The 55,641-nt window shown below is 70.8% G+C and carries 52 protein-coding genes and 4 tRNA genes (1 of these 56 only partly in view); 34 read left to right on the top strand and 22 right to left on the bottom strand.

Going from position 1 to position 55,641, the window contains the following annotated elements:
* Both purQ and purL read left to right on the top strand, forming a co-directional pair.
* A protein-coding gene (gene purQ, locus ACIHAD_RS43610) for a phosphoribosylformylglycinamidine synthase subunit PurQ (protein ID WP_397360723.1) crosses the window boundary here: on the top strand, positions 1-459 show its 3' portion. The gene continues 225 nt to the left of window position 1, outside the view; only the last 459 of its 684 coding nucleotides appear in the window; its start codon lies beyond the left edge, outside the window; its stop codon occupies positions 457-459.
* Complete coding sequence (purL, locus tag ACIHAD_RS43605) at positions 456-2,708, top strand: phosphoribosylformylglycinamidine synthase subunit PurL (RefSeq protein WP_397360722.1); 2,253 nt, start codon at positions 456-458, stop codon at positions 2,706-2,708. The genes purQ and purL overlap by 4 nt, the downstream gene beginning before the upstream one ends.
* A 74-nt stretch (positions 2,709-2,782) precedes the next feature.
* Here purL and ACIHAD_RS43600 read toward each other — a convergent pair whose 3' ends face one another.
* Positions 2,783-3,658: a hypothetical protein gene (locus ACIHAD_RS43600; protein WP_397360721.1), complete on the bottom strand. Its 876-nt coding sequence runs from the start codon at positions 3,656-3,658 to the stop codon at positions 2,783-2,785.
* Between the two features lie 196 nt (positions 3,659-3,854).
* On the opposite strand from ACIHAD_RS43600, the gene ACIHAD_RS43595 reads away from it, so the two are divergent.
* Genes ACIHAD_RS43595 through ACIHAD_RS43585 form a run of 3 tightly spaced genes read left to right on the top strand, consistent with a single transcriptional unit; the run spans position 3,855 to position 8,077 of the window.
* Positions 3,855-5,867: an adenylate/guanylate cyclase domain-containing protein gene (locus ACIHAD_RS43595; protein ID WP_397360720.1), complete on the top strand. Its 2,013-nt coding sequence runs from the start codon at positions 3,855-3,857 to the stop codon at positions 5,865-5,867.
* Positions 5,868-5,899: 32 nt separating this feature from the next.
* Positions 5,900-6,562 (top strand): Crp/Fnr family transcriptional regulator, encoded by a 663-nt coding sequence (locus tag ACIHAD_RS43590; protein WP_397360719.1) that lies wholly within the window; start codon positions 5,900-5,902, stop codon positions 6,560-6,562.
* 45 nt (positions 6,563-6,607) lie between these two features.
* Positions 6,608-8,077 (top strand): MFS transporter, encoded by a 1,470-nt coding sequence (locus tag ACIHAD_RS43585; RefSeq protein ID WP_397360718.1) that lies wholly within the window; start codon positions 6,608-6,610, stop codon positions 8,075-8,077.
* Here ACIHAD_RS43585 and ACIHAD_RS43580 read toward each other — a convergent pair.
* Positions 8,038-8,784, bottom strand: coding sequence for a methylenetetrahydrofolate reductase (locus tag ACIHAD_RS43580; RefSeq protein WP_397360717.1), 747 nt, complete (start codon positions 8,782-8,784; stop codon positions 8,038-8,040). The genes ACIHAD_RS43585 and ACIHAD_RS43580 overlap by 40 nt on opposite strands.
* A 10-nt stretch (positions 8,785-8,794) precedes the next feature.
* Complete coding sequence (locus ACIHAD_RS43575; RefSeq protein WP_397360749.1) at positions 8,795-9,448, bottom strand: TetR/AcrR family transcriptional regulator; 654 nt, start codon at positions 9,446-9,448, stop codon at positions 8,795-8,797.
* Positions 9,449-9,520: 72 nt separating this feature from the next.
* Between ACIHAD_RS43575 and ACIHAD_RS43570 the strand changes: the two genes are divergently transcribed.
* A complete protein-coding gene (locus tag ACIHAD_RS43570) occupies positions 9,521-10,942 on the top strand; it encodes an MFS transporter (RefSeq protein ID WP_397360716.1) in 1,422 nt (473 codons plus the stop codon).
* On the opposite strand, the gene ACIHAD_RS43565 is transcribed toward ACIHAD_RS43570, so the two are convergent.
* On the bottom strand, positions 10,903-12,783 hold the full coding sequence (locus tag ACIHAD_RS43565) for an ABC transporter ATP-binding protein (protein WP_397360715.1): 1,881 nt from the start codon (positions 12,781-12,783) through the stop codon (positions 10,903-10,905). The two genes, ACIHAD_RS43570 and ACIHAD_RS43565, sit on opposite strands and share 40 nt — an antisense overlap.
* Positions 12,784-12,817: 34 nt before the next feature.
* On the bottom strand, positions 12,818-14,896 hold the full coding sequence (locus ACIHAD_RS43560) for a PhoX family protein (protein WP_397360714.1): 2,079 nt from the start codon (positions 14,894-14,896) through the stop codon (positions 12,818-12,820).
* 129 nt (positions 14,897-15,025) lie between these two features.
* Here ACIHAD_RS43560 and ACIHAD_RS43555 point away from each other — a divergent pair, with 129 nt between their 5' ends.
* The gene (locus ACIHAD_RS43555) at positions 15,026-15,448 is read left to right on the top strand and encodes a sterol carrier family protein (RefSeq protein WP_397360748.1); all 423 of its coding nucleotides are present in this window, start codon (positions 15,026-15,028) and stop codon (positions 15,446-15,448) included.
* A 16-nt stretch (positions 15,449-15,464) separates the two neighbouring features.
* On the opposite strand, the gene ACIHAD_RS43550 is transcribed toward ACIHAD_RS43555, so the two are convergent.
* Positions 15,465-17,138, bottom strand: coding sequence for a hypothetical protein (locus tag ACIHAD_RS43550; RefSeq protein ID WP_397360713.1), 1,674 nt, complete (start codon positions 17,136-17,138; stop codon positions 15,465-15,467).
* A gap of 142 nt (positions 17,139-17,280) precedes the next feature.
* Between ACIHAD_RS43550 and ACIHAD_RS43545 the strand changes: the two genes are divergently transcribed.
* The 4 genes from ACIHAD_RS43545 to purM all read left to right on the top strand — a co-directional run bounded on the left by ACIHAD_RS43545 (position 17,281) and on the right by purM (position 20,808).
* A complete protein-coding gene (locus ACIHAD_RS43545) occupies positions 17,281-17,688 on the top strand; it encodes a MarR family winged helix-turn-helix transcriptional regulator (RefSeq protein WP_397360712.1) in 408 nt (135 codons plus the stop codon).
* Positions 17,689-17,749: 61 nt separating this feature from the next.
* On the top strand, positions 17,750-18,298 hold the full coding sequence (locus ACIHAD_RS43540) for an SDR family NAD(P)-dependent oxidoreductase (protein WP_397360747.1): 549 nt from the start codon (positions 17,750-17,752) through the stop codon (positions 18,296-18,298).
* A 51-nt stretch (positions 18,299-18,349) separates the two neighbouring features.
* Positions 18,350-19,786, top strand: coding sequence for an amidophosphoribosyltransferase (gene purF / locus ACIHAD_RS43535; protein WP_397360711.1), 1,437 nt, complete (start codon positions 18,350-18,352; stop codon positions 19,784-19,786).
* Complete coding sequence (gene purM / locus ACIHAD_RS43530) at positions 19,783-20,808, top strand: phosphoribosylformylglycinamidine cyclo-ligase (protein ID WP_397360710.1); 1,026 nt, start codon at positions 19,783-19,785, stop codon at positions 20,806-20,808. The genes purF and purM overlap by 4 nt, the downstream gene beginning before the upstream one ends.
* A gap of 34 nt (positions 20,809-20,842) precedes the next feature.
* Here purM and ACIHAD_RS43525 read toward each other — a convergent pair whose 3' ends face one another.
* Positions 20,843-21,388, bottom strand: coding sequence for a CGNR zinc finger domain-containing protein (locus ACIHAD_RS43525; RefSeq protein WP_397360709.1), 546 nt, complete (start codon positions 21,386-21,388; stop codon positions 20,843-20,845).
* Between the two features lie 86 nt (positions 21,389-21,474).
* Here ACIHAD_RS43525 and ACIHAD_RS43520 point away from each other — a divergent pair, with 86 nt between their 5' ends.
* A complete protein-coding gene (locus ACIHAD_RS43520) occupies positions 21,475-22,317 on the top strand; it encodes an alpha/beta fold hydrolase (RefSeq protein WP_397360708.1) in 843 nt (280 codons plus the stop codon).
* Between the two features lie 92 nt (positions 22,318-22,409).
* Here ACIHAD_RS43520 and ACIHAD_RS43515 read toward each other — a convergent pair whose 3' ends face one another.
* A complete protein-coding gene (locus tag ACIHAD_RS43515) occupies positions 22,410-22,637 on the bottom strand; it encodes a DUF3073 domain-containing protein (RefSeq protein WP_352320460.1) in 228 nt (75 codons plus the stop codon).
* A gap of 151 nt (positions 22,638-22,788) precedes the next feature.
* Entirely contained in the window at positions 22,789-23,868 is a 1,080-nt protein-coding gene (locus tag ACIHAD_RS43510; protein WP_397360707.1) for a Glu/Leu/Phe/Val dehydrogenase, read from the bottom strand.
* 106 nt (positions 23,869-23,974) lie between these two features.
* On the opposite strand from ACIHAD_RS43510, the gene ACIHAD_RS43505 reads away from it, so the two are divergent.
* Both ACIHAD_RS43505 and bldC read left to right on the top strand, forming a co-directional pair.
* Positions 23,975-24,838: a hypothetical protein gene (locus tag ACIHAD_RS43505; protein WP_397360706.1), complete on the top strand. Its 864-nt coding sequence runs from the start codon at positions 23,975-23,977 to the stop codon at positions 24,836-24,838.
* A gap of 322 nt (positions 24,839-25,160) precedes the next feature.
* A complete protein-coding gene (gene bldC / locus ACIHAD_RS43500) occupies positions 25,161-25,364 on the top strand; it encodes a developmental transcriptional regulator BldC (RefSeq protein WP_013133571.1) in 204 nt (67 codons plus the stop codon).
* Between the two features lie 132 nt (positions 25,365-25,496).
* On the opposite strand, the gene ACIHAD_RS43495 is transcribed toward bldC, so the two are convergent.
* Positions 25,497-26,084: a TetR/AcrR family transcriptional regulator gene (locus tag ACIHAD_RS43495; RefSeq protein ID WP_397360705.1), complete on the bottom strand. Its 588-nt coding sequence runs from the start codon at positions 26,082-26,084 to the stop codon at positions 25,497-25,499.
* Positions 26,085-26,365: 281 nt separating this feature from the next.
* Here ACIHAD_RS43495 and ACIHAD_RS43490 point away from each other — a divergent pair, with 281 nt between their 5' ends.
* From ACIHAD_RS43490 to ACIHAD_RS43475, 4 genes are all read left to right on the top strand, one after another.
* A complete protein-coding gene (locus ACIHAD_RS43490; protein WP_397179236.1) occupies positions 26,366-27,358 on the top strand; it encodes a LacI family DNA-binding transcriptional regulator in 993 nt (330 codons plus the stop codon).
* 208 nt (positions 27,359-27,566) lie between these two features.
* Entirely contained in the window at positions 27,567-27,815 is a 249-nt protein-coding gene (locus ACIHAD_RS43485; protein ID WP_125645653.1) for a hypothetical protein, read from the top strand.
* Between the two features lie 131 nt (positions 27,816-27,946).
* Positions 27,947-28,792, top strand: coding sequence for an N-acetylmuramoyl-L-alanine amidase (locus ACIHAD_RS43480; protein WP_397360704.1), 846 nt, complete (start codon positions 27,947-27,949; stop codon positions 28,790-28,792).
* Complete coding sequence (locus ACIHAD_RS43475; RefSeq protein ID WP_397360703.1) at positions 28,789-30,381, top strand: beta-N-acetylhexosaminidase; 1,593 nt, start codon at positions 28,789-28,791, stop codon at positions 30,379-30,381. Before ACIHAD_RS43480 ends, ACIHAD_RS43475 begins: the two co-directional genes overlap by 4 nt.
* A 7-nt stretch (positions 30,382-30,388) precedes the next feature.
* Here the strand turns inward: ACIHAD_RS43475 and ACIHAD_RS43470 are convergent, their stop codons facing one another.
* The 3 genes from ACIHAD_RS43470 to ACIHAD_RS43460 are packed head-to-tail and all read right to left on the bottom strand — an operon-like array spanning position 30,389 to position 32,679.
* Positions 30,389-30,949 carry a GNAT family N-acetyltransferase gene (locus ACIHAD_RS43470; RefSeq protein ID WP_397360702.1) on the bottom strand — a complete coding sequence of 187 codons (561 nt, stop codon included), beginning with the start codon at positions 30,947-30,949 and terminating at the stop codon, positions 30,389-30,391.
* 20 nt (positions 30,950-30,969) lie between these two features.
* Positions 30,970-32,022, bottom strand: a complete 1,053-nt coding sequence (locus ACIHAD_RS43465; RefSeq protein WP_397360701.1) for a quinone-dependent dihydroorotate dehydrogenase — start codon at positions 32,020-32,022, stop codon at positions 30,970-30,972.
* A gap of 6 nt (positions 32,023-32,028) precedes the next feature.
* Entirely contained in the window at positions 32,029-32,679 is a 651-nt protein-coding gene (locus ACIHAD_RS43460; protein WP_397360700.1) for a response regulator, read from the bottom strand.
* A gap of 18 nt (positions 32,680-32,697) precedes the next feature.
* On the opposite strand from ACIHAD_RS43460, the gene ACIHAD_RS43455 reads away from it, so the two are divergent.
* Positions 32,698-33,072: a tautomerase family protein gene (locus ACIHAD_RS43455; protein WP_397360699.1), complete on the top strand. Its 375-nt coding sequence runs from the start codon at positions 32,698-32,700 to the stop codon at positions 33,070-33,072.
* Positions 33,073-33,111: 39 nt separating this feature from the next.
* On the top strand, positions 33,112-34,491 hold the full coding sequence (gene lpdA, locus ACIHAD_RS43450; protein ID WP_397360698.1) for a dihydrolipoyl dehydrogenase: 1,380 nt from the start codon (positions 33,112-33,114) through the stop codon (positions 34,489-34,491).
* Positions 34,492-34,547: 56 nt separating this feature from the next.
* Here the strand turns inward: lpdA and ACIHAD_RS43445 are convergent, their stop codons facing one another.
* Positions 34,548-35,012, bottom strand: coding sequence for a DUF1772 domain-containing protein (locus tag ACIHAD_RS43445; protein ID WP_397360697.1), 465 nt, complete (start codon positions 35,010-35,012; stop codon positions 34,548-34,550).
* A gap of 126 nt (positions 35,013-35,138) precedes the next feature.
* Between ACIHAD_RS43445 and ACIHAD_RS43440 the strand changes: the two genes are divergently transcribed.
* Positions 35,139-35,627 (top strand): hypothetical protein, encoded by a 489-nt coding sequence (locus tag ACIHAD_RS43440; protein WP_397360696.1) that lies wholly within the window; start codon positions 35,139-35,141, stop codon positions 35,625-35,627.
* Here ACIHAD_RS43440 and ACIHAD_RS43435 read toward each other — a convergent pair whose 3' ends face one another.
* Positions 35,628-36,458 carry a nucleotidyltransferase family protein gene (locus ACIHAD_RS43435; RefSeq protein WP_397360695.1) on the bottom strand — a complete coding sequence of 277 codons (831 nt, stop codon included), beginning with the start codon at positions 36,456-36,458 and terminating at the stop codon, positions 35,628-35,630.
* A 137-nt stretch (positions 36,459-36,595) separates the two neighbouring features.
* Between ACIHAD_RS43435 and ACIHAD_RS43430 the strand changes: the two genes are divergently transcribed.
* From ACIHAD_RS43430 to ACIHAD_RS43400, 7 genes are all read left to right on the top strand, one after another.
* Entirely contained in the window at positions 36,596-37,342 is a 747-nt protein-coding gene (locus ACIHAD_RS43430; RefSeq protein WP_397360694.1) for a hypothetical protein, read from the top strand.
* Positions 37,343-37,421: 79 nt separating this feature from the next.
* Positions 37,422-37,889: a hypothetical protein gene (locus ACIHAD_RS43425; RefSeq protein WP_397360693.1), complete on the top strand. Its 468-nt coding sequence runs from the start codon at positions 37,422-37,424 to the stop codon at positions 37,887-37,889.
* A gap of 76 nt (positions 37,890-37,965) precedes the next feature.
* Positions 37,966-38,682: an ABC transporter ATP-binding protein gene (locus tag ACIHAD_RS43420; protein WP_397360692.1), complete on the top strand. Its 717-nt coding sequence runs from the start codon at positions 37,966-37,968 to the stop codon at positions 38,680-38,682.
* Entirely contained in the window at positions 38,679-39,404 is a 726-nt protein-coding gene (locus ACIHAD_RS43415; RefSeq protein WP_397360691.1) for an ABC transporter permease, read from the top strand. The genes ACIHAD_RS43420 and ACIHAD_RS43415 overlap by 4 nt, the downstream gene beginning before the upstream one ends.
* On the top strand, positions 39,401-40,585 hold the full coding sequence (locus tag ACIHAD_RS43410; protein ID WP_397360690.1) for a sensor histidine kinase: 1,185 nt from the start codon (positions 39,401-39,403) through the stop codon (positions 40,583-40,585). The genes ACIHAD_RS43415 and ACIHAD_RS43410 overlap by 4 nt, the downstream gene beginning before the upstream one ends.
* A gap of 3 nt (positions 40,586-40,588) precedes the next feature.
* Positions 40,589-41,215: a response regulator gene (locus ACIHAD_RS43405; RefSeq protein WP_397360689.1), complete on the top strand. Its 627-nt coding sequence runs from the start codon at positions 40,589-40,591 to the stop codon at positions 41,213-41,215.
* Between the two features lie 158 nt (positions 41,216-41,373).
* Positions 41,374-43,416 carry a cellulose binding domain-containing protein gene (locus ACIHAD_RS43400; RefSeq protein WP_397360687.1) on the top strand — a complete coding sequence of 681 codons (2,043 nt, stop codon included), beginning with the start codon at positions 41,374-41,376 and terminating at the stop codon, positions 43,414-43,416.
* Between the two features lie 325 nt (positions 43,417-43,741).
* Here ACIHAD_RS43400 and ACIHAD_RS43395 read toward each other — a convergent pair whose 3' ends face one another.
* Both ACIHAD_RS43395 and ACIHAD_RS43390 read right to left on the bottom strand, forming a co-directional pair.
* A complete protein-coding gene (locus ACIHAD_RS43395; protein WP_397360686.1) occupies positions 43,742-45,811 on the bottom strand; it encodes a protein kinase in 2,070 nt (689 codons plus the stop codon).
* 351 nt (positions 45,812-46,162) lie between these two features.
* Entirely contained in the window at positions 46,163-47,146 is a 984-nt protein-coding gene (locus tag ACIHAD_RS43390) for a DUF5937 family protein (RefSeq protein ID WP_397360685.1), read from the bottom strand.
* A gap of 141 nt (positions 47,147-47,287) precedes the next feature.
* Here ACIHAD_RS43390 and ACIHAD_RS43385 point away from each other — a divergent pair, with 141 nt between their 5' ends.
* Complete coding sequence (locus tag ACIHAD_RS43385; protein WP_397360683.1) at positions 47,288-48,136, top strand: isocitrate lyase/phosphoenolpyruvate mutase family protein; 849 nt, start codon at positions 47,288-47,290, stop codon at positions 48,134-48,136.
* 758 nt (positions 48,137-48,894) lie between these two features.
* Positions 48,895-49,947 (top strand): hypothetical protein, encoded by a 1,053-nt coding sequence (locus ACIHAD_RS43380; protein WP_397360682.1) that lies wholly within the window; start codon positions 48,895-48,897, stop codon positions 49,945-49,947.
* A gap of 224 nt (positions 49,948-50,171) precedes the next feature.
* Here ACIHAD_RS43380 and ACIHAD_RS43375 read toward each other — a convergent pair.
* The 4 genes from ACIHAD_RS43375 to ACIHAD_RS43360 all read right to left on the bottom strand — a co-directional run bounded on the left by ACIHAD_RS43375 (position 50,172) and on the right by ACIHAD_RS43360 (position 51,998).
* Positions 50,172-50,248, bottom strand: a tRNA-Phe gene (locus tag ACIHAD_RS43375).
* A gap of 5 nt (positions 50,249-50,253) precedes the next feature.
* Positions 50,254-50,328 (bottom strand) — tRNA-Asp (locus tag ACIHAD_RS43370).
* 91 nt (positions 50,329-50,419) lie between these two features.
* Positions 50,420-50,492: transfer RNA gene (locus ACIHAD_RS43365), tRNA-Glu, on the bottom strand.
* Positions 50,493-51,998 (bottom strand): metallophosphoesterase, encoded by a 1,506-nt coding sequence (locus tag ACIHAD_RS43360; RefSeq protein ID WP_397360680.1) that lies wholly within the window; start codon positions 51,996-51,998, stop codon positions 50,493-50,495. It lies immediately after the preceding tRNA gene.
* Positions 51,999-52,085: 87 nt separating this feature from the next.
* Between ACIHAD_RS43360 and ACIHAD_RS43355 the strand changes: the two genes are divergently transcribed.
* Both ACIHAD_RS43355 and ACIHAD_RS43350 read left to right on the top strand, forming a co-directional pair.
* Positions 52,086-52,436 carry a metallopeptidase family protein gene (locus ACIHAD_RS43355; RefSeq protein WP_397360679.1) on the top strand — a complete coding sequence of 117 codons (351 nt, stop codon included), beginning with the start codon at positions 52,086-52,088 and terminating at the stop codon, positions 52,434-52,436.
* A 109-nt stretch (positions 52,437-52,545) separates the two neighbouring features.
* Positions 52,546-53,832 (top strand): MFS transporter, encoded by a 1,287-nt coding sequence (locus ACIHAD_RS43350; protein WP_397360678.1) that lies wholly within the window; start codon positions 52,546-52,548, stop codon positions 53,830-53,832.
* Here ACIHAD_RS43350 and ACIHAD_RS43345 read toward each other — a convergent pair whose 3' ends face one another.
* On the bottom strand, positions 53,833-54,126 hold the full coding sequence (locus ACIHAD_RS43345) for a PspC domain-containing protein (protein WP_397360677.1): 294 nt from the start codon (positions 54,124-54,126) through the stop codon (positions 53,833-53,835). It abuts the gene before it with no gap.
* Between the two features lie 91 nt (positions 54,127-54,217).
* Between ACIHAD_RS43345 and ACIHAD_RS43340 the strand changes: the two genes are divergently transcribed.
* A complete protein-coding gene (locus ACIHAD_RS43340) occupies positions 54,218-55,372 on the top strand; it encodes an acyl-CoA dehydrogenase family protein (protein ID WP_397360675.1) in 1,155 nt (384 codons plus the stop codon).
* A gap of 49 nt (positions 55,373-55,421) precedes the next feature.
* Positions 55,422-55,497: transfer RNA gene (locus ACIHAD_RS43335), tRNA-Lys, on the top strand.
* The last annotated feature ends 144 nt before the right edge of the window (positions 55,498-55,641 follow it).

The raw sequence follows: 55,641 nt of genomic DNA, 5'->3' as shown, positions 1-55,641 counted from the left end.
CCGGCCGCCAGGGCCGGCCTGCCGGTGATCGGCACCTGCAACGGCTTCCAGATCCTCTGCGAGGCCCACCTGCTGCCCGGCGCGCTCACCCGCAACGCCTCGCTCCACTACGTCTGCCGCGACCAGCGGCTCACGGTCGAGCAGACCGCCACCGCCTGGACCGGCTCCTTCGAGCGGGGCCAGGAGATCGTGCTGCCGGTCAAGCACGGCGAGGGCCGTTACGTCGCCTCCGACGAGACGCTGGCCGCGCTGGAGTCCGGCGGCCACGTCGTCGTCCGCTACGCCGGCGGCAACCCCAACGGCTCGCTCAACGACATCGCGGGCATCCGGAACGAGGCGGGCAACGTGGTCGGCCTCATGCCGCACCCCGAGCACGCCGTGGAGGAGCTGGTCGGCGCGCCGAGCACCGACGGGCTCGGCTTCTTCACGTCCATCCTGAAGAATCTGGTGAACGCATGAGCACCGACAACGTCAAGCGGGCCGCCGAGACCCCCGACGAGCCGATGCCCTTCGCCGAGCTGGGGATGAAGCAGGACGAGTACGACCGGGTCACAGAGATCCTGGGCCGCCGTCCCACCGGCTCCGAGCTGGCCATCTACAGCGTCATGTGGTCCGAGCACTGCTCGTACAAGTCGTCCAAGGTGCATCTGAGGCAGTTCGCCACCAAGGCGCCCAAGTCCGAGGCGCTGCTCGTGGGCATGGGCGAGAACGCGGGCGTCGTCGACATCGGCGACGGCTGGGCGGCCACGTTCAAGATCGAGTCGCACAACCACCCGTCCTACGTCGAGCCGCACCAGGGCGCGGCCACCGGCGTCGGCGGGATCGTGCGCGACATCATGTCGATGGGCGCCCGCCCGATCGCCGTCATGGACGCGCTGCGCTTCGGCGGCGCCGACGCGGTCGACACCCGGCGGGTGCTGCCCGGTGTGGTCGAGGGCATCAGCCACTACGGCAACTGCCTGGGTCTGCCCAACATCGGCGGCGAGGTCGTCTTCGACCCCTGCTACATCGGCAACCCGCTGGTCAACGCGCTCTGCGTCGGCCTGCTCCGCAAGGACCAGATCAAGCTGGCCACCGCGCCCGGCCCGGGCAACCAGGTCGTGCTGTTCGGCGCGTCCACGGGCCCCGACGGCATCGGCGGCGCGTCCGTGCTGGCCTCGGCGACGTTCGAGGACGAGTCGCAGGCCAAGCGGCCCGCCGTGCAGGTGGGCGACCCGTTCATGGAGAAGCTGCTCATCGAGTGCTGCCTGGAGCTCTACGCGGCCGACGTCGTCGTCGGCATCCAGGACCTCGGCGCGGCCGGCGTCTCCTGCGCCACGACCGAGCTGGCCGCCAAGGGCACCGGCGGCATGAAGGTCGACCTCAACCTGGTCCCGCTCCGCGACTCCTCGCTCAGGCCCGAGGAGATCCTGATGAGCGAGTCCCAGGAGCGGATGATGGCCGTGGTCCGGCCCGACGACATCCCCGCGTTCATGGCGATCTGCGCCAAGTGGGACGTCCCGGCCACCGTCATCGGCGAGGTCACCGACACCGGCCGCCTGGTCATGACCTGGGACGGCGAGGTCATCGTGGACATCCCGCCGGGCACCGCCGCCGACGACGGCCCGGTCTACGAGCGCCCCTACCACGAGCCGTCCGGGCAGGGCGCGCTCAACTCCGACACCCCCGACCGGCTGGCGCGCCCCGACGACCTGCGGGCCACCCTGCTGCAACTCCTCGGCTCGCCCAACCTGGCCTCCAAGGAGTGGGTGACCTCCCAGTACGACCGGTACGTCCGCTCCAACACCGTGCTGGCCCAGCCCGCCGACGCCGGGATGCTGCGCATCTCCGAGGTCATGGCCGGGGCCGAGCCGACCACCCGGGGCATCGCGCTGTCCACCGACGGCAACGGGCGGTACGCCAAGCTCGACCCCTACGCGGGGGCGCAGCTCGCGCTGGCCGAGGCGTACCGGAACGTGGCCGTGACCGGCGCCAAGCCGCTGGCCGTCACCAACTGCCTCAACTTCGGCTCGCCCGAGGACCCCGAGGTGATGTGGCAGTTCGCCGAGGCCGTACGCGGGCTCGCCGACGCCTGCCGCACCCTCGGCGTGCCCGTGACCGGCGGGAACGTCTCCTTCTACAACCAGACGGGCTCGACGGCCATCAACCCCACGCCGGTCGTGGGCGTGCTCGGCGTCATCGACGACGTGGCCAAGCGGGTGCCGTCCGGGTTCACCGCCGCAGGGCTGCGGGTCGTGCTGCTCGGCGACACCGCCGAGGAGTTCGGCGGCTCGGAGTGGGCGCACGTCGCCCACCGCCACCTGGGCGGCCTGCCGCCGCACGCGGACCTGGAGGCCGAGCAGGCGCTGGCGACCGTGCTGGTCGAGGCGGCGGCGCGCGGGCTGCTGGAGGGGTCGCACGACCTGTCCGACGGCGGGCTGTCCGTGGCGCTGGCCGAGTCGTGCATGGCGCGCGGCATCGGGGCCACGGTGGCGCTGAGCGGCGAGCCGTTCACCGACCTGTTCAGCGAGTCGGCCGCGCGGGCCCTGGTCGTGGTGCGGCCGGAGGCGTTCGAGGAGTTCGCGGCGCTGTGCGGGCGGCACGAGGTGCCCTGCTACGGGCTCGGGGTCACCGGCGGGGAGTCGCTGGTGGTCGAGGGCGTGTTCGAGGTGGGGATCGAGGAGATCCGCGAGACCCACTCGGCCACGCTGCCCGCGCTGTTCGGCTGAGGTTCGACGGTTCGACGGTTCGACGGGAAAGGGCCGGTGCGGGGTTCGCCCCGCACCGGCCCTTTTCAGCGTTGTCAGACCTTCTTGATGCAGATGACGTAGACCTTGCCGGAGACGCTGGTGCCGTTGTTGCCGCCACCGTGGCTCTGGGTCTGGGCCTGGGTGTCGGCGGTGAGGTTGTTGCCGCCGCCGTTGTCGTCCTTGGCGACGGTCACCGTCCAGCCGCCGGCGCCGGGGTAGCTGCCCATGACGACGGCGTTCTTCAGGGTGCCGAAGGAGAAGCCGCCGCCGGTGGGCGAGCCGCCCTTGTCGCAGGTGGCGGTCGCCGAGCCGAGCCCGCTGATGGACGCGTCGTTGGTGTAGGTGGTGTAGGCGGCGCCGGCGCCGTCCTTGCCGGGCTCACCCTTGGGGCCCTGGGGACCCTGCGGGCCCGCGGGGCCGCGCTCGCCGTCCTTGCCGGGGAGGCCGTTCTTGCCGTCCTGGCCATTCTTGCCGGGGAGGCCGTCCTGGCCGTCCTTGCCCGGGAGGCCCTGCTTGCCGTCCTGGCCGTCCTTGCCGGGGAGGCCGTCCTTGCCGTCCTTGCCCGGGAGGCCCTGCTTGCCCTGGGGGCCCACCGGGCCCGTCTCGCCCTTCGGCCCCTGCGGGCCCTGCGCGCCGGTGTCGCCCTTGAGTCCCTGCTTGCCCTGGGGACCCTGGTCGCCCTTGGGGCCGGACGTGCCGCCGTTCAGCTGCGTCGTGCTGCCGCCGATCACGATGCGCTCTTCGGTCTTCCGGCAGGGCGTGGTCGGGTTGACGATGCGGACGTACCGCGTCTTCTTGTGCACGCAGGCGTACACCTCGCTCGCAGCCGACGAGGCGGTGGCCACGCCACCGACAGCGAGGAGCGAGGCGGCGAGCGCTCCGACAGTGGCGAGGGTGAGCGTGCGCCCACCGCGAACCTTGATAGCCACGGCTTTCCTTCCAGGGAACAAGTGATGCTCATGTTGTGCATGAGATTCACGTTTCAACCGTTCCAATGGTTGGCAAGAACTACATAACGTGTATGTCACGAAACGGAGGGTTACTGACCGAATTGACCGACTGTCGCGGAGCCAGTGGGTAAAACGACGCATTGGCGGCGGCGATCCCGCGTGCATAATCGGGTCTGTGCCCAGCCCCTACCTGCCGCCGGCCACGCAGCCCGTCCGAGGCGTGGTCTGGGTCATCCACCTCGCCCTTCCCCTGCTGGGGCTCTGGTTGCTGCTCACCCGGCAGCACCTCAACGTCGTCTGGCAGCACAACGCCGGCCACTTCTGGATGATCCTCGCGGTGGCCGGCGTCAACGTGGCGCTCGGCGGGCTGATCACCGAGGCCGCGCGCCGCCGTCAGGACGCCCGGCTGTTCCTGGTGTCCATGGTGTTCCTCAGCAGCGCGGGCTTCTTCCTGCTGCACGGCCTGGCCACGCCGGGCATCATCCTGCCGACCGGCTCGCTGGGGTTCGACCTGGGGCAGCAGGTGGGGCTCACGATCGCGTCGATGTTCGCGTTCGCCTCGGCCCTGCCGCTGGGCGAGCGGGCCGCCAGGGGCGTCCTGGGCGCGCAGCACTTCGTCCGGGCGATGCTGCTCGGCTTCCTGCTGCTGTGGGGGCTGGTCTCGCTGGTGCCCGAGCTGACCGCGCTCAGCGAGCCGCCGCCGGTCGCGCCGGTGAGCTGGCTCGGGCCGGCCTCGATCCCCGGCGTCCTGCTGTACGGCGCGGCCGGTGTGATGATGTTCCTGCTCCACCGCCGCCGCCCCTCGGCCATGCTGGTCAGCCTGATCACCGCGTACGCGCTGCTGGCCGAGGCGATGGTCGCCGGGATGTCGCAGCTCAACTGGCACCTGTCGTGGTGGGAGTGGCACGCGCTGCTCACCCTCGCCTTCGTGTTCGTGGCCTACAGCGCCTACCTGCAGTTCAGGCGCGAGGGGTCGAGCGCCGGCCTGTTCGACTCGGTGACGCTGGCGGCGACCGTCGCGCGCCTCCAGCAGGACTACGACCGGGCCCTGGAGGAGCTGGTCGAGCACGTGCGCCGGGGCGAGCCGCTGGCCGCGACCCGGCTGTCGGGCAAGTTCCGGCTGAACGAGAGCCAGGCCGCCGTGCTCGACCGGGCCGGGCAGGCGCTGGCCCACGAGCGGGAGTTGTCGGAGCGGCTGGCCGCGCTGGTGGCGGTGAGCGCGCAGACCCGCGTGGGCCTGCCGGAGGGCGAACTGCTGACCACCGCGCTCGACCGGGTCAGGCAGGCGTACGGGGACGTCAAGATCGCGCTGATCTCGGAGGGCAGGACCCAGATCGGCTCCCGCGCGTACGAGTTCGACGGCGACGGACCGATCCGCCGCGACCACCGGCTGGCCTACCCGCTCACGGTCAGGGGCCACCTCGCCGGCGTGCTGGAGGTGCCGGTGGGCCGCACCGGCCAGGACGAGGCGCTGGCCGCCACCCTGGCCGGCCAGTTGTCCATCTCGCTGGAGAACGCCCGCCTCTACCAGGAGCTGGACACGCTCTTCCGCCAGTACATGTCGCCCGACGTGGCAAACGCCCTGCTCGCCGACCCCGCGCGGGCGGCGCTCGGCGGCGAGCTGAAGGAGCTGACCGCGCTCTTCGCCGACCTCAAGGGCTTCACCTCGTTCTCCGAGCAGGTCACGCCCGGCGAGATCGTCGAGATGCTCAACCGCTACCACACGGCCGCCGTGCCCTGCGTCCTGAACAACGGCGGCACGATCGTGCAGTTCGTCGGCGACGCGATGCTGGCCCTGTTCAACGCGCCGGCCACGCAGGAGGGCCATGCCAGGGCGGCCTGCCGGGCCGCGCTGGAGATGCAGCGGGCCGCGGCCGAGGTGGCCGAGGAGATGGCCTGGAAGCGCGTGGACGAGGTGGAGTGGCCGACCTTCCGGGTGGGCGTCAACACCGGCCCCGCGCTGGTCGGCAACATCGGCAGCCCCGAGTTACGCGGCTTCAACGCGATGGGCGACTGCGTCAACGTGGCCGCCAGGCTGCAGGCCCTGGCCGAGCCGGGGACGGTGGTGATCGGCGAGACCACGCTCAGGCAGCTCGGCCGCGACGTCTCGGTGAACGCCCTGGGACGGCTCAGCCTGAAGGGCAAGGAAGAACCCGTGGCCGCGTACGTTCTGACTGGATTGCCATAGAACGGCAATAGCCGTACGTCCATAATCGGCGCATGGATCCTGAGCCCGGCGAGTTCCTTTCCATGCTCACCGCCGAGGAGATCGAAACCCTGCGAGCCGCCGGGCGCCCGCGGCGGTGGGACCGCGGCACGACGGTGATCAACGAGGGCGACACGGCCGACTGGGTGCTCGTGCTGACACAGGGCCGGGTCAAGGTGTCCTCGCACACGAGCAGCGGCACCGAGGTGGTCCTGGCGGTCCGCGGCCCCGGGGCGCTGCTGGGCGACATGTCGGCCGTGGACGGCTCGCCGCGCTCGGCCACCGTGACCGCGCTGGAGCCCGTCCAGGGCATCGTGATCCGCGACTTCAGCGGCTTCCTGGCCGCGCACGGCCGCATCGCCGTCCTGCTCCTGCAGCTCGTCGTCGACCGGCTGCGCGACTCGGACCGCAAGCGCGTCGAGTACGGCGCGTTCGACACCACCGGCCGGGTGGCGACCCGGCTGCTCGAACTGGCCGACCGGTACGGCGAGCCGACCGCCGCCGGCGTGCGCGTGGCCCTTCCGCTCAGCCAGGACGAGCTGGCCGGCTGGACCGGCTCCTCGCGCGAGGCGGTCAGCAAGGCGCTGCGCTCCCTGCGCGACCGCGGGCTCATCGAGACGGGCAGGCTGCGGGTGGTCATCCACGACGTCGAGGGGTTACGCAGGCGAGCCAGGTGACCCCTGGTACAAAACGGACGTACGACGTACGTCATAGTGGGGGACATGGTCGCGGTCACCCCCGAAACCGGCACCTCCATGCGTTACGCCTGGCGCGTGTGCTCGGTCACCAGCCTGGGCCTCGTCCTCATCGGCATCGCGGGCAGCACGCTCAACGTCGCCCTGCCGACCGTGGTGCGGCACTTCCACGCCGACGCGACGCAGTCGGGCTGGATCCTGCTGGCGTTCCTGCTGGTCAACACCGCGAGCCTGGTGTTCTTCGGCCGGGTCGCCGACCTGCTCGGCAGGCGCGAGGTGTATCTGGCGGGCTTCGCCCTGTTCACCGTGGCCTCGCTGCTGGCCGGGCTGTCACCGGACGTCTGGTTCCTGGTCGGCATGCGCGTGGTGCAGGCGATCGGCTCGGCGATGATCCTGGCCAACGGCACGGTGATCATCACCGACGCGTTCCCGCCCGAACGGCTCAGCCAGGGCATGGGCGTCTACATCGGCACGCTGTCGGTGGCCCAGCTCGCCGGTCCGACGCTGGGGGGCCTGATCGCCGAGACCGCCGGCTGGCAGTGGATCTTCTGGGTGAACGTGCCCGCCGGGCTGGTCGCGCTCGGCTGGGGCGCGGTGATCCTGCGCAAGATGCCCAAGAGGCCGAAGCAGCCGGTGGACGCGCTCGGCAACGTGCTGGTGTTCGCGGCGCTGTCGGCGGCGCTGCTGGCGGTCAACGAGGCCGGGTCCGGCGGCCTGACCAGCCCGGTCGCCCTGACCGGGGCGGCGCTGTTCGTGCTGCTGCTGCCGCTGATCGTGCTGGCCGAGCGGCGCTCGCCGAACCCGGTGCTGGACCTGCGGCTGTTCGGCGGCCGGTTGCTGGCGTACGCGAACCTGGCCTCCTTCTGCAACGCGCTCGCGCGGTCCGCGCTGATCCTGGTGGTCGCGCTCTACTTCCAGGCGGCGCGCGGGCTCGACGCGTTCTCGGCCGGGCTGAGCGTGCTGCCCGTGCCGGTGGGCATCGGGCTGGCCTCGCCGATCGCCGGCCTGCTCGGGGCCCGGGTCTCGCCGTACGGGTTGTCGATCGGCGGCGCGGCGATGAGCGCGCTCGGGCTCGGCACGCTGATGCTCACGGCCGACCCGGCGACGCCGTACTGGGTGACCGGGATCGCCCTGTTCGTGGCCGGGTGCGGCAGCGGGACGTTCCTGACCGGCAACACCACCCAGGTCATGGCCGCCCTGCCCACCGGCAGCCTGGGCGTGGTCAACGGCTTCCGCGTCATGATCATGAACGTCGGCATCGTGATCAGCGTCGGCCTGTCGCTCAGCGTCGTGACCAGCTCCGTGGGCCCGGCGCTGCGCGCCCAGGTGTACGCGGGCACGCTGTCCCAGCTCTCGCCGGTGGCCGTCGGCCGGCTCATGGACGGCTTCCAGCGCGCGTACGCGGTGCTGTTCGCCGTGGCGCTGGCGGGCGCGCTGCTGGCCGCGCTCGCCAGGTCTCAGAGGGCTCCGGCGAGTCTCGACTCCACGTCGCGGTAGCGGGAGACCGGGATGAGGTGCACGCCGTCGAACGCGCCCGAGTCGCGCAGCGCGAGCACCTGCTCACAGGCCGCCTCGACGCCCGCCATGCGGTCGGCGGCCACCCGTTCGACCAGCTCGGCGGGCAGGGCGATGTCGGGGATGGCGGCGGCCAGCGTACGGGCGTGGCGCTCGCTGGCCAGCACCATGACGCCCGCGTAGACCGGCACGTCGAGCTGGTTGGCCTCGCGCCAGCGCACCTGCGCCTCGACCGAGAAGCCGACCTGGGCGAACAGGAAGTCGGCCGCGCGCTTCCAGGCGGGCAGCGGACGCAGCCCGGCCGCCGCGCCCACGCGGATGGCCGGCGAGAAGCCCCTCGCCTCCTCGATCATCGAGCGGACGGTCAGGTCGCTGGTCCTGCTGCCACTGGCGGGCTTGTCGCCGTGGACGAACAGGAACTGGTCGACGCCGTACGCCGCGGCCGTCAGCAGGTCGCGGTGGAAGCCGAGCAGGTTGCGGTCGCGGGAGTTCAGGCAGGCGATGCTGCGCCCGCCCATCGCCTCGACCTCGTGCGCCACGGCCACGCTCGACACGGTGGCCCGGCCGATGTGGTTGTCGGGGATGAGGAAGGAATCGGCGACCTGGCTGAGCGTGCCGATCTGGTGGCGTACGCGCTTCAGGTCGGGCTTGGTGGGAGGTTCGATCTCGCAGACCAGCTCGAAAGGCATGATCCCGACCCTAACGTCCGGCGGCCAGCGCCTCGATGCCGCTCAGGACGAGCTCGACGCCGAAGGAGTCGTAGAAGGCCGGGTCGGCCCCCGCGACCAGCGGTGAGGCCATCTCGACCAGGTACGGGTACTTCTCGGGGGGCAACGACTGGAGGCCGACCCGCTTGACCCTGGCGACCTCCGCGATCTCCTCGCCGGTCCGGCCGGCCTTGAGGTGGACGGGCGCGTCGGCGATCGACAGGGCGCTCTGCAGCAGGTATTTGGTGATCAGGCAGCTCTCCTCGACGCCGAACCCCGCCGTACGGGCCAGGCCCAGGGCCTTGTCCCAGACGACCAGGAAGTTCGGGACGGAGATCGGGTCGATCTGCTCGATGACGTTCTTGGCGCAGGGATGGGCGCGCAGGGTCCTGATGAGCCCCTGGATCAGGTCGCGAAGCTGCTGCCGCCAGGGCCGCTCGTCGGCCGGTTCGAGCACGAAACCGCCGATCAGGTGGTCGGCCATGCCGAACAGGAGCTGGTCCTTGTTCTTGTAGTGCCAGTACAGGGCCATCGGCGTCACGCCCAGGTCGGTCGCCAGCCGCCGGATCGTCACGGCGTCGAGCCCCTCGGTGTCGCCGATCTCCAGCGCCCGCTCGGCGATGGCCCGCGCGGTCAGTTTTCCCATCACGGTTGACAACTATACGTCGTACAAGTTCAACTATACGACGTACAAGTACGGCGTATAGGAGGTTGTGCCATGCGATGGTGGGCGCTGGGTGCCGTGACACTGGGCACCTTCATGACCTATCTCGACAACAACGTGGGCAATGTCGCGTTGCCGACGATCCAGCGGGAGCTCGGGCTGACGATCTCCGGGCTGGAGTGGATCGTGAGCTCGTACATCCTGGTCTTCGCCGGGCTCATGCTGGTCGGCGGCCGGCTCGCGGACCTGTTCGGGGCGCGCAGGGTGTTCCTGGCCGGGCTCGCCGTCTTCACCGTGGCCTCGCTGGGGGCCGGGATCGCCACCTCGGGCGGCATACTGATCATGGCACGGGCCGTCCAGGGCGTGGGGGCGGCGCTGCTCACACCCACGTCGCTCACCTTGATCAGCCAGATCTTCCCCGACCCCGGCGAGCGCGGCAGGGCCGTGGGCATCTGGAGCGCGTCCGGGGCGCTGTCCATGGCGCTCGGCCCGGCGGCCGGCGGTTTCATCAGCGAGAACCTGCACTGGGGCTGGATCTACCTGATCAACGTGCCGATCGGGATCGTCACCTTCGGCCTGGGCCTGTGGGCGGTCCGGCCCGCCTTCACCCGCCGGCGGCACCGGCTCGACCTGCCCGGCCTGGCCACCTCGGCGCTCGCGCTGGTCTCCCTCACCTACGGGCTCATCGAGGGCGACCGCGCCGGATGGACGTCGGCCGAGATCCTGGCCGCGTTCGGCCTCGCGGCGGCGGCCGCAGTGGCGTTCGCGCTGGTCGAGGCGCGGGCCGAGCGCCCGATGATCGACCTGTCGCTCTTCCGCGCCCGCGTGTTCAGCGGCGGCATGCTGACCATGGGCATCTGGTCGTTCGGCGTGTTCGGCATCTACTTCTTCAGCGCCCTGTGGCTGCAGAACGTGCTCGGCTTCTCCCCCACCCAGGCCGGCCTGGCCTTCGTGCCGATGGCCCTGGTCATGGCGGTCGTCGCCATCCTGTCGCAGCGGCTGTCGGAGCGGCTCGGCACCGGCCGCACGGTGGCGCTCGGCATGGCGCTCATGGGCGCGGCGATCTTCATGATCTCCGGCGTGGGCGCCGACGGCGACTACGCCGACGTCGCGCCCTGGTTCCTGCTCTACGGCCTCGGCGGCGGCATGCTGGTGCCGCTGACCTCGGCGATCCTCGGCGGCCTGCCCAAGGACAGGACCGGCGTGGCCTCAGGCGTGCTGAACGTCTCGCGCGAGGTGTTCGGCCTGCTCGGCATCATCGTGCTGGGGGCGATCCTCAGCTCCAGCCAGAGCGGCAGCGACCTGCCGCCGCTGACCGCCTTCCTCGACGCCTACCAGTTCACACTGGTCATCGCGGCGGTGATCGTGCTGGCCGCCGTCCCGCTCAGCCTGTACGCCCTGCGCCCGGCCCGCCGCCTGCCCGAGGCGGACGATCCTCAGGCCACCGCCCCCGCCACCGTCGGCTCGTCGAACTGAGTGCGGTACAGCTCCTCGTAGCGGCCGCCCATGGCCAGCAGCTCGGCGTGCGTGCCGCGTTCGGCCACGCGGCCGTCCTCGATCACCAGGATCTGGTCGGCCGCCCGCACGGTGGACAGCCGGTGCGCGATCACCACGGCGGTCCGGCCCGCCAGCGCCTCCCCCAGGGCCGCCTGCACGGCCGCCTCGGAGGTGGAGTCGAGGGCCGCGGTGGCCTCGTCCAGGATCACCACGCGCGGCCTGGCCAGCAGGAGCCGGGCGATGGTGAGCCGCTGGCGCTCGCCGCCGGACAGCCGGTAGCCGCGCTCGCCGACCACCGTGTCCAGGCCGTCGGGCAGCGACTCGATCAGTGTCCGCAGCCGGGCCCTGGTCAGGGCGTCCCAGATCTCCTCCTCGCTCGCCGCGGGCCTGGCCAGCAGCAGGTTCTCCCTGATCGTCTCGTGGAAGAGGTGGCCGTCCTGGGTGACCATGCCCAGGGTGTCGCGGATGGCGTCGAAGGTCAGGTCCCGTACGTCCACGCCGCCGAGGCGGACCGCGCCGGAGTCGACGTCGTACAGCCTGGGGAGGAGCTGGGCGATCGTGGACTTGCCCGCCCCGGACGAGCCCACCAGCGCCACCATCTGGCCCGGCAGGGCCGTGAACGAGATCCCGTGCAGCACCTCCTCGCCGCCCCGCGAGTCCAGCGTGGCGACCTGCTCCAGCGAGGCCAGCGACACCTTGTCGGCCGCGGGGTAGGCGAAGCGCACGTCGTCGAACTCGACCGAGACCGGGCCCTCGGGGACCTCCCGGGCCTCCGGACGCTCCTGGATGAGCGGCTCCAGATCGAGCACCTCGAAGACCCGCTCGAAGCTGACCAGGGCGCTCATCACGTCCACGCGGGCGCTGGCCAGGGCGGTCAGGGGCGCGTACAGGCGGGTCAGCAGGAGGGCCAGCGACACGACCGCGCCGGGTTCGAGCTGCTCGCGCAGCGCGTAGAAGCCGCCGAGGCCGTAGACGAGGGCCAGCGCGAGCGCCGAGACCAGGGTCAGGGCCGTGACGAACACCGACTGGTTCATGGCCGAGCGCACGCCGATGTCGCGCACCCGCCGCGCCCGCGCGGCGAACTCGGCCGACTCGCGCGCCGGCCGGCCGAACAGCTTCACCAGCGTCGCGCCCGGCGCGGAGAACCGCTCGGTCATCTGGGTGCCCATGGCCGCGTTGTGGTCGGCGGCCTCGCGCCGCAACCGCGCGATCCTGACGCCCATCCGGCGCGCGGGCAGCACGAACACCGGCAGGAGCAACAGCGCGAGCAGCGTGATCTGCCACGAGATGCCGATCATCACGGTGAGCGTCAGCAGGAGCTGCACCACATTGCCCGCCACGCTGGACAAGGTGTCGGTGAAGGCCCGCTGCGCCCCGATCACGTCGTTGTTCAACCGGCTCACCAGCGCCCCGGTACGGGTCCGCATGAAGAACGCGACCGGCATCCGCTGCACGTGGTCGAAGACGGCCGTGCGCAGGTCGAGGATCAGCCCCTCGCCGATGGTGGCCGACTGCCAGCGGTTCAGCAGGCCGAGCCCGGCCTCGGCGAGCGCCAGGCCCGCGATCAGCAGCGCGACCGCGACGACCACGCCGAGCGGCTCACCGTTGAAGATCGCGTCGACCACCCGCCCCGCGAGCAGCGGCGACACCACGGCCAGACCCGCCAGCACCACGCTGAGCACCAGGAACAGCACGATCCTGCGGCGGTGGGGGCGGGCGAGCCCGCCGATACGCCGGAGCGTCGCCCTGTTCAGAGGGCGACGCTCCGGCCGGTTGTTCATCGAGTAAAGCTGATGCCAGGCGGTCACTTCCATGCTCATGGCATGGAGACTATTTCCTCAAGTTAACTTGAGGTCAACTGCCGATCCTCCTGCCCCCGGCGTGCCAGACCACCGCGACCGACGGGCGCGGCTGGTCGCCGTCGGGCCAGCGGCTGGCCGGGTTGTCCGGGGTCGCGCCGTCCAGCTCGCCCGGGTGCTGCACGGCCACGAACACGCTCTTCTGGTCCGCGGTGACCAGCGGGCCGCAGGTCTCCGCGCCCAGCGGGACCGTGAGGAACTGGCGCAGGTGGCCGCGGTCGGAACCGCGTACCGGCATGACGAACAGGCCGTCGTTGCTGCCGAGCTGGTTGCCGTCGGTGGAGATCCACAGGTTGCCGTCGGCGTCGAACGTCACGTTGTCCGGGCACGAGATCGGCGAGACCTTGGTCTTGTCGAAGCCGGCGAAGTACGTCGCGGGGTCGTTCGGGTCGCCGCAGATCAGCGGGAGCGACCAGGCGAAGGTGGTCTCGCCGGCGTCGTCGCGCCGCTCGGCGATCTCCAGGATGTGGCCGTGCTTGTTGGACGCGCGCGGGTTGGCCTCGTCCACCTGGGCGGCGGTGCGGTTGGAGTTGTTGGTCAGGGCCACGTAGACGCCGCCGGTGACCGGGTTGCGCTCCATGTCCTCGGGACGGTCCATCTTGGTCGCGCCGACCCTGTCGGCCGCCGTACGGGTGTGGATCAGCACCTCGGCGGCGGTCATGCCGTCCACGTACGACCTGTCGCCCGACACCAGCGGGATCCACTGGCCCGAGCCGTCGAACAGCCCGTCGGAGGGCGGCCTGCCGGACCCGTCGATCTCGGCGGCCGGGCTGTCGCCGGTGAACTTGGCGACGTACAGGGTGCCCTCGTCCAGCAGCGCGCGGTTGTGCCGGTCGAAGCCGGGGATGTACCGGTTCTTCGAGACGAACTTGTAGATGTACTCGAAGCGCGAGTCGTCACCCATGTAGACGACCAGGCGGCCGTCCCTGGCCAGCGTGGTGTTGGCGGCCTCGTGCTTGAACCTGCCGAGCGCGGTGCGCTTGATCGGCGTGGAGTCCGGGTCGAACGGGTCGATCTCCACGATCCACCCGAACCTGTTGGCCTCGTTCGGGTGCTTGGCCAGGTCGAAGCGCTCCTCGACCCGGTCGAACCGGCGGCTGCTCGCCGGGGTTCCCGTCGTGATCGTGTAACGCGAGATGTACGGCCGCTGCGCCTCGGGCACCTTGTCGCCGTTGACGAAGTACTGGTCGAAGTTCTCCTCGGCGGTCAGGACCGTGCCCCAGGGGGTGGAACCGCCCGAGCAGTTGTTCAGCATGCCGACCGGCGCCAGGCCCTTGGGGTCGGCGGCCGTCCTGAGCAGGGCGTGACCGGCGGCGGGGCCTGAGAAGCGCATCGGCGTCCGCGCCGTGACGCGCCGGTTGTAGCGGCGGCGGCCCTTGGTGGTGAGCCTCCACTCGCCGGTGCCGTGCGCCCGCTCGATCTCCACGACCGAGCCGCCGTGCGCGGCCAGCGCGATTTTGATCTGCTCCTCGGTCGCGGCCGCGCCGCCCGTGTACCCGCGGAACATCAGGTTCTCGTCGGTGTACTCGTGGTTCACCCACAGCAGGCCGCGGTTGTGGCCCATCGGGAAGAACGTCACGTAGTCGCAGTTGTAGCCGAACTGCTTGTCCTGGGCGTCGGCCGTCTGGTTGTCGAAGTCGAAGGCCGGCGCGTCCGGCAGCACCGGGTCGCCCCAGCGCACGACCACGGAGGAGCTGTAGCCGTCGGGGATGCGCAGCGCGTCGTCCTTGTTCGGCGGCACGGAGGTGAAAGCGATCCCACCACGGCCGCGCAGGTTCTCCGCGGCCGGCGCGGCAGCGGCCTCGGCCTCGGCCTCCGGCTCGTCGGCGAGCGCCGGAACCGCGCCCGCCACGCCGACGCCCGCCACCAGCGCGCCGAGCGCGCCCGCGCGCAGGACGCCGCGGCGCGACAGCGCCTCCTTCACCACGTCGCCGAAGTAGGCGTTGCCCGTCGTGTTGGCCACGTCGTGCGCGCACGCGTTCCCGCAACGGAACTGACAGGTCAGAGCGGATCGGCCACCTTTGTGCGGGGTGGAAAGCAGCGGCAGCAGCCGCCCCGCCTCAGGGTTCGCCACAGGTCCTCCAGATATGTGCGCGGTTGTACGGCGGGGACGTTACGGTCGTCACCGAAACCGGGGGTGAACGACGGCCTCCGTCCCGATGAACGCTTCCCGCGAGACAATGGGCCCGTGCCACCACGCAAGATGGACCCGGAGAAGCTGCGCGCGGCCCTCGACGGCCAGCTCGTTGCCCTCGACGAACCGCCCTACGACGGCCCCGCCTCGACCCTGCCCGACGCCCTGGTCGCGGCGGTGCTCACCGCCTACGACCGCGGGCTCGCCCCCGAGCGCGACGCGGCCAGGCAGGCGGTGCGCCACCTGCTGGAGAAGCTGGCCGCCGCGGCTCCCGGCCGCACGGTCGAGGTGCGCGTGCCTCCGTACGCGGCCGTCCAGGCCGTCCCCGGCCCCCGCCACACCCGCGGCACGCCGCCGAACGTGGTGGAGACCGACGCCCGTACCTGGCTGGAGCTGGCGCTCGGCCGGCTGACCTGGGACGAGGCCATGGCCAGAGGCTCGGTCGCGGCGAGCGGTTCCCGCGCCGACCTGTCAGCCCACCTGCCGCTCTAGCTGGCTCTAGCTGGCTCTAGCTGCCCTTGCCCATCCAGGGGAACTTGCTCTCGAAGCACTGGTCGGCGAGCTGACCGGGAAGCTGCCCGCACTCCTGGACCACCTTCCAGAACCAGATCGCCACGATCGCGAACAGCACCAGCGAGAGCACGCTGATCACGATCCCGGCGATGGCCCTGCCCTTGCCCGCGCGCTTGGCGAGCGCCACGCAGCCGAAGACGATCGACAGGATGGCGGTGAGCACGCCGGTGAAGCAGACGAACACCAGGAACGGGCTCGCCACGCCCAGCACCAGCGAGGCGGTGGCCAGGCCGCTGCCGGGGGGCGCGGGCGGCTGGGTGCCGTAGGGGCCGTACTGGCCGTAGGGCGGGCTTCCGGGTGGCGGACCGTAGCCGGGCGGGCCGCCGTAGGGGCTGGAGGGCGTGGTTCCGGGGACGGACGCGTCCCGCCCGCCGGTCTCGTACGAGCCCGGAGGCGCCTCGTAGGGCACGCCCGACGCCGCCGGCCCCCCATGGACCCTCTCGCCCCCACCGGACGCCGCCGGCCCGCCATAGGCGCCCTCGCCCCCGCCGCGGGACGCTGTGGGGCCCCCGTAGGCGCCCTCTCCACCGTACGGCGCCCCGGGGCGGCCGTAGGCGCCCTCGCCTCCGTACGGCGCTCCAGGTCCTCCTGGCGGCACGCCCGCGCCGCCAGGGCCCGGTGTGACGCCTCCCGCGCCCGCGGCCCCCTCAGCGTCCTCAGGGGCGCCCGGCTCGCCCGGCCCTCGGGCCGCGTGAGTGCCGGTGGCCGGGGGCTCGAAGGTGGGTACGTCGCCGTATTCGTACCGGGAGGGCGCGGGCCGGCTCGGTTCCTCGTCCGGCTGCGTGCCCCAGCCCGGATAGGCCGGGGTCCCGCCGGGCACCGGATAGACCTGCGTCTCCTCCGCGTCCCCGCCGGTCCACCCTGTCTTCTCCGCGTCCCCGCCGGTCTGCCGCGTCTTCTCCGCGTCGCTCTCGGCCGGTCCCGGCGTCTCGGGCGAGGTGGGCAGGTCGGGGTGGCCGGGAGGGCCCGCGGGCCTGGGCTCGTGCGACGGCGGCACGTCGGGCGGCGGCGGTGGCACCACGGGCGGCACGGGCGCGATCGGCTCCTCGCCCTCCCGCTCCTCCTCGAACGGCCACTCGTCCGCCCACCGCTCACCCCCGGGCCGCTCCCCAGCTCCTTCGCCCTCATGCCGCCCGCCGTCAGGCCGGTCTCCCTCTCCGGGACCGGCGCCCGCGGCGGAGGCCGCGCCCTGGGGAGCGCTCGCCTGACCAGGGACGTCCCCCTGGCCAGGGGGACGCTCATGACCGTGACCGTGCTCGTGACCGTGCTCGTGACCGTGGGCACGCTCGTGGCCGTGGCCGTGCTCGTGGTCGAGGGCGGTCCAGCCTTCGGGGGTTCCCGCGCCGCCGGTCGGGCCCGCGCCGGGCGGGCCGCCGACGGCCCATTCGCTCGGCCGCCACTCGTTGCTCGTCGGCCCGCCCTCGTAAGGCCCGATCTCCGGCGGCTCCTCCTCGGGCCCCGGCCGATCCTCCTCGGCCGTCCCCTCTCGCCACCATTCGGGCGTGTGCTGCGGCGGAGCGGATTCGGGCCGGCCCTCTTGGGGGTGGCCTTCGCGGTGCTGCGGGTCCTGCCCCTCGCGGGGCTCGTTGGGGTCCCCAGGTGTGGTCACGTCTGCGTCTCCCGACGGGTCTGCATGCCGGATACTTCACCCTTTCGCGGAGGGCATCGGCTAAAGCGCACGACACGGTAAGACGGGTGCCATCCTTGGGTCACCATGCGCCAAAGCGGCAGGCGGCGGGCAAGATGAGTGCATGCTGGACGAGACCCTGACGTACGCCCTGATCATGGTCATGAAGACCCACCGCAACCGGCTGGCCGCCGCCCTGGCGCCGCTGGGCCTGCACGTGGGCCAGGAACTGCTGCTCAACCAGCTGTGGCGGCAGGACGGCCTCACCCAGAGCGAGCTGATCGCCCGTCTGGGCGTGGAGCCGCCGACCGTCACCAAGACCCTCCAGCGCCTGGAACGAGCCGGCCTCGTCTACCGCTCCCCAGACGCCGACCGCCCCCGGGTGGGCCGCGTCCACCTGACGGAGGCGGGCAAGGCCCTGCGCGAGCCGGTCGAGGCGATCTGGGCCAGGAGCGACGAGCAACTCCAGCACGGCCTGAACGACGCCGAACGCGACCTCCTGGCCCGCCTCGTACGCGCCATCCCCCAATAACCGCCTTCACCAAGAGCGAAACCCTCTTGCCGGAAGCCCTCGAAACGGACTTAGCTGGCTAATTAGTCGGCTAATCAGAAAGAGGCATCCATGCACGCGTTCATCACCGGCGGCTCCTCCGGCATCGGCGCCGCCACCGCGCTCGCCTACGCCAGGGCCGGCGCGCGGGTCACCAGCCGCCCTGCACGCGAACGTCGTCGGCAACGCCCTGCTCGTCCAGGCCGTCCTGTCCGGAATGAGGAGGAACGGCTTCGGCCGGATCGTCTTCGTCTCCTCGGGCGCCGCCGAGGAGGGCCGGCCGGGCCCCGGCCCGTACGGCACCGCCAAGATGGCCCTGCACGGCATGGCCCGAGCCCTGGCGTGGGAGGCCGGCGGGGACGGCGTCCTGGTCAACGTGGCCGTGGCCGGGCTCACGATCACCGAGGCCGAACGCCCGGTCACCCAGGAGGCCCTCGACCGCGTCGCGGCCCGTACGCCGAGCCGCAGGCTCTCGACCGCCGACGACATGGCGGCGCTGATCCACTTCCTCGGTTCGGCGGCCAACCGCAACGTCACCGGAGAGTTCGTCCGCGACGGATCCAACGCCGGCAGATCGTCCCACACCGGCTGATGGAGCACCCGGGTGTGCGAGCACGGAAGCCCGCAACCTAAACTGAGGCATGTGCTGAAGGGCGACGGCCGGCTCGGCCATGACCTGGACCCCCACGACCGCGCACCCAAAGACGCCTGTGGCGTCTTCGGCGTATGGGCACCAGGCGAGGAAGTTTCCAAACTCACCTACTACGGGCTGTACGCGTTGCAGCACCGCGGCCAGGAGTCCGCGGGCATCGCGGTCAGCGAGGGCAGCCGCATCCTCGTCTACAAGGACATGGGCCTGGTGGCCCAGGTCTTCGACGAGTCGGTGCTCGGCACCCTCCGCGGCCACCTGGCGATCGGCCACTGCCGCTACTCCACCACCGGTTCCAGCGTGTGGGAGAACGCCCAGCCGACCCTCAGCTCCACCGAGGTCGGCGGGCTCGCGCTCGCGCACAACGGCAACCTGATCAACACGCCGGAGCTGGCCGAGCGCCTGGCTCCCGGCTCCACCAGGGCGACCACCGACACCGAGGTCCTCGCCTCGCTGCTCGCGCAGGACCGCTCGCGTTCCATCGAAGACTCGGCGGCCGAGCTGCTGCCGCAGGTCAAGGGCGCGTACTCGCTCGTGTTCATGGACGAGAAGACCCTCTACGCGGCCCGCGACCCGCAGGGCATCCGCCCGCTGGTCCTGGGCCGCCTGGAGCGGGGCTGGGTGGTGGCCTCGGAGACGGCGGCCCTCGACATCGTGGGCGCCACGTTCGTCCGCGAGATCGAGCCCGGCGAGCTGCTCACCATCGACGAGGACGGCGTCAGATCCCGCCGCTTCGCCCTGGCCGACCCCAAGGGCTGCCTGTTCGAGTACGTCTACCTCGCCCGCCCCGACACCACGATCGCGGGCCGCGGCGTGCAGGTCACCCGGGTCGAGGTCGGCCGCGTGCTGGCCCGCGAGCACCCGGTCGAGGCCGACCTGGTCATCCCCACGCCCGAGTCCGGCACCCCCGCCGCCGTCGGCTACGCCGAGGAGAGCGGCATCCCCTACGGCCAGGGCCTGGTGAAGAACTCCTACGTGGGCCGCACGTTCATCCAGCCCTCGCAGACCATCCGCCAGCTCGGCATCCGGCTCAAGCTCAACCCGCTGCGCGAGGTCGTCGCGGGCAAGCGCCTGGTGGTCGTCGACGACTCGATCGTGCGCGGCAACACCCAGCGCGCCATCGTGAAGATGTTGCGCGAGGCGGGGGCGCGCGAGGTGCACGTCCGCATCTCCTCGCCGCCCGTGGCCTGGCCGTGCTTCTACGGCATCGACTTCGCGACCAGGGCCGAGCTGATCGCCGGCTCGCTGTCGGTCGAGGAGATCCGGGCCTCGCTCGGCGCCGACTCGCTGGGGTACATCTCCCTGGAGGGCCTCACCAAGGCCACCACCATCCCCGCCGAGCGGCTCTGCCGGGCCTGCTTCGACGGCTCGTACCCGATCCCGATCGACCAGGACAACGTGGGCAAGTTCGTGTTGGAGAGCAAAGCGTGAGTACCTACGAGGCCGCCGGCGTCGACATCGAGGCGGGCGAGCGCGCCGTCACCCTGATGAAGGACAAGGTGGCGCGGGCCCGCCGGCCGGAGGTGGTCGACGACGCCAGCGGCTTCGCCGGGCTCTTTGACGCCTCGGCGCTGCTGCGTTACCGGCGTCCGCTGCTCGCCTCGTCCACCGACGGCGTGGGCACGAAGGTCATGATCGCCCAGCGCTACGGCAAGCACGACACGATCGGCATCGACCTGGTCGGCATGGTCCTCGACGACCTGGTGGTCTGCGGGGCCGAGCCGCTGTTCATGACCGACTACATCGCCGTCGGCAAGGTCGTGCCCGAGCGCGTCGCCGAGATCGTCGGCGGCGTGGCCGAGGGCTGCCGCCTGGCCGGCGCGGCGCTGGTGGGCGGCGAGACCGCCGAACACCCCGGCGCCATGGGCCCCGACGAGTACGACCTGGCCGGCGCCGGCACCGGCGTGGTCGAGGCCGACGCCATGCTGGGCCCCGACCGGGTCCGCGAGGGCGACGTGGTCCTCGGGCTCGCCTCCTCCGGCATCCACTCCAACGGCTACTCGCTGGTCCGGCACGTGCTGCGCGAGGCGTCGCTCTCGCTCGACGCGGTGCTGCCCGAGCTGGGCCGCCCGCTGGGCGAGGAGCTGCTGGAGCCCACGCGCATCTACTCGCTCGACTGCCTCGACCTGGTCCGCGGGGCCGAGGTGCACGCCTTCGCGCACATCACGGGCGGCGGCCTGGAGGCCAACCTGTCGCGGTCGCTTCCCGGCCACCTCGACGCGCTGCTCGACCGCTCGTCCTGGACCCCGCCCGCGATCTTCGGCGTGCTGGCCGGGCACGGGCAGATCGCCCAGAAGGACATGGACCGTACGTTCAACCTCGGCGTGGGCATGGCGGCCGTGGTGGCCCCCGGCTCTGCCGACGAGGCGATCCGGCTGCTCGGCGGGCGCGGTCTCGACGCGTGGGTGCTGGGCGAGATCGTCCAGGGCTCGGGCCAGGCCCGCTACCGCTGACCCTCATGGGGGCCGGGCCCGGTCCGGCCCCCGCTCAGGCCGGCTTGTGCCGCTGGTAGTGGCGGGCGACGCGCACCCGGTTGCCGCACAGCTCGGGTGAGCACCAGCGGCGCCGGGGATGGGCGGGCAGGAAGATCATGCGGCACCGGGGGCCCTCGCAGGCCCGGATCCGGCTCGCCGCCGGATCGGTGAGCAGGTCGGCCGCGGCCTCGGCGAGCTGCGCGAGCAGGCGGGCGAGCCGGTCGCCGTCCCTGCGCGCGCCCTTGGTCGGCCCGGCGTCCGTGACGTCCAGATGCCCGTACGCGGGCGCGGCGCGCATCGCGTCGTTGATCGCACCGACCGCCTCGCCGGGCGGCGTCCCACCCCGGCGTACGGCCTCGACCGCCGCCTCCACGTGCGCCCGCAACTCGCGGACGGCGCCCAGCTCGGCCGCGGCGAACGGCCCCCCGACCGAGGTCAGCCGGCCCGCCTGACGATCGATCCAGTTCCCGAACCCCTCGGGCGTGTCGAGGACGTCGAAGTCTCGGGCACGGGTGTTCACCAGGTCCAGCGCGAGCGGCTCGCCGATCAGGAACTCCATGAGATCTAATGCTACATCTCCCCCTTGACGCGTTAGAAGCATGCTCGCTATAACTAACGCATCATTGAGCAAGAAAGGCATTAGGCATGGAGATCCCACAGATCCGCCACGGTTTCGTGGACGTGGACGGCGTGCAGGTGTTCTACCGGGAGGCGGGCCCGCGCGACGGCATCCCCGTGCTCCTGCTGCACGGCTTCCCCTCGGCCTCCCACCAGTACAGGCGCCTGATGGACGCCCTGGGCGCCCGCTACCGCCTGATCGCCCCGGACTACCCCGGCTTCGGCCACACCAGGGCCCCCGAGGACTTCGTCTACTCCTTCGACCGCCTGGCGGACGTGGTCGAGGGTTTCGTGCGGCGGATCGGGCTTGAGCGCTTCGTCTGGTACGCCTTCGACTTCGGCGGTCCCGTCGGCTTCCGCCTGGCCACCCGGCACCCCGAATGGATCGCCGGCCTGATCGTCCAGAACGCCAACGCCTACGACGAAGGGCTGTCGGACCTGGCCCGCACCACGATCCACGCGCCCGCGGAGAACCTGGGCGACCTGTTCACCCTCCCCGTCACCCGCGGCCAGTACGAGGGCGGCGCGTCGGACGTCTCAGCCGTCGCACCCGACGGATGGACCCTAGACCAGCACTTCCTCGACCTGCCCGGACGCCGGGAGGCCCAGCTCGCGCTCGCGCTGGACTACCGCTCCAACCTCGCGCTCTACGCCGACTGGCAGGCATGGCTGCGCCGCCACCGGCCGCCCACGCTGATCGTGTGGGGCCGCGACGACGCCTTCTTCCCGGAACCGGGCGCGCACGCCTACCTGCGGGACCTGCCGGACGCCGAGCTGCACGTGCTCGACACCGGGCACTTCGCGCTGGAGGAGAGGCTCCCCGAGATCGCGCCGCTGATCGCGGGCTTTCTCGACCGCACGCAAGCGTAACGAAAGCCTCACGGTTACCCGTGAGGCCCGACGATCATGAACGAGGATCCGGCAGCACGCCGGACCCTCGGCCACGTCACTCTGAAGAACGGCTATCGGCGACCGGAAGGACGGCCGTCTTCGTCGTCCCCGGAGCCGTAGTCATCGGCGTAATCGGCATAGCGATCCGCCAGCTCATCGTTGAGGTCGTCGGCGTCGTCATTGCTGGAGTCGCCGACCCCGAGTTCGTCGCGAAGACGGTCAAGATCCGTGCCACCGCTGTTGTACTTCAGCTGGCGAGCAACCTTGACCTGCTTGGCCTTTGCTCGGCCGCGCCCCATTGGCTCGACCCCCTCGTGTGGGGTCGTCCCCGACCCCTCGTCGCTAACGCACCACACACTGACGCCGCCTGACTTTGGACGTCAGCCTATCGTTCGCCTATTACCGTACCTGTTTTGTGCCCAGCTCGGTACGCCGTATGGGCGTGGGGCGTCAGTGGCCCAGCCAAATGGCCCTTATACGCCCGACTTCCGACATTCTGCGCTCGGCTAGCCTATCCGCTGCCACAGCCGGAGGAACGCCCTCGTCCGCCGCGATCCCGAAGATCTTCAGAGTCGTGTCGTAGATCTGGGCCGCCTTCGCCCTGGCCCGATCCATGCTGAAGCCCTCGATCTCGTCGGCGACCTGGATGACGCCGCCGGAGTTCACCACGTAGTCGGGCGCGTACAGGATCCCGCGGTCGGCCAGCTGTTTCTCGACCCCGGGGTGCGCGAGCTGGTTGTTGGCCGCGCCGCAGACGATCTTCGCCCGCAGTCCGGCCACCGTGGCGTCGTCGAGCGCGCCGCCCAGCGCACAGGGCGCGAAGACGTCGATGTCGGACGTCGTGAGCGCCCGGGCGTCGGCGACCACCTCCACCTCGGGATGCCGCTGGCGCACCCGTTCGACGGCCCGCGGGTCGACGTCGCAGATCACGACCTCGGCGCCGTCCTCGCGCAGGAGGTCGACCAGGCGGTGGCCCACCTTCCCGACCCCTTCGACGCCGACCCTCCTGCCGTGCAGGGACGGCGTGCCGAAGACCCGTTCGGCCGAGGCGCGCATGCCCTGGAAGACGCCGAACGAGGTGAGGACGGAGGAGTCGCCGGCGCCGCCGTGGGCCAGGGTGCGGCCGGTGACGTGGCGGGACTCCCGGGCGACGATGTCCATGTCCTCGCTGAAGGTGCCGACGTCGCAGGCGGTGATGTAGCGCCCGCCGAGCGACTCGACGAATCTGCCGTAGGCGCGCAGCAGCGCCTCGCTCTTGTCCTTGGCCGGGTCGCCGATGATGACGGCCTTGCCGCCGCCGAGGTCGAGACCCGCGAGCGCGTTCTTGTAGGACATGCCTCTGGCCAGGTTGAGCACGTCGGCCAGGGCCGCCTGCTCGCTCTCGTACGGATAGAACCTGGTGCCCCCGAGCGCGGGACCCAGGGCCGTGTTGTGCACGGCGATGATGGCACGCAGGCCGCTCTGCTCGTCGGCGCAGAAGACGACCTGCTCGTGGACGTCCTTGTGGGACGTGCCGAAGACGTCGGTCACGGTAGTGACTCCCTGTCCGGCCCGCCGCACCTTCGCGGCGGGGATCACTCTCAGAGTAGTAAGCCTCAACGGTGCACGCAGGTGCTCTTCGTGACACGATGCCTCCGTGCTGCCCTATGCCGCCTACCTCCGCGTCTATGAGCCACTGACCGCGTTCGCCGAGTCCGAGCGCAAGCTGTGGGCCGACTACGCCGACTCACGCGACCGTCCGCGCCGGGCGAACGCGCTCAATGCGGAGCACGGCGAGTCGGTCATGCGCCTGCTCGGCATGCCCCCTCAGCCCGTTCCCGCCCAGGAGAGCCCCAATGCCTATCTGCGGCGCGTTGAGGACCGGTTGTACGTGTGCCCCTGGCAGACCCGGTTGCGGTCCTGGCTGGCCTTCTCACGGCTTCGTGGCGCCACTCCCGTGAAGCTGATGGACCGGCTCGTGCCCAAGGCCATCGCCGAGCAGACGGCCGACGACTTCGACCGGTTCAAGCGCCGGGCCGGTTCGTCCGCCTTGCGTACGCACATTCGCACCACGGCGTGGCATGTGCCGCCATCGTGGTTCGTACCGTTTGATGGGAACGAACGCTGGCTGGTGCTCGGCTCCTCCACCCCTGGACAGGACGTGACGACGACTACGGGCCGTAACCTCATCTACGTCACCTCCATGGCACAGGCCAGGAGGCGGGCGGCCCGCGCCCTCAACGTGATGCGCCGGCACCTTGGCGACACGTCGTCCAACCTCGATGTGGAGGACATCGCGCGGTGGCTGGAGGAGTTCCACCCCCACTCCCTGGTGGAGCTCGACTACGGCGGCCTGGTCCACCTGATGAACGACGACGCGCTCCAGGCCGACCAGTCGGTTGCTGAGCTTTCGGCCGCTTTGACCGGTCTGGACACGGGTCAAGAAGAACTTGCCTATGCCATGTACCAGCGCGTCATCCTTCGGTGGAAGTCAATGCAACAGCTGGAATCTGCCAACTGAGCCCCAAAACAACCGTCTGACCTGCATGAGTAGGTCACGTCTCGCGGCTGCTCTCTTCTGCGAACTGAGTAGTTTGCCGTTTTCACTGCGATACCACGAACCGTGTCGCTAGAATCACCGAGCGTGACATCGCCATGGGGGCGGGCAGTTGGGTCAAAGAAGGGCTCGCCAATCGCTCTGCGTGGCGGTATGGTCACATCGGGTGATGCCGCATATGGCTCAGAAAAGCCGCACGCTCTGCGCCATAGGGGGACATCCGTGACACGCGCAAAGGCAGTCACAGGATCGCTAAGCCGGTCCACACGGAGGAGAGGCCGCACAAATGTCAGCTCGTACACCCGAGGCCGAGCCACTGCTCACGCCCGCTGAGGTCGCGACCATGTTCAGGGTCGACCCCAAGACCGTTACGCGGTGGGCCAAGGCGGGCAAGTTGACGTCGATTCGTACCCTCGGAGGTCATCGGCGTTACCGGGAGACCGAGGTTCGCGCACTGCTGGCGGGCATTCCGCAGCAGCGTTCCGAGTAGTCGCAAGGGTCGTCACGAACCTCAGGGGGGTTGAGGGTGGACCAGGTACGCTTGCCCGGTCCACCGACGTGACGTCGCACGGGGAAGTTGGCGTCGCCCGCCCGGCGCCACTCTTCCCCCGCTACTCCCCCGCTACGCCAGCTGCTCGCCGGTGAGCACTTCGAGCAGCCGGCCGACCTCGCCGTCGTAGGCGGCGGCGACCCCCAGCAGGGCCACCATGTGATCGACGAGCATCTTCTCCAGCACGGGCCGCTCGACGTCGCGGTGCTCCAGCCAGTCGAGACCGGCCGTCTCCACGGAGGCGATCCACGAGCGCAGCGTCGTGCGCAGCACCGGGCTCGGCTCCTCGACGCGCATCTGCTTCTGGATGAGGCGGAACAGCCTTCGGCGCACGCCGTCGACGATCTCCCCCACCTCGCCCGCCCGGTTGGCGGGCCCCCCGCGCAGCAGCGCGGCGAAACCGGCGGCGTGCTCCTCGACGAAGTCGAAGTAACGCCCGAGGCCCGCGGCCAGCTCGTCGAGCGGCCTGCCGCCCTCCGCCGGGCGCAGCCGCGACTCCAGCTGCTCCGCCGCGCTCCTCAGCGCGGCCACGTAGAGCTCCTGCTTGCCGCCGAAGTAGTGGTAGACGAGCGCTCGCGAGGCGCCTGCCGCCGAGGCGACGTCGTCGATCGAGACGTCCTCCGCGTCACGGGTGCTGAACAGCTCCAGCGCAGCCGCCATGAGCTCCTCGCGACGGCGGTCCACACTCAGCCTTCGGCGTGCGGGGCGTGCCGTCTCGGCTGACTTCCCGGGTGTCACACGTGCACAGTATCCGACGACGTGCCCAATAGCGGACGTGTGGCGAATGGGTCAATATCAGGCTTCCCTAACCCGAAGCCGTACCCTGCGGCTTACTCGATCGTTTGGTGAGACAGGTGCCCATATCCGCATCGCGGGGGAGACACATGTCAGGACCGCCCGTCAACACTTCAACCATCGCCGAGCTACGCGAGGTAGAGCCATTGCCTCGGCCACGACCCACCATCCGCAACGTCGCCGAGCGAGCCGGCGTCTCGAAGTCGCTGGTCTCACTCGTGCTGCGCGGATCCCCGCACGTGAGCGAGCACCGGCGGCAGGCAGTGCTCCAGGCGGCGCGCGAGCTCGGCTACCGGCCGAACGCGGTCGCGCGCAGCCTGGTGGAAGGTCGTACACATCTGGTCGGGGCGCTCGTCGCCGACCTGCACAACCCGTTCTACGCCGAGTTCCTCGACGGCCTGCAGGAGAGCCTGCACGGCGACGGGCTGCGCATGCTGATCGGGAACAGCCAGTGGGACCCGGCGTTCGAGGACGAGGCCGTGGAGGCCTTCCTGGAACTCCGGGTCGACGGGCTGGTGCTCTTAGGCATCGCGCCGACCAGCGAGACGCTGATCGAGGCCACCGCCTACACCCCGACCGTCGTCGTAGGGGAACGTGACATCGAGCTCGACGGCGTCGACATCGTGGTCGACGACGACCAGCTCGGCGCCCGTCTGGCCATCGACCACCTGGTGAACCTCGGGCACAAGCGGATCGCGCACATCGAGGGCCCCCGGTCCTCGCGCTGCGAGGGCTACCTCGTGGCGATGCGCAGGCATTCGCTGGCCCCGTACATCATGGTCGAGGCGGCGGACGCCACCGAGGAGGGCGGCCGGGAGGCGGCGATCGCCCTGCTGACCCGCGACCCGCGGCCGACGGCCGTGTTCGCGGCCAACGACGTGGTGGCGCTCGGCGTGCTGGCCGCCGCGGCCGAGCTGGGGCTGCGGGTGCCGGACGACCTGTCCGTGGTCGGCTACGACAACACCCACCTGTCGGCCTCGCGGCACATCTCGCTCACCTCGGTCGACCAGCCGCGCCGCGCCATGGGCAGGTCGGCGGCCGCGCTGCTGAGCGACAGGATAGGCGAGCCGGCCAAGGGCGCCCGGCTGCGCGAGATCCAACCCGAGCTGATCGTGCGCCGCAGCACGGGACCCGCCTGACTGATATCTGCCGGTTGCGCTGCCGTTGCGGGCCTTCGTCGGGCGCCGCAATGGCACGGCAGGCCAATGAGCGGGTCTCTCGTCAGCAAGGCCGCCCAAAGCCTGGGTCAAGCCGTACGGCAGCGTCGCCGCACGGCGGTTTACTCGTCAGGGTCATGCTAATTGTGGCCGAATCTGGTTCGGTCACGATCTGATCCGGGGGACAGTCATGCGTGATCCAGAACTGGTGTCCTGCGCCCAGCGCGCGGCGGCCGAGCTCGAACGCGCCTGGGGGCACTGGCGCGCCGGCAGGGGGCGGGGCACCGACGTCGGCGCCGAGTCCGTCGCCAGCTACGTGGCCCACTCCCTCGACCATCCGTGGGGCCGCCCCCGCGTCGTCCTCGGCCTCGACGCCGAGGACGCGCGGGAGCTGGCCGCCCTGCTCGAACGGCAGGAGGTTGGCGAGCACGTGTGGTGACGCGGACGGCGAAACCGCCAGGCGGGCCGCCGCAGCGGTCCCGGCCGGACGCTTCGGTGGGGCGGCAGACCGACTCGCAGGATTCCTGTTGATACGGGCCTGAACGCGGGGCTTCACGTAAGTTGGAGCTCATGCGTGCTCTACCAGCCACCGTCCTCGCCGTCTGCGGCCTGATCGCCTCCGCGTGCGGCGGCACCGAGCCTGGTGGCGCCGCGGCAGGTCAGGCCGCCTCCTCCGCCGAGGCGCCGGCCCAGCCGCCCGTCCAGGACGGGCCCGACCAGGGGACGCCGGCGCAGCAGGCGCCGCCCGACGCCAAGCCGCTCAACGGCAAGGTCATCGTCATCGACCCGGGGCACAACGGCGGCAACTTCCGCGACCCGAAGGCCATCAACCGCAAGGTCAACGTGCTGACGCAGTGGAAGCCCTGCGACACGACCGGCACCGAGACCAACAACGGCTACACCGAGGCCGCCTTCACCTGGGACGTCTCCAACCGCATGGCCAAGATCCTCAAAGGCCGCGGCGCGACCGTCAAGCTGACCAGGTCCGACAACGACAGCGTCGGGCCGTGCATCACCCAGCGGGCCGCGATCGGTAACAAGGCCAAGGCCGACGCCGCGATCTCGGTGCACGCCGACGGCGCCGCCGCCGCGGGCCACGGCTTCCACGTGATCATCCCCAAGAAGATCAACGGGCCGGTCGACAAGGTCGTGGCGCCCTCCACCAAGCTGGGGGTGGACGTACGCGACGCCTTCGCCAGGGGCACGGGCCTGCCCTACTCCACCTACATCGGCAGCAAGGCGCTCAGCTTCCGCAACGACCTCGGCGGCCTCAACCTCTCGACGGTGCCGAAGATCTTCGTCGAGTGCGGCAACATGCGCAACGCGGGCGACGCGGCCAAGTTCCAGAACCCGAGGTTCAGGCAGCGGATCGCATTGGCGCTCGCGAACGGATTGCAGCACTATCTCGAAGCATGATTCCTCGCCCAGAGCTGCTCAGTGACCTCTCCGGCTCCTTCGAGCTGACCTCGGGCGCGACCGTCGCCGGTCCCTTCGCGGACGCGGTACGTCGCGCGCTCCCCCTCCTCGACCTGCGCCCTGGGGACTCGGGCGACATCGAGGTACGCCAGGATCCCGCGCTCGGCGAGGAGGCCTACCGGCTGACCACCGGGTCGCGCGGGGTGGAGATCGTCGCCGGTGGGGAGGCGGGCGCGTTCTACGCGGCGCAGACGTTGCACCAGTTGCTGCCGGACGCCTCCTACCGGTTCGCCGCGGGCGCGTCGTGGCCCGTGCCCGGGGTGCGCATCGAGGACGCGCCGCGGTTCGGCTGGCGGGGGCTGCACCTCGACGTGGCCCGGCATTTCTCCACCAAGCGGGAGGTGCTCCGGTTGATCGACCTGATGGCCGTGCACAAGCTGAACCGGTTGCACCTCCATCTGGTCGACGACCAGGGCTGGCGGGTGGAGAGCAGGGCGTACCCGCTGCTGCACGAGGTCGCCTCGCACCGGCCGCGTACGGCCAGCAACTACCACCGGGAGCCGGCGTCGTACGACGACGTCCCGCACGGCGGCTACTACTCGCTGGCCGACCTGGCCGAGATCGGCGCGTACGCGCGGTCCAGGTTCGTCACGGTGGTGCCCGAGATCGACGTGCCGGGGCACGCCTCGGCGATCCTGGCCGCCTACCCCTCGCTCGGCGCCACCGGCGAGCGCCACGACGTGCTCGACCGGTGGGGCATCTCACCGGCGATCCTGTCGCCGCTGCCGCCGACGGTCGAGTTCCTGACCACGGTCTTCGACGAGATCATCGGTGCGCTCGGCGAGGTGCCCTTCTTCCACATCGGCGGGGACGAGGTCGTCCTCGACCACTGGGCGCAGTCGGCGGAGATCGCGGCCTACCGCGACTCGCTGGGGCTGGCCACGGTCAACGACCTCCAGGCGTGGTTCCTGCGCGTGCTGGCCGACGCCCTGGCCGAGCGCGGCGCGCGTACGGTGGTGTGGGACGAGGCGTTCGTCAGCGGCGGGCTGCGCCAGGACACCGTGGTCATGCCGTGGCGCGGCATGGGCGTCGGGCGGCGCGCCGCCGCGGCGGGGCACGACGTGGTCGCCACTCCGGTGTTCCCGCTCTACTTCGACTACGCCGAGGCGGCCTCGGCCGACGAGCCGATGGCCATCGGCGACGCCACCACGGTGGCCGACGTGGCCGCGTTCGACCCGGCCCCCGCCGACTGGACCGACGAGGAGCGGGCGCGCGTCATGGGCGTGCAGGCCCAGCTCTGGACCGAGCGCGTGCCCGACCCGAGGACCGTCGACTACCGGCTCTGGCCGCGGTCGTGCGCGCTGGCCGAGGTGGCCTGGGCCGGCTCGGGCGGCGACGGGTTCGCCGGACGGCTGGAGGAGCACCTCGGGCGGCTCGACGCGATCGGCGTGGAGTACCGGCCGGTGGCGGGCCCGCACCCGTGGCAGCGGCGGCGTCCGCACCGGCCGAGCGGCGTGCGGGTGAACGAGGTGATGGAGCGCATCGACGCCATGACGCACGACGCGGAGTCGACCAGGCCGAGCGTCTGACCGGCGGTCACATGGGCGCGGGGCGGTCGTTGAGTATGCGCTGGAACAGCACGTGGTCCTGCCATTCGCCGTCGATGCTGACGGCTAGGGGCGCCATGCCGTACTCCTCGAAGCGCGCCTTGAGCAGGACCGTCTGGGAGGCCTTGTTGTGCAGGAGCGTGCCCGCCTCCACCCGGTGCAGGCCCAGGTCCTCGTCGGCGGCCCGGCACGCCTCCAGCACCGCCCTGGTGGCCAGCCCCCGCCCGTTGTACGCGGCGTCCACCCAGTAGCCCAATGACGCGCTCTGGGCGGCGCCCCGGATGATGCTGTTCAGGTTCATCCTGCCCACGACGCGGTCGCCGTCCGTGAGCACCCACGGCATCACGAACCCGGCCGCACGGTCCTCGGCCAGTCTTTCGAGGCGTGCGGCCTGGCCCGCGGTCGTGAAGAAGTCGGCCGGCCTGCGAGGCTCCCAGGGGCGCAGGAAGTCGCGGTTGCGGCGGTAGGCGTCGGCCAGCGCCGCCGCGTCGGACCTGGCGATCGCGCGCATGACGACGTCGTCGGTGAGCTTCACCTCGGCATTGATCACGATCCCACGATAGGGGAGCCCTAGGCGGTGCGGCCGATCGCCTCGGTGACGGAGGACAGGCCGTGGCGGCGGACCCGGCGGGCGAGCTGCCGGTGGATGCGCGCGGCCCACAGCGGGCCGCCGTAGATCCAGCCCGTGTAGCCCTGGACCAGGGTGGCACCGGCCAGCAGGCGCTCCCAGACGTCGTCGACGTCCTCGACGCCGCCCACGGAGATCAGGGTGAGGCGATCGTCGACCTTGGCGCGCAGCCGGCGCAGCACCTCCAGCGAGCGCCCCTTGAGCGGACGCCCGGACAGGCCGCCGGTCTCGCCGCCGTGCCTGATGGTGGTGTTGGTCGCGATGATGCCGTCGAGGCCCAGCTCCACGGCCAGGTCGGCGACCGCGTCGATGTCCTCGTCGGCCAGGTCGGGGGCGATCTTCACCAGCAGCGGCGTGCGGCGCGGCGTCGCGTCGGCGACCTCCTTGACCGCGACCAGCAGCGGACGCAGCAGCTCGACCGCCTGGAGGTTGCGCAACCCGGGCGTGTTGGGCGAGCTGACGTTGACCACCAGGTAGTCGGCCAGCGGGGCCAGCTCCCTGGCGCCGGCCACGTAGTCGGCCACCGCCTCGGACTCCGGCACCACCTTGGTCTTGCCGATGTTCACCCCGACCACGACGGGCACCCCGCGCGTACGGCGCAGCCGCCGGGCGGCGGCGCGGGCGCCTGCGTTGTTGAAGCCCATCCTGTTGATCACCGCCCGCTCCCCCACCAGGCGGAACAGGCGCGGGTGCGGGTTGCCGGGCTGGGCGTGGGCGGTGATGGTGCCCACCTCGACGTGGCCGAAGCCGAGCGCGGCGATCGCCTCGGCGCAGGCCGCGTCCTTGTCGAACCCGGCGGCCAGGCCGAACGGACCGGGGAAGTGCACGCCGAACGCGGTCACCCGCAGGACCGGGTCGTGCGGGGCGAACGCTCGGTGGAGCAGCCGCTTGAGCAGGGGCAGCCGGGCGAGCACGGCCAGGCCCCTGACGGTGAGACGGTGCACGGCCTCGGCGTCGAAACGCCGCAAGACCTGCATGAACACGAGGCGATACATCACGGGTCAGGCTACCAATCCCGCCTCGTGGGCGATGATCGCGGCCTGGACGCGGTTGCGCACGTCGAGCCGGGTCAGGATCGTGCTCACGTACGCCTTCACCGTGCCCTCCACGATGTGCAGCCGCTTGGCGATCTCCGCGTTCGACAGGCCCGCGCCGAGCAGGGCGAGAACCTCCCGCTCGCGGTCGGTGAGGCCGCCGACGCGGTCGCGCGCCTGGGCCTCGCGCGCCATCCTGCCGCCGGCGAGCTGGGCGATCACGCGCTGGGCCACCTTGGGCGACAGGTACGCGGCGCCGTCGGCGACCGCGTGGATCCCGGCGATCAGCTCGCGTGGGTCGCCGGACTTGAGCAGGAACCCGGCGGCCCCCACCTCCAGCGCCCTGGCGATGTAGTCGTCCTCGCCGAACGTGGTCAACATCACCACCGCCGTGTCGGGCGCGACGCGGCGCAGCTCGGCCGCGGCGGCCAGGCCGTCGAGCAGCGGCATGCGGATGTCGAGCAGCGCGACGTCGGGACGGTGGCCGATGGCCAGGTCGACGGCCTGTCTGCCGTCGCCGGCCTCGGCGACCACCTCCAGGGACGGGTCGGAGTCGAGGATCGCCCTGACCCCGGCACGGATCATGGCCTCGTCGTCGGCGAGAAGTACGCGGATCACGCCCTCTATATTGCCGACATGGCACAAGTGAAGGTTTACGGGCGGCGTGACGTGTGGGGCGGACGGCAGCGGGAGATCTCCGATCTGCTGCAGTCGTGCCTGGTGAGCGCGTGGGGCGTGCCCGAGGAGAAGCGGTTCCACCGGTTCCTGCTGCTGGACGCCGACGACTTCGTCTGCCCTCAGCGAAGCGCTGACTACCTGATCATCGAGGTCGTGTGCTTCACGGGACGCAGCGACGACGCCAAGCGGGCATTGATCCGGGCGATCTACGAAAAGTCAGGATTCGACCCCGAGGACGTGGAGATCACGATCATCGAGATGCCCAAGGTGAACTGGGGGATCCGGGGGGTTCCGGCCGACGAGCTGACGCTGTCGTACAAGGTGGAGGTCTAGCGTCAAGGGTGGCCTGGGGCGGGCGGTATGGTCCGAGTCATGAGCACTCACTATGACGTCGTCGTTCTCGGCGCGGGTCCGGGAGGATACACGGCCGCCGTCCGCGCCGCCCAGCTCGGGCTGCGTACCGCGGTCATCGAGGAGAAGTACTGGGGTGGCGTCTGCCTGAACGTGGGCTGCATCCCGTCCAAGGCGCTGCTGCGCAACGCCGAGCTGGCCCACATCTTCCACAACGAGGCCAAGACGTTCGGCATCAGCGGCGAGGTGAGCTTCGACTACGGCGCGGCCTTCCAGCGCAGCCGCAAGGTGGCCGACGGCCGGGTCAAGGGCGTTCACTACCTGATGAAGAAGAACGCCATCACCGAGTACGACGGGCGTGGCACCTTCCTCGACGCCAACACGCTGCGGGTCAACGACGAGACGATCACGTTCGACCACTGCATCATCGCGGCCGGGGCGACCACCAGGCTGATCCCGGGCACGCAGTTGTCGCAGCGGGTGGTGACGTACGAGGAGCAGATCCTCACCGAGGACCTGCCGCGCAGCATCATCATCGCGGGCGCGGGCGCGATCGGCGTGGAGTTCGCGTACGTGCTGCACAACTACGGCGTCAAGGTCACGATCGTGGAGTTCCTCGACCGGGTCGTGCCGCTGGAGGACGAAGAGGTCTCGGCCGAGCTGGCCAAGCGCTACAAGCGGCTCGGCATCGAGGTGCTGACCTCGACCCGCGTCGACGGCATCGAGGACACCGGCGCCTCGGTCAAGGTCACCGTCACCCGCGACGGCCAGACCCAGGTGCTGGAGGCCGACAAGGTCATGCAGGCCATCGGGTTCCAGCCGCGCGTCGACGGCTACGGCCTGGAGAAGACCGGCGTGCAGCTCACCGAGCGCGGCGCGATCGCCGTCGACGGCCGCTGCCGCACGAACGTGCCGCACATCTTCGCCATCGGCGACGTCACCGCCAAGCTCATGCTGGCCCACGCCGCCGAGTCGATGGGCATCATCGCCGCCGAGACCATCGGCGACGCCGAGACCATGGAGCTCGACTACGTGATGATCCCGCGGGCCACGTACTGCCAGCCGCAGGTGGCCAGCTTCGGCTACACCGAGGCGCAGGCCCGCGACCTGGGCTACGACGTCAAGGTGGCCAAGTTCCCCTTCACGGCCAACGGCAAGGCCCACGGCCTCGGCGACACGGCCGGGTTCGTCAAGATCATCAGTGACAACACCCACGGCGAGCTGCTCGGCGCCCACCTGATCGGCCCCGAGGTCACCGAGCTGCTGCCCGAGCTCACGCTGGCCCAGCAGTGGGACCTCACCGTGCACGAGGTCGCGCGCAACGTGCACGCGCACCCGACGCTCGGCGAAGCGGTCAAGGAGGCGATCCACGGCCTCGCGGGCCACATGATCAACATGTGATCCCGTCGCGCGGATGCGCATCCCGGTGCCCGTCCATCGGGATGCATCCGGCCGGTTCAGCTCCAGACGTACAGGGCCACGCCCAGCAGCGCCACGGCCAGCGCCGAGGCCCATCCACGCAAGGTGTTCCACCGGGTCCAGCGCGGCGCGTACGCCTTCCACGCCAGCTCGCCCGCCTCGATGGCGTTGTTCATCGGCACGTTGACCGTGGCCGTGACGACGATCGAGCCCAGGAAGCAGACGGCGGCCGCCGCGAAGGCCAGGACCGCCGGCCCGCCGTCCCCGCCGATCAGCAGGACCACGCCGGCGAGCAGCGAGGCCACGGGCGCGAGCGTGAACGTCGACAGGAACGCCGGGTTCAGGATCTTCCTGTTCATGCTGCGCATGGCCTCCGCCGCGCCGTCCTCCCCCAGGGCGTCCAGGCCCGGCACGACCGAGGTGGAGAAGGCGAAGAACACGCCCGCCATCAGCCCGTTCAGGACCATGGCGAGCACCGGGAGGAACACCGCGACTACGCTCACGTCCCTATGATCCCTTAAGTCGCAGTTGTCCGGAAACGACGGCCCATCCGCCCTCATCGGCGATTCTCATTGAACGTTCATATATTCCTGAGGTGTCTCTGAGACCGGGAGCGCAGCGTGGTGCCCGTGCCTCCAACGAACGCGCAAACTCAGATCGCACGGCTCGGCGCCGTCACGGTACGTCTGGGGCTCTTCGGGCTGGTCGCGCTGGGCATCCTGGGCGCCGCCCTGGAGCTGGCCTTCGAGCGCCACTGGCAGTCCTGGCAGCAGTTCGTCCCCTGGGTGGCGCTGCTGGCGCTCGGGGCCGCGCTCGTCCTGCTCGCCCTGGACGCCTCGCCCCTCACGCGCAAGGTCGTCCGCGGGGTCGCGCTGGTGGTGCTGCTCGCCTCCGCCTACGGCGTGTACGCGCACATCTCGGCCAACCATGACATGGGCGCCTTCGACCCGCGATACGCCGACACCTGGCAGACCCTCTCGCCGCTCACCCAATGGTGGTACGCGCTGACCAAGTCCGTCGGCCCGGCCCCGCCGCTCGCGCCCGGCATGCTCGCCCAGAGCGCGCTTCTGTTGCTGCTGACCACCCTGGCCCCCGCCCGGGCCAAGGAGAACGCCTGATCACACCCCGCAGGCGGCCCGTACGTCGGCGACGAGCCGTTCGGCGGCGGCCACCGTACGGGTGACCTCCTCCCGCGTGCCGCCGACGGACGCGAACAGCGCCTGGGCCCGCTCGCCGAACCCGGCGGGCGCCGAGGGCAGCCGGTCGGCGGCTGCGACCATGCCCTTCTCGTTGATCAGCCAGGCCCCGTCGGCCGCGTGCAGGGCGTGACAGGCGACGCCGATCGCGCGGAACAGCGCCCCGGCCGCGTACGCGGGGTCCTGGCCGGCGGCGCCGTACTTGGCGATCGTCAGCGAGAAGTCGGCCTCCCACAGCCCCTGGACCAGCGCCTCGCGCAGCGCGGGCGGGTATTCGGCCGTCTCGGCGCGCAGGGCCGCCAGCTCGCCGGACGGATCGGCGAGCACCTTGCACAGCGCCACCTCGCCCGCGTAGGCGTGGGAGTAGAAGCCCAGCGGGTGTCCCGGCTGGACGCCGAGCTCGTACCGGCCGGCGCGGCAGTCGTGCCAGACGCGGCGCACGCGGTCGAGGTCGCGGTAGATCCAGTCGACCCGCCAGCCGTCGAGGGTGAGCCAGCCGCCGCCGTCGACCCACGGGCCCCAGCCGCCGGGCTCGGTCACGTCGGTCGGCTCGCCGGTCATCTCCAGGGCCAGTGCGCGCAGGTCGCCGACGGCGAGCCGCCCCCGGTAGTACAGGCCGAGGTCGATGTCGGAGTCGGGCCGGTGGGTGCCGCGAGCCCGGCTCCCGCCGAGCGCGACGGCCACCACGCCGGGCACCTCGGCCAGCCTTCCGGCGATCTCCCGCAGCCGCTCGTCACGCATCTCGTCCGCCATTCGCCCACCCTAACAAGGCCCAATCGCATATTTCCGAACTACTTCGACATCTTCCGCGTCTCACTCATGCACCGCCCAGTGTGTGACCCCATGAGACTGGAGAGACCGAAGTGGCCTTAGGTCGCAAACTCGTAGCCATGGTCGTGATGACGGCCGCCCTGCTCACCACGGAAGGGGCCGTGGCCCACGGCGAGGCCCGCCCGGCCGCCGCCCAGGAGCCGGCCCCCGTGACCAGCACCGCTCTGACCACCCCTGACACCGCCGCCGAGCCCACCTGCATGCGGGTCAAGGGCGCCGAGGTGTGCGTGGGCCCGGACGGCAGCGACCGGCCGGGCATCTGGGTCGAGGACACGCGCAACGACAAGCTGCACGCCGCCGTCGAGTACCACCTGAACGAATACCTCGGCACCAAGTACGTCATCCACAACCTGGGCGGCAAGGGCGAGATCCGGGGCAACCGGGAGATCGGCAGGACCGTGACGTTCCGGGCCGCCGTGTACGAGGGCAACCACCGCGTCAAGGTGGGCCGCTGGAAGACGGTCCGCAACCTCACCAAGTACCCGGTCAAGCGCGACACCCGCGTCACCCCGGCCGCCGCGCGGGCCCGTTCGGAGTTGTGCTCGTCCACCAAGGGCGGGGCGAGCGTGTGCTTCCACGAGCGCGGCACGTACGTCTTCGCCTGCGACACCAGGGCCGACGAGTACCAGGCGCGCGCCGAGTACTTCGTGGCCGGCGACCCGACCGCCCGGTACGAGATCCACCAGCTCGCCGGGCTCAACACCTGCGGCAAGGCCGAGCACGGCGACAAGTCGATCAGCATGTACCGCGCCTCGGTCCACAACGGCTCTCATCGGGTCGCGACGAGGCAGTACAAATACAACTAGTTTGCAAGCGGGCCCGCAAGCCGGTTGAAATCGGCCTAATGCACCGTGTGGTCATCCCCCGAGCGGAAGGACCCCCTCGATGACCACCTCCCGTACCGCCGCCGTACTGACCGGTGTCGCCGCCGCCACCCTGGTCGCGCTCGCCTCCTCCCCCGCCCAGGCCGCCTCGGCGGCTCAGTGGGGGCCCTACTACGCCCCCGGGCACGCCGCCAAGGCGACCGGCTCGCTGAGCGCGACCGGCGAGGACCACGCCGACCTGCCGACCGCCGACGCGGTGCGGATCTCCGGCAAGCTGACCGACCAGACCCGCAAGGACTCGTCCTGCGGCTGGGCGGTGTTCCGGATCACGTACCGCGACGGGAGCAACCTGCCCTTCAAGGAGCGCAGCGTGCGGAACTGCTCCTACGGCTCGGCCAAGCGGTTCTCCTTCGAGTACCGCGACGTCTACCAGGTCGAGCTGAAGGTCTGCGCCGAGGGCAGGGGCTCCAAGCCGTCCCTGAACTGCCTGTACGCGGGCACCTGGAAGACCCTCTACCTGTCCAAGTGACGCACCGGCGGCGGCGTCCCGCCCATCCACCGATCGGTGGATGGGCGGGACGCCGCTCTGCCGTGATGCTCGGATCATGACAGTCATCGAGATCGACGACCTGCGCAAGAACTACCGAACCACCCGGGCGCTCGACGGCGTCTCCCTGACCGTGGAACGCGGCGAGATCTTCGGGCTCGCCGGGCCCAACGGTGCGGGCAAGACGACGGTCGTGGAGTGCGTGTCCGGGCTGCGGCGTCCCGACGGCGGCAGCGTCCGCGTGCTGGGCCTCGACCCGCAGGGCGACCGGCGCGCGCTGCTCCAGCGCGTCGGCGCCCAGTTACAGGAGGCCGCCCTCCCCGACGGCATCAAGGTCGGCGAGGCCCTGCGGCTCTACGCCTCCCTGTACGACCACCCGGCCGACTGGCGGGCCATCATGGACGAATGGGGCCTGACCGACAGGAAGGACGCCCGCTTCGGCGGCCTGTCCGGCGGCTGGAAGCAGCGCCTGTTCATCGCGCTGGCCCTGGTCGGCGACCCCGAGGTGGTCCTGCTCGACGAGCTGACCACCGGCCTCGACCCCGACGCCCGCCGCACCACCTGGGGCCTGATCAGGACCATGCGCGACCGCGGGATCACCGTCGTCCTGGTCACCCACTTCATGGACGAGGCCGAGGCGCTGTGCGACCGGATCGCCGTCATCGACCGCGGCCGGGTCGTGGCCGAGGGCAGCCCGCGCGAGCTGATCGGCGAGGCGCGAGCCGCCTCCCTGGAGGACGCCTACTTCACGCTGACCGGGAGGGCCCAGGCATGAAAGGCCTCACGAGAGTCATCGCCGTCGAGCTCAGGCTGGGGTTGCGCGACCCGATGTCGGCCTACTTCGCACTGGCCTTCCCGCTGGTCATGCTCTGGGTCAAGCTGCGCGGCGGCGACCGGCCGCTGCCCGGCGGTGAGCGGCTCGTCGACGCCACCGTGCCGATGCTGACCGTCTTCGTCGTCGGGCTGGCCGCGCTGGTCGTCCTGCCCGCCACGCTGGCCCAGTACCGGGAGCGGCAGGTGCTCAAGCGGCTGCGGGCCACCCCCGCCACGCCGTTCATGCTGTGCGGCGCCCAGTGGGCCGCGCACATGCTGCTGGCCGTCCTCGGGAGCGTGCTGCTGGTCGTCCTGGGCGTGGCCGGCTACGGGCTGAGCGCGCCCGCGAGCATTCCCGGTGTGCTCGTGGCCTGGCTGCTCGGCGCGCTCAGCCTCGGCGCCGTCGGACTGCTGCTGGGCGCGCTGGCCCCCAGCGGCCGGGCGGCGACGGTGATCGGGCTCGCCCTGTTCTTCCCGATGGTGTTCCTGTCCGGCGCGGTGATCCCGCGCGAGACCATGTCGGGGTCGATGCGGGCGATCGGGGACCTGACGCCCATGGCCCCCGCGGTCCAGGCGGTCCGCGACGGCTGGTCGACCGGCGCGCTTCCGCCGCTCGCCCTCGGGATCATGGTGGCGGTCTGCGCGGTCGCGGGCGGCGTCGCGGTGAAGGCCCTGCGGTGGTGAGCCGGTGGGAGCGGGCGACCGCGGCCCTGCCGTACCTGCTGGTCCTGCTTCCCGCGCTGTTCTCGCTGCTGCGGACGTGGCGGGTGGAGGTGCTGGCCCTGGCGCTGTTCGCGGCGGCCTGGCACTGGTTCGTGGTGGCCTTCCGTCCCGGCTGGACCGCGCGGGCGTGGGTGGTGGCCGGGTACTTCGTGGTGCTGCTGGCGGTGGTCGTGGCGCTGGTGCGGATCGACACGGTCTTCACCGTGACCGGGGTGGGGGTGTTCGTCCAGTGCTTCGCGCTGCTGCCGGGGTTGTGGGCGTACGCGGGGGTGGCGGTGACGGTCGGGACGCTGGTCGCCGCCCGTCCGCCGGCCGGTCGCACCCCGGTCGAGCTGCTGGCCTCCTTCGTGGTCGGGGTGCTGGTGGCGTCCATGACCGGGCTGGTCTTCCAGACCGTCTCCGAGCAGAACGCGCAGCTCAAGGAGAAGAGCGCCCGGCTGGCCGCGCTCGCCGAGGAGAATGCCGATCTCCAGGCCCGGCTCCTGGTCCAGGCCCGCGAGGCGGGCGTGCTCGGCGAGCGGCAGCGGCTGGCCAGGGAGATCCACGACACCGTGGCCCAGGGGCTGACCGGCATCCTCACCCAGCTGGAGGCCGCCGACGAGGCCGTCGGAGAGGCGCCGGCGGTGCGCGCGCGGCTGGCGACCGTACGCGAGCTGGCCAGGGAGAGCCTGACCGAGGCCCGCCGCTCGGTCCAGGCCCTGCGCCCGGCGCCGCTGGCCGCGACGGCGCAGCTCGGGACCGCCCTGTCGGAGGTGGCGGCGGCCTGGTCGCGGGCCTCAGGGGTGCCGGCCCCGGTGTCGGTCACGGGCGACGCCCGGCCGCTGCACACCGAGGTGGAGAGCACGTTGCTGCGGGTGGCCCAGGAGGCGCTGGCCAACGTGGGCAAGCACGCGCGGGCCGCCCGGGTGGGGATCACGCTGTCGTACATGGAGGACGTGGTGGCGCTCGACGTCCGCGACGACGGGTCCGGCTTCACCCACGGCACCGGCTTCACCCCCGGGTCCGGCGGCGGCTTCGGGCTGGTGGCCATGCGACAGCGGGTCACCCGCCTGGCCGGCAGCCTCGCCGTCGAGAGCGCCCCTGGCCAGGGCACGGCCATTTCCGCTACCGTTCCGGCCATCCCCGCCGACCCGGGAACGTGAGCCATGCCCGTACGCCTGATCATCGTCGACGACCATCCCGTGGTCCGCGACGGGCTGCGCGGAATCTTCGAGACCGACGGCTTCGAGGTGGTCGGCGAGGCCGCCGACGGCGCCGAGGCGCTCGCGGTGGCCCTGCGCACCGGCCCCGACGTCGTGCTCCTCGACCTGCGCATGCCCGGGACGAGCGGCGCCGAGCTCATCCGCCGGCTGCGCGGGCAGTGCCCCGGCACGCACGTGCTCGTGCTGACCACCTTCGGCGACGACGCCGACGTGGTGCCCGCGATCGAGGAGGGCGCCACCGGCTACCTGCTCAAGGACACGCCACGCGCCGAGCTGCGGCAGGCCGTGCTGGCGGCGGCCCGCGGCGAGACCGTGCTGTCGCCGGCCGTGGCCGGGGTGCTCACGCGGCGCGCGCACGCGCCGGAGCAGCGCACGCTGAGCCCGCGGGAGCTCGAAGTGCTCGGTCTCATCGCCCGCGGCGCGACCAACCGCGAGGTGGCCAGGAGGTTGTTCGTCACGGAGGCCACGGTGAAGACCCACCTGCTGCACGTCTTCGCCAAGCTGGAGGTCAAGGACCGGGCGGCGGCCGTCGCGGCGGCGTACGACAGGGGCCTGCTCAAGCCCGCCTGACCGGCGTCACCCGTGAAAGTTTCAGCGCCGATTGACGGGCCGGACCGCACGCCGCATGATCATGCTTGCCTCCTGGTCAGGAGGGGGCGTCGAGTCATACCGCTACCCACGGCTTCCCACGGCTTCCCACGGCTTCCTTCCCACGGCGAGGTACCCCGATGCCTGGCATGACCCTGCCCAGGGCCGCGACCGCGGCCCTCCTGACCCTGACCGCGCTGATCGCTCCCCCGGCGCACGCCGACGACGTCACCCCCGTCGCGGTGACCGTCAACGCCCGCGCCGCCCTGGCCACCGTCCCCGAGACCGGCATCGGTTCCAACCATGCGATCTGGGACGCGAACCTGGGCACCGACCAGACCGCCGACCTCCTCAAGGACGCGGGCGTCAAGCTGCTGCGCTACCCCGGCGGCTCCTACTCCGACATCTACCACTGGGCCGACCACACCGCCCCCGGCGGGTACGTCGCCCCGAACACCGACTTCGACACCTTCATGCGCGGCGTACGGCGTACCGGCGCGCAGGCCATGGTGACCGCCAACTACGGCACCGGCACCGCCGAGGAGGCGGCCGCCTGGGTCCGGCACGCCAACGTCACCAAGGGCTACGGCGTCAAGTACTGGGAGATCGGCAACGAGAACTACGGCAACGGCCACTACGGCAGCGCCTGGGAGGCCGACGACCACACCGACAAGAGCCCCGCCGAGTACGCGCGCCACGTCGTCGCCTACGCCGACGCCATGAAGGCGGCCGACCCGTCCATCAAGATCGGCGCGGTGCTGACCACCCCCGCCAACTGGCCCGACGCCATCACCGCCGAAGGCGACGACGGGAGCTGGAACAAGGTCGTCCTGTCCCTGGCCGGGCCGAAGATCGACTTCGTGATCCTGCACTGGTACCCCGGCGCCCTCGACCGGGCCGGCCAGGTCCCGGACATGATCCAGCTCACCCGGCGACAGATCGCCGCGTACGCCGGGCCCGGCTCGGACCGGATCGGCATCGCGATGACCGAGTTCAACACCGGCTCCAGCAGCAACGGCACGAACACCCAGCCCGGCGCCCTGGCCGCCGCCGACGCCTACGCGAGCCTGCTGGCGAACGGCGTGTTCACCGTCGACTGGTGGAACGTGCACAACGGCATCGGCAACGTCACCGAGGTCGAAGGGCACACCGACTACGGTGACTTCGGGCTGCTGTCCAGCGGGGTCTGCAACTCGTCCGGGGTGTGCGAGCCGCCGCTGAACACGCCCTTCGCGCCGTACCACGCGCTGCAGATGGTCAGCAGGTTCGCCCGGACCGGGGACCAGTTCGTCAGGGCGGCGACCGACCAGCCGAAGGTCAGCGCGCACGCCGTCCGGCGGCCCAACGGCGACCTCGCGGTCATGCTGATCAACACCTCGCCGGACACGTCCTACCCCGTCGCCGTGGACTACGCGGGCTTCACGCCGGCCGCGGGCGCGCCCACCGTACTGACCCACACGAACGGCGCGACCGCCATCACCACCGCGACCACCGGCACCGCCACCGGCCAGACGCTGCCCCCGCTCTCCCTGACCACCGTCGTCCTGCACCCCGCCGCGCCGCAGACCGGCCTCCCCGGCGCGCCCGGCCGTCCCACGGCCTCGAACGTCACCGACAGAGCCGCCACCATCTCCTGGCCCGCCGCCTCCCCCGGCGCCCGTCCGATCGCCAAGTACGAACTCCACCGCCAGAACGGCGTCGTCAGCGAGCAACTCGGCGAGACCGCCGGCACCTCCTACACGGTGGGCAACCTCAGGCCCGGCACCATCTACACGGTCAACGTGATCGCCCGCGACAGCGGCGGCGGCGTCTCCTGGGCCTCCCCGCCCCTGACCTTCACCACAGGCACCCCCGCCACCAGCGCCTGTGCCGTCCGCCTCACCAACCAGACCGACTGGGCCAGCGGCTACGTCGGCGCCATCGAGATCACCAACAACGGCGCCCCGGTCAACGGCTGGACCCTGAGCTTCACCTGGCCGAGGCCCTGGCAGAGCTTGGGCAGCGGCTGGAGCGCCACCTGGACCGAGACGGGCTCGAACGTCAAGGCCGTCAGCGAACCCGGCAACGCCTCCCTGGCCACAGGCGCCTCGACCACGATCGGATTCGTCGGCAACTACACCGGCCCGAACCTCCTCCCCACCACCTTCACCCTCAACGGCACCATTTGCGCCACCACCCCCTGACCCCCTCCCACCCCGCACGCACTGCGCGGTCCGCCCCCACGGAAGCCGCCCCGGGCCCTCAACCGCCCCCTGGACCACCCCGCCGAACCTGACCATGAGCCCCACACAGAAGCCGCACCCCTACACAGACGCACGCCCCAACCCGCGAGCCGCACCCCTGCACAGACGTACGCCCCCAACCCGCGAGCCGGATCGTGACCGCAGACGCGCGCCCCCCATCCCGCGCCCCACGCGTGACCGCGGATGCACGAGCGGGTCGCGAGCGCCGCGAAGGGCCGTTCCTCACCGGACGGCCCTTCCGGGGTTCAGGCCGACGTGCCAGCCGTCACCAGAGCATCCAGGGACTCTCGGCCCCGCCCCCGAACGCCGCCGCCCCCGATCGCCGCCACCGCTGCCGTACGTCGTGCTTGGCCCGGATCGGCGCCGCCGTAGTGGTGAACGGCCCGCAGGTGACGACCTCCCCGTCATTGCGCGGGGACACCCCGGAGCAGACGAACGGCTGAGAGACGTTCTGATCCGCATCGGTGTTGTAGAGCTGGACGTGCACATCCGAGCGAACCGAACTCGCCCCTCTGATTCGTCCCATCAGATAGAAGACATCGCCCACCATGGCCATGCAGGGCGACATCTCCACACCCGATCCGTTGCCCGTGGAAACCCACGAACGGCACTTCCAGTCCGGCTGGGAGCTGCGCGGCGGAGCGCTGTCCCCGTCCGTACCGGGATCCACGGTGTGCGCGGCCTCCGTCTTACGCCCCGTCGGTGACCGGCGGGGATCGGCCGTACGGCTCGTCGAGGGTTCCGTAGTCGCGCTGGGCGCCGCCGTCCGTTCCGAGTCGCCCGTTCCCGGCGTGCGAACCGGCTCCTTCGGCGTCTTCTTCGGCGACGACTTGAGCGGTTCCTCCTCCGTACCGGACGTCTCCTCATCCGTCCCGGGCGGGACAGGCGTCTTCTCCCCCGTCCCGGACGGAACGGGTGTCACCGTCCCGGCCCCCTCGGCCGACCTGGACCCCGGAAGCCCGGCCGCGTCGTTCACGGCCCCCGCGCCCGGCGTACGCCATGGCGCCATGACGGCCACCGCGGCCGCGGCGAGCACCACCACCGTAGTGGTGCTCGCGATGACGATCAGCCGCCGACGAGACCACCCCCGCCGCTGCGGAGCCGCCGTCCCCACCTCAGGAGAGGGCCGTCCCACGGAAGGAACCGTCCCCTCCCCGCCCCCGGCACTTGAGGACGCCCCCGAGACCCCACCGCCAACCGGCCCCGACAACGCCCCAGCACCAGCAGACCCGCCGGAAACCCCGAGGGGCGAGCCCACCCCACTGCCATCCCCATCCGCCCGGGACATCGCCGACGGCGCGCCCGCCCCGCCACCCACCCCAGCCGCCGCGGACGGCCGAACCACCCCAGCAGCACCACCACCACCCGCCCCAGCAGCCCTAGCCGCCCCGAACGGAGAAACGCCCCCAGCCACATCGCCAGACGGCACCCCCAGCGCCCCAGAGTTGTGGGTGACACCCCCCGCGCCGGCACCCCCGGACGGCGGCACCGCCAACGGCTCGGACGTCGCGGACGGCGCCTCCCCCCTGGCGACCCGAGGTAAGGCAGCCAGCCCGGTCACCGACGGCACCGCTTCCCGCAGCGCCACCGCCACCTGCCCCGCCGCCGGACGCCCAGCCGGATCCTTCGCGGTGCACGCCACGATCACCGACCACAGGGCGTCAGGCATCCCGGGCAACCGCCGAGGCATGGCCATCGCATGCTGCCGGAGCAGAGCCATCGGATGATCACCGACGAACGGCGGACGCCCGGCCATCAGCTCGTAGAGAATCAGCCCGACCGCATAGACGTCCACGGCCCCCGTAGGCACGCCACCGTCAGCCACCTCGGGCGACAGGTACGCGGGCGTCCCGATGATCGAGGTGGTCTGCGTCAGCCCCTGACCGAGGACGATCCGCGCAACCCCGAAGTCCGTCAGCCGCACCTGCCCCGTAGGCCCGTCGATCAGGACGTTCCCCGGCTTGACGTCCCGATGAACCACGCCCATCGCGTGCGCCGCCCCCAGCGCCTCGGCGACCTGAGCCATCAGCTCGGCGGCCGTGGCCGGCGGCAGCGTGCCGTGCTGCTGGAGCAGGCCGCGCAGATCCCCACCCTCGACGAGGTCCATCACCAGGGCGAGCCGCTCCCCCTCGATGACGAAGTCGCGCATCGTGACGATGTTGGGATGGCGAAGGGTCCGCAACACGTTGCGTTCCTGCACGAACCGCAGCACCAGGTCCTGGTCCCCTGCGAGGTTGCTGCGCAGCATCTTGACCGCCACGGTCTCGCCGGTCTCCCGGTGCCGCGCCCGCCAGACGGTTCCCATCGCCCCGGCGCCGATCTCGTCGAGCAGCACGTACCGGCTGCCCAGAAACGCCTCGGCCCCACCCGCGTCCATCGCCCGCCTTCCCCCCGAACAATGGGGATCACAATAGTCAGGATGATCGAGACAAAAAAGATCAGCGCCCCCGCGGCCTCACACCGCACCCCCGGCTGACCAGGTCCAACCGCCGGCCGCGCAAACGCGCGCCCGACCAGCCGCAGCCTCACAGGGCCAGAACCGCCCCGACAGCTCAGCAGCGAGCATACGGCCCGAACAGCCCCCCGTCCGGCCTGTCACCCAACCCGCCCAACGATCAGCCGCAACGCCGCCAATGCGGCGAACAGCCGCTCCAACCACACCAGGGCCCCCAGAAGGCCCCCAAGCTCACACCTGAGCCGTGAGCAGAGCGTCCGCGAGCCCCGTACGGGCGTAGAACACCGTGCGGCCCGCCCGATGGGTGCTGGTCAGCCCGGCGGCCCGCAGCGCGGTGAGATGCTGCGACACGCCCGCAGCAGAAAGCCCCGACCGCTCGGCAAGCTCGGTAGTGGACGCGGGCGAATCCAGCTCCGCCAGGATCAACGCCCGGGATCGTCCGATCACGGCGGCGAGGGCGTCCATCGGCGCATGACTCCGGGACTCCCACAGCACGCCGATCCCACGCGCCGGATAGGCGAGCTGAGGCGGCTCCGACGCGACGGACCGCGTCAGCACCCGCGGCCACGCGAAGACCGACGGCACCAGGAGCAGCCCCGCCCCGGTCTCGATCCTGGTGATGGCACAGTGCCGCTCCACCAGCTGGAGCCCCCCGCTGTCCCAGCGCACGGTGGGGTGAAGCCGGTCGAGCGTCCGGGCCGTGCCGCGTTCGGCCACCTGTCGCCCCCGATGGAAGACGTCCGCCTCCAGCACCGACCGGATGCGCGCCCAGTAGGGCGCAATCGCGAGCTCCCAGTAGGCCTCGATCTCCGCGACGACCTTGGGCAGGTACGCCCGAGGGTCGCGACGAAGGTTCCGCAGCCGGGGCGACAGCCGACCGTCCCTCTCGGCGGACAACAGGTCAAGGTCCCGCCGCACCTGCTCGGGGCCGGTGGCCTCGATGGCCGCCAACTCGTCGGGCAACTCATGGGACGCGGTCGTCGGATTGAGAAAGTCCGGAAGATGGCCGCCGGACCGGACCATGTCGGCCAGCCACCCACGATCGAGCCCCGCCGCCGCCAACCGGGGACGCACCTGCTCGGCCCACCCACGATGAGGATCCGGCACCACAGCCCCGGCCAGCACCCTGCAACTCGTGACGACTTCCCACATGGACGAGACCGCGAACCGAGTCTCGGCCAGATCGTCTACCGAAAAGGCCAGCCGCGCCTTCATGCCGCCTCCAGAGGCTCCACGATTCGGTCAGAGCTTAATCAATGGACGCCTACTCCTCCGCCCGGCAACATCCCCGAGCAGGCACCCACCGAGCCATGGTGCCCGACTCCGAACACCCCGAAGGCGGTCACGCACATGTCTGTGGATAACTCTCCCTCCACCGATGCGACGACGACGAAAAAGGCCGATCTGTTCAGAAAGCTCAGCACCGACTCCGTACTGCTCCTCCCCAACGCCTGGGACGCCGCCAGCGCCGCCGTGATCGCCGCGGCCGGCGCCTCGGCCATCGCCACGACCAGCGGCGGCGTCTCCTGGTCCCTCGGCCGCGGCGACGGCCAGCACCTCACCCGGGACGAGATGCTGCAAGCCGTCCAACGCATCGTGAACACCGTCGACCTACCCGTGACGGTCGACATCGAAGGCGGCTACGGCCCCACCCCCGAGGACGTCGCCCAAACCATCCAGGCAGTGGCGAAGGCCGGCGCGGTAGGCGTCAACCTGGAGGACTCCCAGGCCGTCGGCGGCCCGCTGTTCGACCTCACCGACCAGACCGCCAGACTTCACGCGGCCCGGGAAGCGGCAGCCACAGCGGGTCTCCCCGAACTCTTCGTCAACGCCCGCACCGACGTCTTCCTCTTCGCCATCGGCCCCGCCCCCGACCGCCTGAACGAAGTGATCAAGCGGACGGCGGCGTACGCCGAGGCAGGAGCCGACGGCATCTTCGTCCCCGGCCTCCTCGACCTCGACGCGCTGGCCACCCTCTGCGCCGAGTCCCCCCTCCCGGTCAACGCGATGGCCGTCGCCGGCGGCCCCACCGTCGCCGAACTCACCCAGGCAGGCGTACGCCGGATCAGCCTGGGCACCGCCCTCGCCCAGACCGCCTACACCGCCGCCCGCAGAGCCGCCGAAGAACTCCTCACCACCGGCACCTACGAAACCCTGACCAACTCCCTGGACTTCACCGAACTCAACACCCTCTTCCACCCCTGATCCCCCGCCCCGTGCGCCAGCTCAACGCCCCAGCCGAAGACCCCACGAAAACGCAGTACGCCTCCCCAGCAGCGGCCCTGCCGGCCACGGCATCCTGCCGGCCCCTCCGGCTCCGCAACCAGACAGTCAACGAAGCCACCTCCCCGCTCGGGCCGCCGCGCCTGATGCGAAGCTCACCTTCTCCCACCGCTCAACGTGCGCGCGCCGGTCCACGAACCATGAGGGCAGCAGATCCGGCCACGTGTCGTCAGCAGGCCACGGCTCAGGCCGGTGAACGACGCGTGTCATGACTTCCTTCGCACGGCGAATGACGTCCGATGGATCATCTGACGTGACGTGCACGCGTACGACAAACGCTTGTTCATCTGCGTACGGCCCCGAATTGATCCGCCTGACCTCGCCCGCAGAGATCCCGCGCTCACTCCGAAGCTTTCTTGCTGTTCAAAGCTGGTGGTCAGGGGCAGGGTCGAACTTCCGACCTTCCGCTTTTCAGGTGTAGCAATCACCCTGCTCCCCAACCGCTACGTGGAGTCAGCCGGCCGTCCGCGGTGCCCTTCGTGTGAGCTTGGTGGCCGACGTTGCCGTCAGCGTTGCCGTCAGCGTTGCCGTCACGGAACCCGCCGTGCCGTGCCGCAGGCCACGACCAAGAAGAGCCATGGCAAGTCCGGCCTCTGAAGGCCAAGGGGGATGGCAGTACTCCTACATCATGTCCCCAAGATCCGGCCACGCCCCCTTCGTGGCAGATAGCGTGATCGTTCGTGAAATTTGCGGCTGTCCTCGCCCTCCTGCTCGCGGTCTGCGGCGCGGACGTACAGGCGACGTGGGCGGCCACGTGGCGGCTCACGTACGCGGTGCGGGGATGGACCGGCACGATAGGCGCCACAGGACAGGGACAGGCCTGGGCCCTCCTCCAGCACGACCGGCAGCAGACCAGTTCGACGATGCTCCGCTGGGACGGCGCCTCCTGGCGGACCACCGTGCTGCCGAAGGGCGTCAGCGCCTACAACGCGCGGTTCGCCGCCTCCCCCTTGGGGGACGACCTGTGGATGTTCTCCGGGGACCGCCCGTTCCAGCTGACCGGCGGCCAGTGGGTGTCCCGCCCGTGGACCAGCAAGTACGAGCGTGGATCCGTCGCCGTCGGAGCCAAGGACGACGTCTGGATCTCCGAACACGGCGGCCCGGACGACTACTCCGGATCCGGACTCAGCCATTGGGACGGCCACTCGTGGAAACCGGTCCCCAAACCGAGCCCGTACGGCGACCTTGACCAGATCTCGCTTGTCGCCGCCCCCAACGGGGGCGAGGCATGGGCACTGATCCATCCCCCGGGAGCGACAACGGTGATACGACGGAACGGCTCCGGATGGGTCACCGCTCCCCTGCCTCCCGCGCCTGGCTGCCCCCCTTCCCCCGCCGGCCGCTTCTACGGCATGGCGGCCCGCGCCCACGACGACGTGTGGCTGGTGACGCAGGGCGCCTTCGAGCGGTCCGGGTCGTGCGAGGTACCCGACCGCGGCATGATCGTGCGCTGGGACGGCACCGCATGGAGGTGGCTGAACCTGCCGTTGGCCAAGACCTGGCTGCCTGCCATCCGCGCGGACCGTGTCGGGGGCGTGTGGGTCGCCGCCAACCCCGCCCACACGCAGTCGTACGTGCTCAACTTCCGCGGCGGCCGCATGACCAAATCGACGCTGCCCGCGGGAGGGGGGTTGGCGGGAATCGTGGACATCGTCCCGGAACCGGGCAGCACCCGGCTATGGACTCTGGCCCGGCGCGTGGACGGCACCCTCCTGATCTACGAGCTGACCTGACCGCCCAGCATCAGAGCGCCGGAGCCCTGGTAGCGCCGGTGACAATCCATCTCGGCGCACAACACGAGCGAGACGGAGGGCGTCAGCGAGGAGGACGGGACAGCCGGATCAGTCCTCGATCTCCCCACGGGGAGCCCGTTCCGGAGGCGACGTTGCCGTCGCTGTCAGCGAACATCAAAAAGCCCCGAACGATAATTCGTTCGGGGCTTTTTGATGTTCAAAGCTGGTGGTCAGGGGCAGGGTCGAACTGCCGACCTTCCGCTTTTCAGGCGGACGCTCGTACCAACTGAGCTACCTGACCCAGAGCGGTCCTGACGGGACTTGAACCCGCGACCTCCACCTTGACAGGGTGGCGAGCACTCCAAACTGCTCTACAGGACCTTGCGTTTCTTTCTGTTTGCGCTCGCTTAGCTTACCAGCTTTCCGGTGGCCTTTCGACCAGCCGGTTCGCGGTGCGCCAGGCGCTCGCAAGTGCCCCCAACGGGATTCGAACCCGTGCCGCCGCCTTGAAAGGGCGGTGTCCTGGGCCGCTAGACGATGGGGGCTCAGGATTCCCCGTCGCCTTCCGTCGGAGACCTCTGAAGCATAGGGGACGATTGCCCCTGATGCCAAAGTGGCTGACCGGCGGTCGGTGACGCGGAGCCAGTGATCGTTCCCGTTGGCGACGGGGCGTTCGTTGGCTCCGGAGAAATCATACGTTGTGGGTCGGCCTCCACGTGACGCTGGATGTACACCGACTGCTCCCCCAGCCCGCCCAGCGTGATGTCGTCCCAGGCACGCAGGCGTCTGGTCTCCCGGTCGAAGTACAGGACCGAGGCCTGTACGGGCGTGGGCTGGGCGTGTTCGAGCGCCCGCAGGCCGGCGCCACCGGTCGAGCCCTGGACGAGCATGCGGGAGCCGGACGGCAGCATGGACGTCGAGCGGTCATGCGTGTGACCGGCCAGGATCATGGGCGCGGCCCCGCTGAACCCCCTGCCGACGACGGGGTCGTGGACGGCCACCACGTCCGCCTTGTCCACCTTGGCGAGGTGTGAGCGGGCGAACCGTTTGAGCGCGTCCGGGTCGGAGTCGACGGCCACCGATTTGTCGGGGGTGAACCGAGGGTCGCCCAGGCCGTAGATGCGCAGGCCCGCGACCTTCTCCACCCTGTCGTCCAGGACGACGGCGTTCTTCTGCCGCTCGACCGCCTTCTGCGTGATCACGGAGTCGTGGTTGCCCCGTACGTACACGTACGGCACCCCGAGGCGGCTGATCTCGTCGACGAACTTGTTCTCCGGTTTGGTCCCGTGGTCCGAGATGTCGCCGGTGTCGATGATCATGTCGACGGCGAACTGGTCCTTGAGCGAGCGGATGACGTTCCAGGCGATCGGGTTGATGTGGATGTCCGAGACGTGCAGGACCCGGATGGAATTGGGGTCGGCGTCGTACAGGGGCAGGGTCGAGACGGTGTCGTACAGCTTGGAGACGTTCGTGACGAGCTTGGTGAGCTGCGACCGGTACGACTCGAACTTCGTCACGATCGACTCCGCGCTGCCCACCAGCGACGGCGCGGCGGCGACGAGCCCCGAGTAGCGCGGCTCCACGAGCGAGCTCGGACGGAACGTGAGCGCGGCCAGCGCGCCGGTGCCCGCGAGGCCCACAGAGGCCGCCAGGAGCCCCACCAGAGCCGTCCTGGGGCGCCTGTAGACCATCAGGACGGCTATCAGGGCCCCCGCCCCGGCACAGAGCATGCTGCGGATCGCCAGGGCCCGCACGCCGTCCAGGAGATCGCTCTCGATGAGGCCCGGCAGGCGGTCGGCCAGTTTGGGGTCCTCTATGAGCGCCTTGGCGCGGTCCTGGTCGATGTTCTCCAGGGTGATGCGGAGTCTGAGCGGGGCGTCGTGGGTGCGGAAGGTCAGCGTGCCGAGCGGGCTGGCGTCGACGACCGTCTCGCCGCGCCAGGCGGGCCTGAGCGACATGCCCGTCTCGACCGGGCCGACCTGGGCGTGCACGGTGCCGCTCAGGAAGATGCCCAGCCAGGCGCCCGCGGCGGCCACCAGGAGCACCGCCACGGCCCTCGTCGCACGGGACCGAATGACTGCTTTGGAGGTGTCAGCGAACTTCATACAGTTTCTTGCATACCTGACCGACAGGGCAGAATGGCATGCGTGATCGAGGTATCGCGGGAGAAGTTCGAGGAACTCGTGGCCCAGGCTTTGGACACGATCCCCGCCGAGCTCACCCGCGTCATGAGCAACGTCGTCGTCACGGTCGTCGATGATCCGCCGGAGCCGCACCTGCTCGGCCTGTACACCGGTATCCCCCTCACGGAACGCGGCGACTGGTACTCAGGTGTCCTGCCCGACCGGATCGAGATCTACCGCAATCCCATATGTCAGATATGCAGGACAGAAGAGGAAGTCGTTAACGAGGTACGCATCACCGTTGTCCATGAGGTGGGGCACCATTTCGGGATCAGCGATGACAGACTGCACGAACTGGGCTGGTGACCCTTTGCTTCTCGTTGACTTCTTTGGGTTGCGCCTTGCCTCATGATCGGGCACCTTAGGTCACATAGCGAACACGGTGAGTCAGGCACAGCGGAGTCCAATGGAGGCCATGCGGGCGGGTAGGCCACCGGGACGGCATCGCCGTGCCGAGACAGACCAGGCCACCTACGGCGAGGTCATCGCCATCCGGGAATTCCGGGCACTGTGGTACGGCCAGGGCCTTTCCCTCCTCGGCGACCAGCTCGCCCAGGTCGCGCTCGCCGTCCTCGTCTACTCCCGTACCGGATCGCCGCTGGCCACCGCGGCCGTCTACGCGCTGACGTACCTTCCGTCGATCGTCGGGGGGCCGCTGCTGGCCGGGCTGGCCGACAGGTTCGCGCGCCGGGGCGTCATGATGACCTGCGACGTCGTCCGCGCGGTCCTGGTCGCCGCGATGGCGCTGCCGGTGATGCCGTTCTGGGCGTTGTGCGTGCTGGTGTTCTTCGTGGTGCTGCTCAGTGCCCCATTCTCGGCCGCGCGCGCGGCGCTGCTGCCCGAAGTTCTCGAAGGCGACCGGTACGTCGTCGGCTCGGCGTTGCAGAACATGACGAACCAGGCCGTACAGATGCTGGGTTTCGCTGCGGGCGGAGCGATGATCGCGACCTTGGGCCCCTACCGGGCGCTCGCTCTCGACGCGGCCACGTTCCTCGCCTCGGCCCTGATCCTGGTCTCGGGCGTACGTGCGCGGCCGGCCGCCGGTCAGGACGACGCGAAACCGTCCATGTGGGCGATGACCAGGGCGGGAGCCACGCTGGTCTTCGGCTCGCCCAGACTGCGAACGCTTGTCCTGTTCGCGTGGTTGTGCGGCTTCTACATTCTTCCTGAGGGCATCGCCGTGCCCTATGCCGCCGAACTCGCCACGGGGACGCTGTCGGTGCCCGTGATCACCGGTCTGCTGATGGCCGCGATGCCGACGGGCACGGTGGTGGGCGCGTTCCTGTTCAGCAGGTACGTGACGCCGGCGCGGCGGCTGCACCTGATGGGGTGGATGGCCGTGCTGAGCTGCGCGCCTCTGGTGGTGACGGCGCTCCGGCCGCCGCTCGCGGTGGTGCTGGCCGCGTGGGTCCTGTCGGGGATCGGCGGGGCTTACCAGCTCGCGGCTAACGCGGCTTTCGTCCAGAGTGTGCCACCGGAGCGGCGTGGCCAGGCGTTCGGGCTGGTGCAGTCGGGGCTGATGGCCGTCCAGGGGTTGGGGATCCTGGTCGGCGGGTTCGCGGCGGAGAGACTCGGTCCTGAGCTGGTGGTCGCGCTCTCCGGCAGCACCGGAGTGATCGCGGCGGCCGTGCTCGCCCTGATGTGGACCGAGTCCCGGGACGACCGTAATGCCCAGGAAGTGCCCGCCCAGGCGCCGGCCTGATCACTGCTGGGGCTTGTGCTCGCCGGTCCAGTCGGTGGCGTTTCGCTGCTGCTGCTGCTTGATCAGGTCCTGGACGATCGAGGTGTCCCGCTCCTCGGACGGCATCAGGAGCCAGCCGATCGCGTACACGCCCACGCCGAGCCCGCCGAACAGGGTGGCGATGGCGAGGCCAATCCGGATCAGGTTGGCGTCGATGCCGACGTACTCACCGATGCCCGAGCAGACGCCCGCGATGATCCGGCCCTTGTTGGTGCGACGCAGCTTCTTGACGTTGTTCTCGCTGAATTCGTTCATGTCTCAAGACTGCCCCTGGGGGCGGTGTTAGCACATCAGGATTCCCCCTGGTAGAACCCTGGTAACCCCTTACGCGAGGAGAGGACCTGCCATGGACGACCTGCTGCGCCTCGACGACCGACTCAACGGCGACCAGCGGCTGATCCGCGACACGGTCAGGTCCTTCGTCTCCGACCGCGTCCTTCCGCACGTGGGCGACTGGTTCGAGGAGGCCGTCTTCCCCGCGCGCGAGCTCGCGCCGGAGCTGGGCTCGCTCGGCCTGCTGGGCATGCATCTGGAGGGGTACGGATGCGCCGGCACCGACGCGACCTCCTACGGCGTGGCCTGCCGCGAGCTGGAGGCGGGCGACTCGGGCCTGCGCTCGTTCGTGTCGGTGCAGGGCTCGCTGGCGATGTTCCCCATCTGGCGGTTCGGCTCCGACGAGCAGAAAGAGGAATGGCTCCCGCGCATGGCGGCCGGCACGGCGATCGGCTGCTTCGGCCTGACCGAGCCGGACCACGGGTCCGACCCCGCCAACATGCGCACGTACGCCAAGAAGGACGGATCCGACTGGATCCTCAACGGCTCCAAGATGTGGATCACCAACGGCTCGATCGCCGACGTCGCCGTGGTGTGGGCGCAGACGGACGCGGGCATCCGCGGCTTCGTCGTCCCCACCTCCACCCCGGGCTTCTCCGCCCCTGAGATCCACAAGAAGTTGTCCCTCAGGGCATCGGTCACCTCGTCCCTGTACTTCGACGACCTCCGCCTGCCCGCCTCCGCCGTGCTGCCCGAGGTCACCGGCCTCAAGGGCCCGCTGTCGTGCCTGTCCGAAGCCCGTTTCGGCATCCTGTGGGGGGTCGTCGGGGCCGCCCGCGCCTGCCTGGAGTCGGCGGTGGACTACGCGAAGACCCGCGTGCAGTTCGACAAGCCGATCGGCGCGTTCCAGCTCACCCAGGAGAAACTGGCCTGGATGTACGTCGCCGCCGCCCAGGCCCAGCTCACGGCCCTGCACCTGGGTGCGCTGAAGGACGAGGGACGGCTGGAGCCCCGGCAGATCAGCTTCGGCAAGCTGGCCAACGTACGAGCCGCCCTGGACATCGCCCGCCAGGCCCGTTCCGTCCTGGGGGGAAACGGGATCACCCTGGAGTACCCTGTGATCAGGCACATGAACAATCTGGAGTCTGTGCTGACGTACGAGGGGACCCAGGAGATTCACACACTGGTGCTGGGCGAGGCCCTGACGGGGCTGGCCGCTTACCGGTGATGGAGGCGTCGCGGGCGGGGCGGTAATCTCTGTACCCTTGCTCGTGCGAGGGGCGTTAGCTCAATTGGCAGAGCTGCGGACTTTTAATCCGTAGGTTCCGGGTTCGAGCCCCGGGCGCCCTACCACTCCACACTCCATCTGACCTGCGCTTTCTCGGTTCTCACCCCTCTTCTAAGAGCCTGCTGACAAAGGCTTAAGTGCTGGCGGGCATGGGCCCGTAGAGAGCTGGTCCGATCTTGTTGATGTAGCCCTGGTGGGACCACTGGGAC

Source organism: Nonomuraea sp. NPDC052265 (genome assembly GCF_044547985.1).
Classification (GTDB): domain Bacteria; phylum Actinomycetota; class Actinomycetes; order Streptosporangiales; family Streptosporangiaceae; genus Nonomuraea.
The sequence above is the reverse complement of the archived record's forward strand: the minus strand, read 5'-3'. Positions and strand labels throughout refer to the sequence as shown.

Bases quoted from the DNA above. Each gene is read 5' to 3' on its own strand.
- purL (WP_397360722.1), top strand. From the start codon at position 456: ATGAGCACCGACAACGTCAAGCGGGCCGCCGAGACCCCCGACGAGCCG.
- ACIHAD_RS43590 (WP_397360719.1), top strand. From the start codon at position 5,900: ATGGATCCTGAGCCCGGCGAGTTCCTTTCCATGCTCACCGCCGAGGAG.
- ACIHAD_RS43585 (WP_397360718.1), top strand. From the start codon at position 6,608: ATGGTCGCGGTCACCCCCGAAACCGGCACCTCCATGCGTTACGCCTGG.
- ACIHAD_RS43580 (WP_397360717.1), bottom strand. From the start codon at position 8,784: ATGCCTTTCGAGCTGGTCTGCGAGATCGAACCTCCCACCAAGCCCGAC.
- ACIHAD_RS43575 (WP_397360749.1), bottom strand. From the start codon at position 9,448: ATGGGAAAACTGACCGCGCGGGCCATCGCCGAGCGGGCGCTGGAGATC.
- ACIHAD_RS43570 (WP_397360716.1), top strand. From the start codon at position 9,521: ATGCGATGGTGGGCGCTGGGTGCCGTGACACTGGGCACCTTCATGACC.
- ACIHAD_RS43565 (WP_397360715.1), bottom strand. From the start codon at position 12,783: ATGAGCATGGAAGTGACCGCCTGGCATCAGCTTTACTCGATGAACAAC.
- ACIHAD_RS43555 (WP_397360748.1), top strand. From the start codon at position 15,026: ATGGACCCGGAGAAGCTGCGCGCGGCCCTCGACGGCCAGCTCGTTGCC.
- ACIHAD_RS43545 (WP_397360712.1), top strand. From the start codon at position 17,281: ATGCTGGACGAGACCCTGACGTACGCCCTGATCATGGTCATGAAGACC.
- ACIHAD_RS43525 (WP_397360709.1), bottom strand. From the start codon at position 21,388: ATGGAGTTCCTGATCGGCGAGCCGCTCGCGCTGGACCTGGTGAACACC.
- ACIHAD_RS43520 (WP_397360708.1), top strand. From the start codon at position 21,475: ATGGAGATCCCACAGATCCGCCACGGTTTCGTGGACGTGGACGGCGTG.
- ACIHAD_RS43515 (WP_352320460.1), bottom strand. From the start codon at position 22,637: ATGGGGCGCGGCCGAGCAAAGGCCAAGCAGGTCAAGGTTGCTCGCCAG.
- bldC (WP_013133571.1), top strand. From the start codon at position 25,161: ATGTCAGCTCGTACACCCGAGGCCGAGCCACTGCTCACGCCCGCTGAG.
- ACIHAD_RS43495 (WP_397360705.1), bottom strand. From the start codon at position 26,084: ATGGCGGCTGCGCTGGAGCTGTTCAGCACCCGTGACGCGGAGGACGTC.
- ACIHAD_RS43485 (WP_125645653.1), top strand. From the start codon at position 27,567: ATGCGTGATCCAGAACTGGTGTCCTGCGCCCAGCGCGCGGCGGCCGAG.
- ACIHAD_RS43480 (WP_397360704.1), top strand. From the start codon at position 27,947: ATGCGTGCTCTACCAGCCACCGTCCTCGCCGTCTGCGGCCTGATCGCC.
- ACIHAD_RS43475 (WP_397360703.1), top strand. From the start codon at position 28,789: ATGATTCCTCGCCCAGAGCTGCTCAGTGACCTCTCCGGCTCCTTCGAG.
- ACIHAD_RS43465 (WP_397360701.1), bottom strand. From the start codon at position 32,022: ATGTATCGCCTCGTGTTCATGCAGGTCTTGCGGCGTTTCGACGCCGAG.
- ACIHAD_RS43455 (WP_397360699.1), top strand. From the start codon at position 32,698: ATGGCACAAGTGAAGGTTTACGGGCGGCGTGACGTGTGGGGCGGACGG.
- lpdA (WP_397360698.1), top strand. From the start codon at position 33,112: ATGAGCACTCACTATGACGTCGTCGTTCTCGGCGCGGGTCCGGGAGGA.
- ACIHAD_RS43435 (WP_397360695.1), bottom strand. From the start codon at position 36,458: ATGGCGGACGAGATGCGTGACGAGCGGCTGCGGGAGATCGCCGGAAGG.
- ACIHAD_RS43430 (WP_397360694.1), top strand. From the start codon at position 36,596: ATGGTCGTGATGACGGCCGCCCTGCTCACCACGGAAGGGGCCGTGGCC.
- ACIHAD_RS43425 (WP_397360693.1), top strand. From the start codon at position 37,422: ATGACCACCTCCCGTACCGCCGCCGTACTGACCGGTGTCGCCGCCGCC.
- ACIHAD_RS43420 (WP_397360692.1), top strand. From the start codon at position 37,966: ATGACAGTCATCGAGATCGACGACCTGCGCAAGAACTACCGAACCACC.
- ACIHAD_RS43415 (WP_397360691.1), top strand. From the start codon at position 38,679: ATGAAAGGCCTCACGAGAGTCATCGCCGTCGAGCTCAGGCTGGGGTTG.
- ACIHAD_RS43405 (WP_397360689.1), top strand. From the start codon at position 40,589: ATGCCCGTACGCCTGATCATCGTCGACGACCATCCCGTGGTCCGCGAC.
- ACIHAD_RS43400 (WP_397360687.1), top strand. From the start codon at position 41,374: ATGCCTGGCATGACCCTGCCCAGGGCCGCGACCGCGGCCCTCCTGACC.
- ACIHAD_RS43390 (WP_397360685.1), bottom strand. From the start codon at position 47,146: ATGAAGGCGCGGCTGGCCTTTTCGGTAGACGATCTGGCCGAGACTCGG.
- ACIHAD_RS43355 (WP_397360679.1), top strand. From the start codon at position 52,086: ATGGCATGCGTGATCGAGGTATCGCGGGAGAAGTTCGAGGAACTCGTG.
- ACIHAD_RS43350 (WP_397360678.1), top strand. From the start codon at position 52,546: ATGCGGGCGGGTAGGCCACCGGGACGGCATCGCCGTGCCGAGACAGAC.
- ACIHAD_RS43345 (WP_397360677.1), bottom strand. From the start codon at position 54,126: ATGAACGAATTCAGCGAGAACAACGTCAAGAAGCTGCGTCGCACCAAC.
- ACIHAD_RS43340 (WP_397360675.1), top strand. From the start codon at position 54,218: ATGGACGACCTGCTGCGCCTCGACGACCGACTCAACGGCGACCAGCGG.